Origin of the sequence: Streptococcus sp. 4886 (genome assembly GCF_013276485.1) — a bacterium.
In the GTDB taxonomy this organism is placed as follows: Bacteria; Bacillota; Bacilli; order Lactobacillales; family Streptococcaceae; genus Streptococcus.
On the sequence record NZ_VMLD01000020.1, the window covers coordinates 1 to 51,355 of the forward strand.

Annotated in this window: 45 protein-coding genes, 3 tRNA genes, 1 other RNA gene and 1 pseudogene; 46 read left to right on the forward strand and 4 right to left on the reverse strand. The window is 40.5% G+C overall.

Annotation, left to right across the window (positions count from 1 at the left end; translation table 11 throughout):
- The 9 genes and pseudogenes from tnpA to HT679_RS09045 all read left to right on the forward strand — a co-directional run.
- Positions 1 to 199, forward strand: a pseudogene (tnpA, locus tag HT679_RS09005) (IS200/IS605-like element ISSsu4 family transposase); the annotation flags it as partial.
- Positions 200 to 399: 200 nt separating this feature from the next.
- Positions 400 to 990, forward strand: coding sequence for a class I SAM-dependent methyltransferase (locus HT679_RS09010; RefSeq protein WP_080551624.1), 591 nt, complete (start codon positions 400 to 402; stop codon positions 988 to 990).
- Positions 987 to 2,264 carry a pyrimidine-nucleoside phosphorylase gene (locus tag HT679_RS09015; protein ID WP_173214229.1) on the forward strand — a complete coding sequence of 426 codons (1,278 nt, stop codon included), beginning with the start codon at positions 987 to 989 and terminating at the stop codon, positions 2,262 to 2,264. Before HT679_RS09010 ends, HT679_RS09015 begins: the two co-directional genes overlap by 4 nt.
- Before the next feature lie 19 nt (positions 2,265 to 2,283).
- Complete coding sequence (gene deoC / locus HT679_RS09020) at positions 2,284 to 2,946, forward strand: deoxyribose-phosphate aldolase (protein WP_173214231.1); 663 nt, start codon at positions 2,284 to 2,286, stop codon at positions 2,944 to 2,946.
- The gene (locus HT679_RS09025) at positions 2,933 to 3,322 is read left to right on the forward strand and encodes a cytidine deaminase (protein ID WP_173214233.1); all 390 of its coding nucleotides are present in this window, start codon (positions 2,933 to 2,935) and stop codon (positions 3,320 to 3,322) included. Before deoC ends, HT679_RS09025 begins: the two co-directional genes overlap by 14 nt.
- A gap of 89 nt (positions 3,323 to 3,411) precedes the next feature.
- The gene (locus HT679_RS09030; protein WP_173214235.1) at positions 3,412 to 4,464 is read left to right on the forward strand and encodes a BMP family protein; all 1,053 of its coding nucleotides are present in this window, start codon (positions 3,412 to 3,414) and stop codon (positions 4,462 to 4,464) included.
- Between the two features lie 142 nt (positions 4,465 to 4,606).
- A complete protein-coding gene (locus HT679_RS09035; RefSeq protein WP_000929815.1) occupies positions 4,607 to 6,142 on the forward strand; it encodes an ABC transporter ATP-binding protein in 1,536 nt (511 codons plus the stop codon).
- A complete protein-coding gene (locus HT679_RS09040) occupies positions 6,135 to 7,193 on the forward strand; it encodes an ABC transporter permease (RefSeq protein WP_173214236.1) in 1,059 nt (352 codons plus the stop codon). The genes HT679_RS09035 and HT679_RS09040 overlap by 8 nt, the downstream gene beginning before the upstream one ends.
- A 2-nt stretch (positions 7,194 to 7,195) precedes the next feature.
- Positions 7,196 to 8,152, forward strand: coding sequence for an ABC transporter permease (locus HT679_RS09045; RefSeq protein ID WP_173214237.1), 957 nt, complete (start codon positions 7,196 to 7,198; stop codon positions 8,150 to 8,152).
- 39 nt (positions 8,153 to 8,191) lie between these two features.
- On the opposite strand, the gene plsY is transcribed toward HT679_RS09045, so the two are convergent.
- Positions 8,192 to 8,833 (reverse strand): glycerol-3-phosphate 1-O-acyltransferase PlsY, encoded by a 642-nt coding sequence (gene plsY / locus HT679_RS09050; RefSeq protein ID WP_173214238.1) that lies wholly within the window; start codon positions 8,831 to 8,833, stop codon positions 8,192 to 8,194.
- A 135-nt stretch (positions 8,834 to 8,968) separates the two neighbouring features.
- Between plsY and parE the strand changes: the two genes are divergently transcribed.
- From parE to sufB, 21 genes are all read left to right on the forward strand, one after another.
- Positions 8,969 to 10,912 carry a DNA topoisomerase IV subunit B gene (parE, locus tag HT679_RS09055; RefSeq protein WP_173214239.1) on the forward strand — a complete coding sequence of 648 codons (1,944 nt, stop codon included), beginning with the start codon at positions 8,969 to 8,971 and terminating at the stop codon, positions 10,910 to 10,912.
- A gap of 27 nt (positions 10,913 to 10,939) precedes the next feature.
- Positions 10,940 to 11,767 (forward strand): aminoglycoside 6-adenylyltransferase, encoded by an 828-nt coding sequence (locus HT679_RS09060; RefSeq protein WP_173214240.1) that lies wholly within the window; start codon positions 10,940 to 10,942, stop codon positions 11,765 to 11,767.
- 29 nt (positions 11,768 to 11,796) lie between these two features.
- Entirely contained in the window at positions 11,797 to 12,357 is a 561-nt protein-coding gene (locus HT679_RS09065) for a GTP pyrophosphokinase (protein ID WP_057487181.1), read from the forward strand.
- 356 nt (positions 12,358 to 12,713) lie between these two features.
- Positions 12,714 to 15,185 (forward strand): DNA topoisomerase IV subunit A, encoded by a 2,472-nt coding sequence (parC, locus tag HT679_RS09070; RefSeq protein ID WP_173214241.1) that lies wholly within the window; start codon positions 12,714 to 12,716, stop codon positions 15,183 to 15,185.
- 134 nt (positions 15,186 to 15,319) lie between these two features.
- Positions 15,320 to 16,342, forward strand: coding sequence for a branched-chain amino acid aminotransferase (locus HT679_RS09075; protein ID WP_000219004.1), 1,023 nt, complete (start codon positions 15,320 to 15,322; stop codon positions 16,340 to 16,342).
- Positions 16,343 to 16,364: 22 nt separating this feature from the next.
- Positions 16,365 to 18,332, forward strand: coding sequence for a peptide ABC transporter substrate-binding protein (locus tag HT679_RS09080; protein ID WP_000837384.1), 1,968 nt, complete (start codon positions 16,365 to 16,367; stop codon positions 18,330 to 18,332).
- A 64-nt stretch (positions 18,333 to 18,396) separates the two neighbouring features.
- Positions 18,397 to 19,086 (forward strand): DUF969 domain-containing protein, encoded by a 690-nt coding sequence (locus tag HT679_RS09085; RefSeq protein ID WP_000454773.1) that lies wholly within the window; start codon positions 18,397 to 18,399, stop codon positions 19,084 to 19,086.
- Complete coding sequence (locus HT679_RS09090) at positions 19,083 to 20,006, forward strand: DUF979 domain-containing protein (protein WP_000137263.1); 924 nt, start codon at positions 19,083 to 19,085, stop codon at positions 20,004 to 20,006. Before HT679_RS09085 ends, HT679_RS09090 begins: the two co-directional genes overlap by 4 nt.
- A 14-nt stretch (positions 20,007 to 20,020) precedes the next feature.
- A complete protein-coding gene (gene pcp / locus HT679_RS09095; RefSeq protein WP_000699369.1) occupies positions 20,021 to 20,665 on the forward strand; it encodes a pyroglutamyl-peptidase I in 645 nt (214 codons plus the stop codon).
- A 167-nt stretch (positions 20,666 to 20,832) separates the two neighbouring features.
- Entirely contained in the window at positions 20,833 to 21,063 is a 231-nt protein-coding gene (locus tag HT679_RS09100) for a DUF2969 domain-containing protein (protein WP_000037115.1), read from the forward strand.
- Positions 21,064 to 21,112: 49 nt separating this feature from the next.
- Positions 21,113 to 21,193 (forward strand) — tRNA-Tyr (locus HT679_RS09105).
- Positions 21,194 to 21,202: 9 nt separating this feature from the next.
- Positions 21,203 to 21,274: transfer RNA gene (locus tag HT679_RS09110), tRNA-Gln, on the forward strand.
- Between the two features lie 161 nt (positions 21,275 to 21,435).
- The gene (rpsA, locus tag HT679_RS09115; RefSeq protein ID WP_001001633.1) at positions 21,436 to 22,638 is read left to right on the forward strand and encodes a 30S ribosomal protein S1; all 1,203 of its coding nucleotides are present in this window, start codon (positions 21,436 to 21,438) and stop codon (positions 22,636 to 22,638) included.
- Positions 22,639 to 22,723: 85 nt separating this feature from the next.
- Positions 22,724 to 23,221 (forward strand): GAF domain-containing protein, encoded by a 498-nt coding sequence (locus HT679_RS09120; protein ID WP_000920161.1) that lies wholly within the window; start codon positions 22,724 to 22,726, stop codon positions 23,219 to 23,221.
- Positions 23,221 to 24,876, forward strand: coding sequence for a DNA polymerase III subunit gamma/tau (gene dnaX / locus HT679_RS09125; protein WP_000283774.1), 1,656 nt, complete (start codon positions 23,221 to 23,223; stop codon positions 24,874 to 24,876). Before HT679_RS09120 ends, dnaX begins: the two co-directional genes overlap by 1 nt.
- A 27-nt stretch (positions 24,877 to 24,903) precedes the next feature.
- Complete coding sequence (locus HT679_RS09130; protein ID WP_001041547.1) at positions 24,904 to 25,098, forward strand: DUF3272 domain-containing protein; 195 nt, start codon at positions 24,904 to 24,906, stop codon at positions 25,096 to 25,098.
- 149 nt (positions 25,099 to 25,247) lie between these two features.
- Positions 25,248 to 26,018, forward strand: a complete 771-nt coding sequence (gene sufC, locus HT679_RS09135; protein WP_000114489.1) for a Fe-S cluster assembly ATPase SufC — start codon at positions 25,248 to 25,250, stop codon at positions 26,016 to 26,018.
- 27 nt (positions 26,019 to 26,045) lie between these two features.
- The gene (gene sufD / locus HT679_RS09140; protein ID WP_000159658.1) at positions 26,046 to 27,308 is read left to right on the forward strand and encodes a Fe-S cluster assembly protein SufD; all 1,263 of its coding nucleotides are present in this window, start codon (positions 26,046 to 26,048) and stop codon (positions 27,306 to 27,308) included.
- 10 nt (positions 27,309 to 27,318) lie between these two features.
- Complete coding sequence (locus HT679_RS09145) at positions 27,319 to 28,545, forward strand: cysteine desulfurase (protein ID WP_173214242.1); 1,227 nt, start codon at positions 27,319 to 27,321, stop codon at positions 28,543 to 28,545.
- Entirely contained in the window at positions 28,532 to 28,972 is a 441-nt protein-coding gene (gene sufU / locus HT679_RS09150; protein WP_173214244.1) for a Fe-S cluster assembly sulfur transfer protein SufU, read from the forward strand. The genes HT679_RS09145 and sufU overlap by 14 nt, the downstream gene beginning before the upstream one ends.
- 57 nt (positions 28,973 to 29,029) lie before the next feature.
- A complete protein-coding gene (gene sufB / locus HT679_RS09155) occupies positions 29,030 to 30,442 on the forward strand; it encodes a Fe-S cluster assembly protein SufB (protein ID WP_000797050.1) in 1,413 nt (470 codons plus the stop codon).
- A gap of 84 nt (positions 30,443 to 30,526) precedes the next feature.
- Here the strand turns inward: sufB and pbp3 are convergent, their stop codons facing one another.
- A complete protein-coding gene (gene pbp3, locus HT679_RS09160; RefSeq protein ID WP_173214246.1) occupies positions 30,527 to 31,768 on the reverse strand; it encodes a D-alanyl-D-alanine carboxypeptidase PBP3 in 1,242 nt (413 codons plus the stop codon).
- Positions 31,769 to 31,870: 102 nt separating this feature from the next.
- Between pbp3 and cozE the strand changes: the two genes are divergently transcribed.
- The 3 genes from cozE to HT679_RS09175 all read left to right on the forward strand — a co-directional run bounded on the left by cozE (position 31,871) and on the right by HT679_RS09175 (position 35,623).
- Complete coding sequence (gene cozE / locus HT679_RS09165; RefSeq protein WP_050079225.1) at positions 31,871 to 32,980, forward strand: cell elongation protein CozE; 1,110 nt, start codon at positions 31,871 to 31,873, stop codon at positions 32,978 to 32,980.
- 540 nt (positions 32,981 to 33,520) lie between these two features.
- Positions 33,521 to 33,868: a transfer-messenger RNA gene (gene ssrA, locus HT679_RS09170) on the forward strand.
- A 420-nt stretch (positions 33,869 to 34,288) separates the two neighbouring features.
- Complete coding sequence (locus tag HT679_RS09175; protein ID WP_000094595.1) at positions 34,289 to 35,623, forward strand: Nramp family divalent metal transporter; 1,335 nt, start codon at positions 34,289 to 34,291, stop codon at positions 35,621 to 35,623.
- A 78-nt stretch (positions 35,624 to 35,701) separates the two neighbouring features.
- Here the strand turns inward: HT679_RS09175 and HT679_RS09180 are convergent.
- Positions 35,702 to 35,789: transfer RNA gene (locus HT679_RS09180), tRNA-Ser, on the reverse strand.
- A 161-nt stretch (positions 35,790 to 35,950) separates the two neighbouring features.
- Here HT679_RS09180 and HT679_RS09185 point away from each other — a divergent pair.
- From HT679_RS09185 to HT679_RS09200, 4 genes are all read left to right on the forward strand, one after another.
- Positions 35,951 to 36,691, forward strand: coding sequence for a DeoR family transcriptional regulator (locus HT679_RS09185; protein ID WP_173214248.1), 741 nt, complete (start codon positions 35,951 to 35,953; stop codon positions 36,689 to 36,691).
- Positions 36,688 to 37,599, forward strand: a complete 912-nt coding sequence (pfkB, locus tag HT679_RS09190) for a 1-phosphofructokinase (RefSeq protein ID WP_138699201.1) — start codon at positions 36,688 to 36,690, stop codon at positions 37,597 to 37,599. Before HT679_RS09185 ends, pfkB begins: the two co-directional genes overlap by 4 nt.
- A complete protein-coding gene (locus HT679_RS09195; protein WP_173214250.1) occupies positions 37,596 to 39,548 on the forward strand; it encodes a fructose-specific PTS transporter subunit EIIC in 1,953 nt (650 codons plus the stop codon). The genes pfkB and HT679_RS09195 overlap by 4 nt, the downstream gene beginning before the upstream one ends.
- Positions 39,549 to 39,633: 85 nt before the next feature.
- Positions 39,634 to 41,937 carry a DNA translocase FtsK gene (locus HT679_RS09200; RefSeq protein WP_345890099.1) on the forward strand — a complete coding sequence of 768 codons (2,304 nt, stop codon included), beginning with the start codon at positions 39,634 to 39,636 and terminating at the stop codon, positions 41,935 to 41,937.
- Positions 41,938 to 41,980: 43 nt separating this feature from the next.
- On the opposite strand, the gene HT679_RS09205 is transcribed toward HT679_RS09200, so the two are convergent.
- Positions 41,981 to 42,409, reverse strand: a complete 429-nt coding sequence (locus HT679_RS09205; protein ID WP_173214254.1) for a DUF6556 family protein — start codon at positions 42,407 to 42,409, stop codon at positions 41,981 to 41,983.
- A 138-nt stretch (positions 42,410 to 42,547) separates the two neighbouring features.
- Between HT679_RS09205 and HT679_RS09210 the strand changes: the two genes are divergently transcribed.
- From HT679_RS09210 to HT679_RS09250, 9 genes are all read left to right on the forward strand, one after another.
- Positions 42,548 to 43,690, forward strand: a complete 1,143-nt coding sequence (locus HT679_RS09210; protein ID WP_173214255.1) for a cysteine desulfurase family protein — start codon at positions 42,548 to 42,550, stop codon at positions 43,688 to 43,690.
- 8 nt (positions 43,691 to 43,698) lie between these two features.
- Positions 43,699 to 44,913 (forward strand): tRNA uracil 4-sulfurtransferase ThiI, encoded by a 1,215-nt coding sequence (thiI, locus tag HT679_RS09215; protein ID WP_125443069.1) that lies wholly within the window; start codon positions 43,699 to 43,701, stop codon positions 44,911 to 44,913.
- Positions 44,914 to 45,048: 135 nt separating this feature from the next.
- Positions 45,049 to 45,873, forward strand: a complete 825-nt coding sequence (locus HT679_RS09220) for an alpha/beta hydrolase (protein ID WP_050261447.1) — start codon at positions 45,049 to 45,051, stop codon at positions 45,871 to 45,873.
- 21 nt (positions 45,874 to 45,894) lie between these two features.
- Positions 45,895 to 46,635 (forward strand): esterase family protein, encoded by a 741-nt coding sequence (locus tag HT679_RS09225; protein ID WP_173214257.1) that lies wholly within the window; start codon positions 45,895 to 45,897, stop codon positions 46,633 to 46,635.
- 12 nt (positions 46,636 to 46,647) lie between these two features.
- Complete coding sequence (locus HT679_RS09230; protein WP_173214259.1) at positions 46,648 to 47,814, forward strand: ATP-grasp domain-containing protein; 1,167 nt, start codon at positions 46,648 to 46,650, stop codon at positions 47,812 to 47,814.
- 354 nt (positions 47,815 to 48,168) lie between these two features.
- Positions 48,169 to 49,662, forward strand: a complete 1,494-nt coding sequence (locus HT679_RS09235) for a class I SAM-dependent DNA methyltransferase (protein ID WP_050079220.1) — start codon at positions 48,169 to 48,171, stop codon at positions 49,660 to 49,662.
- Positions 49,663 to 49,674: 12 nt separating this feature from the next.
- On the forward strand, positions 49,675 to 50,217 hold the full coding sequence (locus HT679_RS09240) for a restriction endonuclease subunit S (RefSeq protein ID WP_164225977.1): 543 nt from the start codon (positions 49,675 to 49,677) through the stop codon (positions 50,215 to 50,217).
- Positions 50,214 to 50,777: a restriction endonuclease subunit S gene (locus HT679_RS09245; RefSeq protein ID WP_173214260.1), complete on the forward strand. Its 564-nt coding sequence runs from the start codon at positions 50,214 to 50,216 to the stop codon at positions 50,775 to 50,777. Before HT679_RS09240 ends, HT679_RS09245 begins: the two co-directional genes overlap by 4 nt.
- Positions 50,774 to 51,355: restriction endonuclease subunit S (locus HT679_RS09250; protein ID WP_173214261.1), on the forward strand; the 582-nt coding region annotated here is incomplete at its 3' end. The genes HT679_RS09245 and HT679_RS09250, both read left to right, overlap by 4 nt.

Below are 51,355 nucleotides of genomic sequence, written 5' to 3' on the forward strand. Positions count from 1 at the left end.
GATGTTTGACAAACACGCCAATCTCAAGTACAAGTTTGGGAATAGGCATTTCTGGGCGGAAGGTTATTATGTAAGTACAGTAGGGCTTAATGAAGCCACAATTAAGAAATATATCCAAGAACAGGAAAAACATGATATAGCACTAGATAAATTGAGTGTAAAAGAATATGAGGATCCCTTTAGGGATAGTGGTAAGTAATACTAAAGCCTCTTTGAGAGGCAAGTGACGAGTCAAGAGCAATAAGGCTTGAACAACGTGAAAGCCAGCGTCTTTAGGCGCTGGCTGGTAATTTGGGCTTATAGCCCTGGTTCAAACCACCCGTCAAACGGGTGGTTATGATTTTATTCTGGATATGTAAACGATTTACAATTTAAGTCAAATTATGGTAAAATAGTTTCATGAGTAAAATGTATTATGCAGAGAATCCTGACGCTGCTCACGATATTCATGAGCTGAGAGTGGAGTTGTTGGGAGAAAAAATGACCTTTTTAACGGATGCGGGTGTTTTTAGCAAGAAAATGATTGACTTTGGAAGTCAACTCTTGCTCAAGTGTCTGGAGGTCAACCAAGGAGAGACAGTCCTAGATGTAGGCTGTGGTTACGGACCTTTGGGCTTGTCTTTAGCTAAGGCTTATGGAGTTCAGGCGACCATGGTTGATATCAATAATCGTGCCTTGGATTTGGCGCGACAAAATGCTGAACGAAATAAAGTAGAAGCGACGATTTTCCAGTCCAACATCTATGAACAAGTTGAAGGCACATTTGACCATGTTATTTCAAATCCTCCTATCCGTGCAGGCAAGCAAGTGGTTCACGAAATCATTGAGAAAAGTAAAGATTTCTTGGAAACTGGTGGAGATTTGACCATCGTCATCCAGAAAAAACAAGGGGCTCCAAGTGCTAAGTCCAAGATGGAGGATGTGTTTGGTAATTGTGAAATCCTTAAAAAAGACAAGGGATACTATATCCTTAGAAGTGTGAAAGAATGAGAGCAGTTGATTTAATCCAAAAGAAACGAGATGGTCAAGAACTGACTTCGAGTGAAATTGAATGGCTGGTAGAAGGCTATGTGTCAGGAACGGTTCCTGATTATCAGATGTCTGCCTTTGCTATGGCTGTTTATTTTAAAGGAATGACGACACGAGAAATCTCTGACCTAACTATGAAGATGGTCAAGACAGGTCAAGAGTTTGATTTATCCGCTATTGATGGGGTTAAGGTTGACAAGCATTCTACGGGTGGTGTTGGTGACAAGGTGACCTTGATTTTAGCTCCTCTTGTTGCTAGCTTCGGTGTACCTGTGGCAAAAATGAGTGGTCGTGGTCTCGGCCATACTGGTGGAACAATTGATAAATTGGAGTCCATTAAGGGCTATCAAGTAGAACGTAGTCAAGAGGATTTTATTCGTCAGGTTCAGGATATTGGAGTATCTGTCATTGGGCAATCAGACCAGCTTGTCAAAGCAGATAAGCTTCTCTACGCCCTCCGTGATGTAACCGCAACTGTCGACACGATTCCTTTGATTGCGAGTTCGGTGATGAGCAAGAAAATCGCGGCAGGGGCGGATGCTATTTTGCTAGACGTAACTGTCGGAGAGGGTGCCTTTATGAAGACGGTTGATGAAGCGCGCGAATTGGCTCAAACTATGGTGGAACTTGGTAAGGCAGTTGGTAGAAAAACGGTAGCAGTGATTACGGATATGAGCCAGCCTTTAGGGCGTGCTATTGGAAATCGTCTGGAGATCCTTGAAGCATTGGAAATTTTACAAGGTCAAGGACGTCAGGATATTACCCACTTTATCTGTGAATTGGCTCAAATTATGCTTGGCCTGGCAAATATAAATAAAACAGTTGAAGAAGTTCGACAACATCTTGAAAATGGCCAAGCGCTGGCTAAGTTTGAGGAGATGGTCCAAGCCCAAGGTGGGGACTTGGAAGACCTCTACCGTCCTGTCAATGTTGCCCATGTGGTGGAAATACCTGCTCAGGAAACGGGTGTCATTTCAGCCCTTCCAGCAATGGAATTTGGGCTTTATGCTATGAGACTGGGGGCAGGCCGTGCAGTCAAGTCTGATGCCTTGGACTATGAAACAGGAATTGTTTTTGAAAAGAAAGTTGGAGATTCCGTTCAAACGGGAGAAATTGTTGCAAAAGTATACACAAATGGAAAAATTTCTCCTCAGCTAGTTACAGATTTTCAAAAATATGTTAAAATAAATGATAGGGTGCAAAGTTTACGAGAAATTATAGAAATTATCTCATAAACCGCAGGAGAATCCGAATATGAAATTAAATAAATATATCGATCATACGCTTTTAAAACAAGATGCAACAGAAAATCAAATTGATTGTTTGTTGTCTGAGGCTAGAGAGTATGATTTTGCCAGTGTTTGCGTCAATCCAATCTGGGTTGAACATGCTAAAAAAGGGCTTGAAGGCACAGATGTCAAGGTCTGCACAGTAGTAGGTTTCCCCTTGGGAGCAACAACTTCAGCCGTGAAAGTTTTTGAAACAAAAGAAGCTATTCAAAATGGTGCAGATGAGATTGATATGGTGATCAATGTTGGAGCTCTCAAATCAGGTAATCTTGATTTGATTGAATCGGACATCCGTGCTGTTGTAGAAGCAAGTGGTGACAAGTTAGTGAAAGTCATTATTGAAGCGTGCCTGCTGACAGACCAAGAAAAAGTTGTGGCTTGCCAATTGGCTCAAAAAGCGGGAGCTGATTTTGTGAAAACATCTACTGGTTTTTCAACTGGTGGTGCTACAGTAGCAGATGTTCAATTAATGCGTGAAACAGTTGGACCTGATATGGGAGTCAAGGCTGCTGGTGGAGCTCGTTCTTATGCAGATGCTCTTGCCTTTGTTGAAGCAGGGGCGACCCGTATCGGAACGTCAGCTGGGGTAGCCATTTTAAAAGGAGAATTGGCAGATGGCGACTACTGAGTTGATTGAACTGGCAATTGAAACCAGCAAGAAAGCCTATGTACCCTATTCTCACTTTCCAGTCAGTGCTGTTCTAGTGGCAAAAGATGGTAGTATTTATACAGGTGTCAATATTGAGAATGCCAGTTATTCTTTGACTAACTGTGGAGAACGTACAGCGATTTTTAAAGCAGTTTCTGAAGGTCAAAGAGAGTTTTCAGAATTGATTGTCTATGGACAGACTGAAAAACCGATTTCACCATGTGGTGCTTGTCGCCAAGTGATGGCTGAATTTTTTGAACAAGATCTAAAAGTGACCTTAGTCGCAAAAGATAAATCGACGGTCGAGATGACGGTCGGGGAATTACTTCCATACTCTTTTACAGACTTAAACTAGTCTGAGTCGCTCTCTGAGTGGCACGGTCCTTGTGGCCAACCAATCCATACTTGCAACATCGTTGCACATCTTATTTAGGAGGTTCAGTAATGAACAAGAAACAATGGCTAGGCCTTGGTCTAGTTGCAGTAGCAGCAGTTGGACTTGCTGCATGTGGTAACCGCTCTTCTCGTAACGCAGCTTCATCTTCTGATGTGAAGACAAAAGCAGCAATTGTCACTGATACTGGTGGTGTTGATGACAAATCATTCAACCAATCAGCTTGGGAAGGTTTGCAGGCTTGGGGTAAAGAACACAATCTTTCAAAAGATAAAGGTTTCACTTACTTCCAATCAACAAGTGAAGCTGACTACGCTAACAACTTGCAACAAGCGGCTGGAAGTTACAACCTAATCTTCGGTGTTGGTTTTGCCCTTCACAATGCGGTTGAAGAAGCAGCTAAAGAACATTCTGACTTGAACTATGTCTTGATTGATGATGTGATTAAAGATCAAAAGAATGTTGCGAGCGTAACTTTCGCTGATAATGAGTCAGGTTACCTTGCAGGTGTAGCTGCAGCCAAAACAACTAAAACAAAACAAGTTGGTTTTGTAGGTGGACAGGAGTCAGAAGTTATCTCTCGTTTTGAAGCAGGATTCAAGGCTGGTGTTGCGTCAGTAGACCCATCTATCAAAGTACAAGTTGACTATGCTGGTTCATTTGGTGATGCCGCTAAAGGTAAAACAATTGCAGCAGCACAATACGCAGCTGGTGCAGATATTGTTTACCAAGTAGCTGGTGGTACAGGTGCAGGTGTCTTTGCAGAAGCAAAATCACTCAACGAAAGCCGTCCTGAAAATGAAAAAGTTTGGGTTATCGGTGTTGACCGTGACCAAGAAGCAGAAGGTAAATACACTTCTAAAGATGGCAAAGAATCAAACTTTGTTCTTGCATCTACTTTGAAACAAGTTGGTACAACTGTAAAAGATATTTCTAACAAGGCAGAAAAAGGTGAATTCCCTGGCGGTCAAGTGATCGTTTACTCATTGAAAGATAAAGGGGTTGATTTGGTAACAACTAACCTTTCTGAAGAAGGTAAAAAAGCCGTTGAAGATGCAAAAGCTAAAATCCTTGATGGAAGCGTAAAAGTTCCTGCAAAATAATGGATGGAAGTTATTTCTTAGGAAGCGGCCATCGGCCGCTTTTTAAGAGTTGAGACAAAGTCATTTTGTCTCAGTAAAGCTTGCTACTAGACAAACTAGCAAGTTTTATTGAAATAAAATAAGACTCTGAAAGGAAGAGCACATGGCACACGAAAATGTCATTGAGATGCGTGATATTACCAAGGTGTTTGGTGAATTTGTTGCCAACGACAAAATCAACCTGCACCTACGAAAAGGTGAAATTCATGCACTTTTAGGAGAAAATGGGGCTGGTAAGTCTACGCTCATGAACATGTTAGCAGGGCTTCTTGAACCAACTAGTGGTGAAATCGCGGTCAACGGTCAAGTTGTCAACCTCGACTCCCCATCTAAAGCAGCTGGCTTGGGAATCGGAATGGTTCACCAGCACTTTATGTTGGTAGAGGCTTTCACGGTGGCTGAAAACATTATTTTAGGAAGTGAATTGACTAAAAATGGTGTGCTAGATATCGCTGGAGCTAGCAAAGAAATAAAGGCTCTTTCTGAACGTTATGGCTTAGCTGTGGACCCTTCTGCCAAGGTGGCAGACATCTCAGTTGGAGCCCAACAACGTGTAGAAATTTTAAAAACCCTTTATCGGGGAGCTGATATTCTTATCTTTGACGAACCAACGGCTGTTTTGACTCCATCAGAAATTGAGGAGTTGATGGCTATTATGAAAAATCTTGTTAAAGAAGGAAAATCAATTATCTTGATTACCCACAAGTTGGACGAGATTCGCGCAGTTTCTGACCGCGTTACAGTTATCCGTCGTGGGAAATCAATTGAAACCGTCAAAATTGCAGGGGCTACTAATGCTGATTTGGCAGAAATGATGGTGGGACGTTCAGTTTCCTTTAAGACAGAGAAGCAGGCCTCTCAACCAAAAGAAGTGGTCTTGTCAATCAAAGATTTGGTGGTCAATGAAAACCGTGGTGTTCCAGCTGTTAAAAATCTGTCCTTGGATGTTCGTGCTGGAGAGATTGTTGGTATTGCAGGGATTGATGGAAATGGTCAGTCTGAACTGATTCAAGCCATCACAGGTCTTCGTAAGGTTGAATCTGGTAGCATTGAGCTAAAAGGAGATTCAATTGTAGGCTTGCACCCACGACAAATTACAGAGTTGAGTGTTGGGCACGTTCCAGAAGACCGTCACCGTGATGGCTTGATTTTGGAAATGATGATTTCTGAAAATATTGCCCTTCAAACCTACTATAAAGAACCACATAGTAAAAATGGGATTTTGAACTATTCAAATATTACTTCTTATGCTAAAAAGTTAATGGAAGAGTTTGATGTTCGTGCTGCCAGTGAATTGGTTCCTGCAGCGGCACTCTCAGGAGGAAATCAACAAAAAGCAATTATTGCTCGTGAAATTGATCGAGATCCTGATCTCCTTATCGTCAGCCAGCCAACTCGTGGTTTGGATGTCGGTGCCATTGAATATATCCACAAACGCTTGATTGAAGAGCGTGATAATGGGAAGGCTGTCCTTGTTGTCAGCTTTGAATTGGATGAGATTTTAAATGTCTCAGACCGCATTGCCGTTATCCATGATGGTAAGATTCAAGGTATTGTATCACCAGAAACAACCAATAAACAAGAACTTGGTGTCTTGATGGCTGGTGGAAACTTGGGAAAGGAGAAGAGTGATGTCTAAAAAATTACAACAAATTTCGGTTCCCTTGATTTCTGTCTTCCTAGGAATTTTACTTGGAGCCATTGTCATGTGGATCTTCGGTTATGATGCTATTTGGGGCTACGAAGAATTGTTCCATACAGCCTTTGGTAGCCTGCGTGGAATTGGAGAAATCTTCCGTGCTATGGGACCTTTGGTCTTGATTGGTCTTGGTTTTGCCGTTGCCAGTCGTGCAGGTTTCTTTAACGTCGGGCTTCCTGGTCAGGCTTTGGCTGGTTGGATTCTCAGTGGTTGGTTTGCCTTGTCGCATCCAGATATGCCACGTCCCTTGATGATTCTAGCAACCATCGTGATTGCCCTGATTGCTGGTGGGATTGTTGGAGCGATTCCGGGTATTCTTAGAGCCTATCTAGGGACGTCAGAGGTTATCGTAACCATCATGATGAACTACATTGTCTTGTATGTAGGAAATGCCTTTATCCATGCCTTTCCTAAAGACTTCATGCAAAGTACAGATTCGACCATTCGTGTTGGGGCTAATGCAACCTACCAGACCCCTTGGTTGGCTGAGTTGACTGGTAACTCACGGATGAATATCGGTATTTTCTTTGCTCTCATTGCCGTTGCAGTTATTTGGTTCATGCTCAAGAAAACAACTCTTGGTTTTGAAATCCGTGCAGTTGGTCTTAATCCACATGCTTCAGAATATGCTGGTATTTCTGCAAAACGGACTATTATCCTATCAATGATTATTTCAGGTGCTTTGGCAGGTCTTGGTGGAGCTGTTGAAGGACTTGGAACCTTCCAGAACGTCTATGTTCAGGGGGCGTCATTGGCTGTTGGATTTAACGGGATGGCAGTTAGTCTGCTTGCAGCCAACTCACCAATTGGTATTCTCTTTGCAGCCTTCCTATTTGGTGTTCTCCAAGTTGGAGCCCCTGGTATGAATGCGGCGCAGGTACCGTCTGAGCTTGTCAGCATTGTAACAGCGTCTATTATCTTCTTTGTCAGTGTTCATTACCTTATCGAACGCTTTGTCAAACCGAAAAAACAAGTTAAAGGAGGTAAGTAAAGATGTCTATTACAACCTTGCTCACCCTCTTGGTGTCTTCTATGCTGATTTACTCAGCACCCCTCATCTTTACAAGTATCGGTGGTGTTTTCTCTGAACGTGGTGGTGTCGTAAACGTCGGCCTTGAAGGAATTATGGTTATGGGTGCCTTTTCTGGAGTTGTCTTTAACCTTGAATTTGCAGAACAATTTGGAGTAGCAACTCCATGGCTATCCTTGCTTGTAGCGGGATTGGTTGGTGGTCTCTTTTCTATCATTCACGCAGCTGCGACGGTGCATTTCCGTGCAGACCATGTTGTCAGCGGTACGGTATTGAACTTGATGGCGCCAGCCTTGGCTGTTTTCTTAGTGAAAGTTCTTTATAACAAAGGACAAACCGACAACCTAAGTCAGACTTTTGGACGCTTTGATTTCCCAGTCTTAGCTAATATCCCAGTGATTGGTGATATCTTCTTCAAATCAACAAGTCTGCTAGGTTATATCGCGATTGCCTTCTCATTCCTTGCTTGGTTTATCCTCTTCAAGACTCGATTTGGTCTTCGTCTCCGCTCTGTCGGTGAACACCCTCAAGCAGCGGATACTTTGGGAATCAATGTCTACAAGATGAGATATTTAGGGGTTATTATTTCAGGTTTCTTGGGTGGAATTGGGGGAGCGATTTATGCTCAATCCATTTCAGTTAACTTCTCAGTGACAACTATTGTTGGACCTGGATTTATCGCTCTTGCTGCGATGATTTTCGGGAAATGGAATCCAATCGGAGCCATGCTATCTAGTCTCTTCTTTGGACTTTCACAAAGTTTGGCTGTTATCGGTTCTCAATTGCCGTTCCTACAAGGAGTGCCTACGGTTTATCTTCAAATCGCACCTTATGTTTTAACAATTCTTGTCTTGGCAGCATTCTTTGGAAAAGCAGTTGCACCAAAAGCAGATGGTATCAACTATATCAAATCAAAATAAGCATACAAAAAACGTCAGTACATGAATTGAACTGGCGTTTTATTTTTTAGGATGTTGGTGGGTCAAGTTTAATCCCCAAGGAACAAGATTTTCAGTCTTATTCTGGATACGTGTGATATTATCCTTATGCCGAATGATAATCAAGCTAGCAAGTGCTAGGATAATAGCGATGAAAAGGGGGTCATAGTTACTCAGGATAAAACCAAAAAGTGGAAAGAGTAGAACACCGATAACAGCTGCGATAGATGCTGTGACACTAGATAGTGAAATCATACTACCAAGATAGAGGGTTCCAAAGAAAACAACTGCAAGGTAGAGACAGAAGACAGGCGCAAATCCGAAAATCACTCCAGCACTAGTTGCGACAGCCTTGCCTCCCTTAAATCCTGCAAAGATAGGGAAGGTATGGCCAATGACAGCTAAAAGTCCAAAGATGAGAGGCGAAACGCCTTGTAGATGAAACATAATTGGAAGTAGCGTTGCTAGGGTTCCTTTGAAAAAGTCAATCACAAAGGTTGCCATACCCGCTTTCTTACCTAAAATGCGGAAGGTATTGGTCGTTCCAGTATTTCCAGAACCGTGTTCACGCAGATTTGTCTGAAAGAAAATTTGTCCAATCCAGAGACCAGACGGAATCGAACCCAGCAGATAGGCTAGGATTAATAAAACTATTGTAATCATACTCCTATTATATCATGAAATGGAGAAGAAAGGCAGAGAATCTCTGCTGAAATTGTCACACCGGAGAAAGAAAAATTTTGCAAAATCCTAGGAAAACCTGTAGAATAGTAAAGATGAACGAATAGGAGGTTCCTTGTGTCAAAAAAGGAAATCAATATTAACAATTATAATGATGATGCCATTCAGGTGCTAGAAGGGTTGGATGCGGTTCGAAAACGTCCGGGGATGTATATAGGATCGACCGATGGTGCTGGTCTCCACCACCTCGTCTGGGAAATCGTCGACAATGCAGTCGATGAGGCCTTGTCTGGATTTGGTGATCGTATTGATGTGACCATCAATAAAGATGGCAGTTTAACTGTGCAAGACCATGGACGTGGAATGCCAACTGGTATGCACGCTATGGGAATCCCAACAGTTGAGGTTATCTTTACCATTCTTCATGCCGGAGGGAAGTTCGGTCAGGGTGGCTACAAGACATCTGGTGGTCTCCACGGGGTGGGTTCTTCCGTTGTTAATGCACTTTCTAGCTGGTTAGAAGTAGAAATTACCCGTGATGGTGCAATCTATAAGCAACGTTTTGAAAATGGGGGAAAACCTGTCATGACCTTGAAGAAAATTGCTACAGCGCCTAAGTCTAAGACAGGTACCAAGGTTACATTTATGCCTGATGCGACCATCTTTTCTACGACAGACTTCAAGTACAATACCATTTCAGAACGCCTCAATGAGTCAGCCTTTCTCTTGAAAAATGTGACCTTGTCTTTGACGGACAAGCGTACAGATGAAGCGATTGAGTTCCACTATGAGAATGGGGTACAGGACTTTGTTTCTTATCTAAACGAAGACAAGGAAACCTTGACACCGGTTCTGTACTTTGAGGGGGAAGATAATGGTTTCCAAGTGGAAGTAGCTCTTCAGTACAATGATGGATTTTCAGATAACATCTTGTCCTTTGTCAATAACGTTCGCACCAAAGATGGTGGTACGCACGAGACAGGACTCAAGTCCGCTATTACCAAGGTTATGAACGACTACGCGCGTAAGACAGGTCTTCTCAAGGAAAAAGATAAAAACCTTGAAGGTTCAGACTATCGTGAGGGACTAGCGGCTGTTCTTTCTATCTTGGTTCCTGAAGAACACCTCCAGTTTGAAGGGCAGACCAAGGACAAGCTAGGAAGCCCTCTTGCTCGTCCCGTTGTGGATGGCATTGTGGCTGATAAGTTGACATTTTTCCTTATGGAAAATGGGGAACTAGCTTCTAACCTTATTCGCAAGGCTATCAAGGCGCGTGATGCTCGTGAAGCGGCTCGTAAGGCGCGTGATGAGAGCCGAAATGGGAAGAAAAACAAGAAGGACAAGGGCTTGCTGTCTGGTAAATTAACCCCAGCCCAGTCCAAAAATCCTTCTAAGAATGAACTCTATCTAGTCGAGGGGGATTCTGCCGGTGGTTCTGCTAAGCAAGGTCGTGACCGCAAGTTCCAGGCTATCTTGCCTCTTCGTGGTAAGGTTATCAATACAGCCAAGGCCAAGATGGCAGATATCCTCAAAAATGAAGAAATCAATACTATGATTTATACTATTGGCGCGGGTGTTGGGGCAGACTTCTCTATTGAAGATGCCAACTATGACAAGATTATTATCATGACCGATGCGGATACCGACGGTGCCCACATTCAAACACTTCTCTTAACCTTCTTTTACCGCTATATGCGTCCTCTTGTCGAGGCAGGACATGTCTATATCGCCCTTCCGCCTCTTTACAAGATGTCAAAAGGTAAAGGCAAGAAGGAAGAAGTAGCTTACGCATGGACGGACGGGGAACTAGAAGAACTCCGTAAACAGTTTGGTAAAGGTGCTACACTCCAACGTTATAAAGGTCTTGGTGAGATGAATGCGGATCAGCTCTGGGAAACAACCATGAACCCAGAAACCCGTACTCTTATCCGTGTCACTATCGAAGACCTAGCACGCGCCGAACGTCGTGTCAATGTCCTCATGGGCGACAAGGTCGAACCACGACGTAAGTGGATTGAGGATAATGTCAAGTTTACGTTGGAAGAAGCGACAGTGTTTTAAGTCACTTTTTAATGAATGGGTATCAACATGAGAACTGAAACAGAAATGCTAGATCTGATTTTACAGACTGCCAAAACTTTACAAGTCAAAGCTGTCGCCATGTCTGGTTCACGTACAAACCAAAAGGTTCAAACAGATGAATTTCAAGACTATGACGTGGTCTATGTAGTAGATGACATAGACAATCTAACGAGTGACCTTTCTTGGCTAGACCAGTTTGGGAAACGCATTATCGAGCAAGAGGTTGCTCTTGACCATCGTCGTCTCTACCTCATGCTCTTTGAAGATGGCAATCGTATCGATTTGACTCTTTGCCCTAAAGAATACATTCAAGAGTGGGTAGATAGCGAGTCGAAATTCATAGTTTTAGAAGATGAGAAGGGCTTGTTTGAGTCATATTCTCCCAGTCCAAAGCGTCACTGGATAACCCCAGCTACTGAAACGGATTTTAAAAATTCCTGTAATGAATTTTGGTGGGTGTCAGCCTACGTTGTCAAAGGGATTTGTAGGAATCAGCTCATCTATGCGACGGATCATCTCTATGGAATTTGCCAACAAGAATTGCTCAAGCTTTTAGCTTGGCAAGTGGCAGCAGATAAGGGAACGGTCGATGTTGGCAAGAATTACAAGTACATCTTTCACTATTTGCCTGCTGAGAAAGAGAAGGAGCTATCTAATCTTCTTGATTTCTCCAGTTTAGACAAAATCACTCAGTCTTTGTTTGCTACGATGAAATTTTTCCACCAAGAAGCTCAATCCCTTGCTCACAAGATGGGCTTTGACTATGAGAAGGAAGTGGCTGAGAAGATGATGAGATATGCTGAGGAAAGAGTGAAGAAGTTTGGGAATAACTAGAAAAATGAAAAAGCGAGAGGAGAAGACTTATGATTGAAAAAGTGGAACGCCTCATTACAGAGATTAATCGTATTCATCGAGAATATTCTAAAGATTATTTTGAAACGGGTAAGGTGGAAAAAATCAATCTCAAGCATACCTTTTCAAAAGTTCCGACTAAAGCGATTTTGGCCTACCGTCTGAATTTACATGAGTCAATTAATGACTATCTGATGAAAGCGGATGTCCAAGATATTGCCTATGTTTATCGTGTCAAAACTTCTGAGTCTATTTTAGATAAAATTACACGTTTTTCTGAGCGTCAAGAGGGCTATCCTGTGAATTCTATTCTTAATGATATTTTTGGTGCTCGTATGATTTTAAGTTCCAAAGAGATTGCTCAAGTCATGGATAAATTAGATGATTGGCAAGAGCTGTACGGACTAAAAAACTGGTATTTACGAGATAAAGATGGCTATGTCGGTATTCATATCTATTTTAAAAATAAAAGTAATTTTTACTACCCATGGGAACTCCAACTTTGGGATAAGAAAGATGTAGATAGTAATATCGCCAGCCATATCAAGTATAAACGAGGATTTGTGGAGTAGATATTTCAAGTGGAAATGACGATACAGGAATTTGGTGAAACTCACTTACTCTATATTTTTTCTTTTTCCATAAAAAATACACTACATTCTTCGAAAGGAGTTGAACACGCCTTAAATACTGTGTGAAAATTCCTTATTACTCACTGAAGAACATATTAAACTACAGAAAGGATAGTTTGGTTACTTATCGTAACTGAACATTGGACTAATCCTTTTATCATTACACATACTCTATATTCTTTGAAAGGAGTTGAACACGCCCTAAATGCTGTGTGAAAAAGATAAATTCTCTGGTGAGCATCGTTAACTGCAAGAAATTCCTATTTTCACTTGGTGTTTTACGGGCTTTATATCTTATGTCTAACATTCAAAATATGTCCCTGGAGGATATCATGGGAGAGCGCTTTGGTCGCTACTCCAAGTACATTATTCAAGACCGGGCTTTGCCAGATATTCGTGATGGCTTGAAGCCAGTTCAGCGCCGTATTCTTTATTCGATGAATAAGGATGGCAATACCTTTGACAAGAGCTACCGTAAGTCAGCCAAGTCTGTCGGTAACATCATGGGGAATTTCCACCCACACGGTGATTCTTCTATCTATGATGCCATGGTTCGTATGTCACAGGACTGGAAAAATCGTGAGATTCTAGTCGAAATGCACGGTAATAACGGTTCTATGGACGGAGATCCGCCTGCGGCTATGCGTTATACTGAGGCACGTTTGTCTGAGATTGCTGGCTATCTTCTTCAAGATATCGAGAAAAAGACTGTTCCTTTTGCATGGAACTTTGACGATACCGAGAAAGAACCGACAGTCTTACCAGCAGCCTTTCCAAACCTCTTGGTTAATGGTTCTACTGGTATTTCGGCTGGTTATGCCACAGATATTCCACCTCATAATTTAGCTGAGGTTATTGATGCGACGGTTTATATGATTGATCATCCAACTGCCAAGGTGGATAAACTCATGGAATTCTTGCCTGGACCAGACTTCCCGACTGGAGGGATTATCCAGGGTCGTGATGAAATCAAGAAGGCCTATGAAACTGGGAAAGGGCGCGTGGTTGTTCGTTCCAAGACTGAGATTGAAAAGTTAAAAGGTGGTAAGGAACAAATCGTTATCACTGAGATTCCTTATGAAATCAACAAGGCCAATCTAGTCAAGAAGATTGATGATGTTCGTGTCAATAATAAGGTGGCTGGAATTGCTGAGGTTCGTGATGAGTCTGACCGTGACGGTCTTCGAATCGCTATTGAGCTCAAAAAAGACGCTAATACTGAGCTCGTTCTTAACTATCTCTTCAAATACACCGACCTACAAATAAATTACAACTTTAACATGGTGGCGATTGACAATTTCACGCCTCGTCAGGTTGGGATTGTTCCAATCCTGTCTAGCTACATCGCTCACCGTCGAGAAGTGATTTTGGCGCGTTCCCGCTTTGACAAGGAAAAGGCTGAGAAGCGTCTCCATATTGTCGAAGGTTTGATTCGTGTGATTTCGATTTTGGACGAAGTCATTGCTCTTATCCGCGCTTCTGAGAATAAGGCTGACGCCAAGGAAAACCTTAAGGTCAGCTATGATTTTACAGAAGAACAGGCTGAGGCTATCGTAACCTTGCAACTGTACCGTTTGACCAATACAGACGTAGTTGTCTTGCAGGAGGAAGAAGCAGAACTTCGTGAGAAGATTGCTATGCTTGCGGCGATTATCGGGGATGAACGGACCATGTACAATCTTATGAAGAAAGAGCTTCGTGAGGTCAAGAAGAAATTTGCAACTCCGCGTTTGAGTACTTTAGAAGACACAGCAAAAGCAATTGAGATTGATACAGCTAGTCTTATCGCTGAGGAAGATACCTATGTCAGCGTGACCAAGGCAGGTTATATCAAGCGTACCAGCCCACGTTCCTTTGCGGCATCCACTCTGGAAGAAATTGGCAAACGTGATGACGATCGTTTGATTTTTGTTCAATCTGCCAAGACAACTCAACATCTCTTGATGTTCACGACGCTTGGAAATGTCATTTATCGACCAATCCATGAATTGGCAGATATTCGTTGGAAGGACATCGGAGAGCATCTGAGCCAGACCATTACAAACTTTGAAACTAACGAAGAAATCCTTTATGTGGAAGTCGTGGATCAGTTTGATGATGCGACAACTTATTTTGCAGCTACTCGTCTCGGTCAAATCAAGCGTGTAGAACGCAAAGAATTCACTCCATGGCGGACCTACAAGTCTAAGTCTGTCAAGTATGCTAAGCTCAAAGACGATACAGACCAGATTGTAGCAGTGGCTCCGATTAAACTAGATGATGTTCTTTTGATTAGCCAAAATGGTTATGCCCTACGTTTCAATATCGAAGAGGTTCCGGTTGTCGGTGCCAAGGCTGCAGGGGTCAAGGCTATGAACTTGAAAGAAGATGATGTTCTCCAGTCTGCCTTTATCTGTAATACATCATCTTTCTACCTCTTGACTCAGCGTGGAAGTTTGAAACGTGTTTCTATTGACGAAATTCCGGCAACCAGCCGTGCCAAACGAGGACTACAAGTCTTGCGTGAGTTGAAAAACAAACCGCACCGTGTCTTCTTGGCTGGTGCAGTTGCAGAACAAGGCTTTGTTGGTGATCTCTTCAGTACGGAAGTGGACGGGAACGATCAAACTTTGCTTATCCAATCTAATAAAGGAACAATCTATGAAAGCCGATTGCAAGACTTGAACTTGTCAGAACGCACTAGCAATGGAAGCTTCATTTCTGACACGATTTCAGATGAAGAAGTTTTTGACGCTTATCTTAAAGAAGTATTTACTGAAGCTAAATAAGTGAAATGAAGAATCAGTTCTAAGAGCTGGTTCTTTTTATTGAAGAAATTTTCTGAAAATTACAAAATATACTTGCTATTTTAGAAAAAAAGTGTAGAATATAAGAAATAGGTTTTTAGAATAAGGAGTGGAATATGACAGTAACGATTGATTGGGAAAACCTTGGTTTCTCCTATATGAAATTACCTTATCGCTATATTGCTCATTTTAAAAATGGACAATGGAATCAAGGAGAGCTTACAGAGGATGCAACTTTGCATATTTCAGAGTCTTCTCCAAGTCTCCACTATGGACAACAAGCATTTGAAGGTTTGAAAGCTTATCGTACTAAAGATGGCAGTGTTCAACTGTTCCGTCCTGATGAAAATGCCAAACGCCTGCAACGGACATGTGACCGTCTCTTGATGCCACAAGTTCCGACAGACATGTTTGTAGAAGCTTGTAAAGCAGTTGTCCGTGCGAATGAAGAATACGTACCACCATACGGAACAGGTGGAACCCTCTATCTTCGCCCTCTTTTGATTGGTGTCGGAGATATTATCGGGGTAAAACCAGCAGAGGAGTATATTTTTATTATCTTTACTATGCCAGTTGGAAATTACTTTAAGGGTGGTTTGGTCCCAACCAACTTCTTGATTCAGGATGAATACGACCGTGCAGCTCCAAATGGTACAGGTGCGGCAAAGGTTGGTGGAAACTATGCTGCCAGTCTTTTGCCAGGGAAATTGGCTAAATCGCGCCATTTCTCAGATGTTATCTACCTAGACCCTTCAACTCATACAAAGATTGAAGAAGTCGGATCAGCTAACTTCTTTGGAATCACAGCTGATAATGAATTTGTAACGCCATTGAGTCCATCTATCTTGCCATCTATTACCAAGTATTCCTTGCTTTATTTGGCAGAACATCGTTTGGGATTAACTCCTATTGAGGGTGATGTTCCAATTGATAACCTTGACCGTTTTGTAGAGGCAGGTGCCTGTGGTACAGCAGCGGTTATTTCTCCAATTGGAGGTATTCAGCACGGTGATGATTTCCATGTATTCTATAGTGAAACAGAAGTAGGACCTGTGACTCGTAAGCTCTATGATGAATTGACAGGAATTCAGTTTGGTGATATTCCAGCGCCAGAAGGTTGGATTGTAAAAGTAGATTAAAAATATATTAAAGGAGATTTTTATGAAATCGAAAAAGTGGATTTTAACAACAGGACTTATCCTAAGCACAACAGCTCTTTTAGCAGCCTGTGGAAAAGCTGATAAAGAAGCAGATGCTCCGACAACATTTTCTTATGTTTATGCAGTGGATCCAGCATCCTTGGACTACAGCATAGCAACGCGTACATCCACAACAGATATTATCGGGAATGTCGTTGATGGTTTGATGGAAAATGATAAATATGGTAATGTTATTCCTTCCTTGGCTGAGGATTGGTCTGTCTCAAAAGATGGATTGACTTATACCTATAAACTTCGTAAGGGAGTGAAATGGTACACATCAGAAGGCGAAGAATACGCAGAAGTGACAGCCCATGACTTTGTGACAGGACTAAAACACGTCGCTGATGGTAAGTCAGACGGTGTCTCTCTCATCCAAAATTCAATCAAAGGCTTGGACGCCTATATGACTGGTGAAACCAATGATTTCTCTACAGTTGGTGTTAAAGCTTTGGATGACTACACAGTTGAGTATACATTGAATGCGCCAGAAAGTTTCTGGAATTCAAAAGTTACAACAGCGACGATGTTGCCTGTAAATGAAGAGTTTTTGAAGGCATCAGGAAAGAATTACGGAGAGGTTAGCCCAGCAGGGATTCTCTACAATGGTCCTTATTTCTTAAAAACATTGACTTCTAAATCTTTGATTGAATATGAAAAAAATCCAAATTACTGGGATAAAGAAAATGTTAAAATCGAGAAGATTAAATTGACCTACTACGATGGTTCAGATCAGGAGTCTTTGATCCGTAGCTTCTCCTCTGGTGCTTATACGACAGCCCGTCTCTTCCCAAGCAGCTCAAACTTTGCTTCAACTTTGGAACAATACGGAGATAAAATCACTTATAGCCCACAGGACTCAAGTAGTTATTACTTTACTTTTAACGTAAATCGTCAGTCATACAATAAAACTGCGAAAACAAGTGAGGAGCAAAAGACTTCTACAAAAGAAGCGATGCTCAATAAGGATTTCCGTCAGGCTATCAACTTTGCCTTTAATCGTCATTCTTATGCTGCCCAGCTAAACGGTGAAGATGGTGCGGACAAGATTATTCGTAACAGCCTTGTTCCAGATAACTTCGTACAAGCAGGTGGTAAGAACTTTGGTCAAATCGCTCAAGCAGAGTTGGTGAACTATGGTGACCAATGGAAAGGTGTTGAGCTAGTTGACGGTAAGGATTCTATCTACAACCCTGACAAGGCTAAAGCTGCTTTCGAAAAAGCTAAGAAAGACTTGGAATCTAAAGGGGTAACCTTCCCAATTCACTTGGATGTCCCGGTTGAACAAACAGATACTATCGCCGTTCAACAAAGCAACTCTTTCAAACAGTCTATTGAATCAACTCTTGGTGCTGAAAATGTTGTCATCGATGTACTTCAAATGACAGATAATGAAAAAGAAACTATTACATCACAAGCGCGTGTTCCTTCTCAAAAAGACTATGATTTGAACAGTACAGGATGGGCTCCAAGCTATCAAGATCCAGCGTCTTACTTGAATATTATGGATCCAAAATCTGGTTCTGCCATGAAACACCTTGGTATTACGAAAGGAAAAGATAAGGATGTTGTCGCTAAACTTGGTTTGGATCAATATAAGAAATTGTTAGAAGATGCTGTTTCTGAGACCACTGACCTAGAGAAGAGATATGAAAAATATGCCAAAGCTCAAGCTTGGTTGACAGATAGTTCATTATTGATGCCAACAGCTTCATCTGGCGGTTCTCCAGTTGTAAGTAACGTAGTACCATTCTCAAAACCATACTCACAAGTTGGTATTAAGGGGGATCCATATATCTTTAAAGGAATGAGATTGCAAAAAGATATTGTTACAACAAAAGAATATGACGAAGCTCTTAAAAAATGGCAAAAAGAAAAATTGGAATCCAATAGCAAATACCAAAAAGAACTAGAAAAGCACATTAAATAAGGAATGGTATTGCTCTTGAGAAAATTTAAAAAATACTGTCATTTTGAATATAGAGGAGTTTGATATGGAGTGGATTAAACTAATAGGAATAGCAATCATTGTTGTGGGTTTTATTTTAAAATTTGATACAATTGCAACAGTAGTCTTAGCTGGTTTGGTTACAGCTTTAGTTTCAGGTGTTTCTCTCGTTGAATTTTTGGAGATTTTGGGAAAAGAATTTAGCAATCAGCGAGTGCTCACGATTTTTATGGTTACCTTGCCTCTTGTGGGACTGTCAGAAACCTTTGGACTCAAGCAACGATCAATTGATTTGATTCGAAAGATTAAAGGTCTGACAGTTGGAAACTTCTATACAGTTTATTTCTTTATTCGAGAGTTAGCTGGTTTCTTTTCAATTCGTCTAGGAGGACACCCTCAGTTTGTCAGACCTTTGGTTCAACCTATGGGAGAAGCAGCAGCAGAGTCTCAATTAGGTAGAAAGTTAACAGAGGTTGAAGATGAGACAATAAAAGCGCGTGCGGCTGCGAATGAAAATTTTGGAAATTTCTTTGCTCAAAATACGTTTGTAGGTGCTGGGGGAGTCCTCTTGATAGGGGGAACATTAGATCAGTTAGGCTATGAAAGCAATTATGCAGGGATTGCTTCTGCATCTATTATTGTTGCTGTTATAACACTTATTGTAGTGGGGATTTATAATTATTTATTTGATAAAAAATTGACATCAGAAAAGACTAGGGGGGGAGAACAAAAATGACAGAGTTGGCAAAGCAACTATTAGAGTTGACCTATATTGTGATTGGTTGTCAATTTCTCCATACAGCCTATTGTAGTTATAAAGATAAAACAAACCCAGTCCGATTTGGAACATCTGCATTTTGGACTCTATTGGCTATTACGTTTATAGGTGGTTCCTATATGCCAAATATGAGTATTGGTATTATTGTAATCCTATTATCGCTGTTAACATTGTTTAAGCAAGTCCGTATCGGAACCTTGCCATCCTTAGATGAAATGAAAGCCAATATTGAATCTAACAGATTGAAAAATAAAATTTTTATTCCAGTTATGCTGATGGCAATACTTGCGTTGGTCTTAGCGCAAATGATTCCAGAATTTAGCAAGATTTCGATTAGCCTTGCCGCCTTGTTTGCTACAATTTCTGTTCTTGTGATTACCAATAGTCACCCTAAGAGTCTGTTATCAGAAAATAATCGAATGACTCAGCAAGTTTCAACAAGTGGGATTGTTCCCCAATTATTAGGGGCTTTGGGGGCTATTTTTACTGTAGCAGGTGTTGGTGATGTTATCTCTCATCTGATTAGCGGTATTGTTCCTTCAGATAGTCGCTTTATAGGAGTTTTGGCCTATGTTCTTGGAATGGTTCTATTCACAATGATTATGGGAAATGCTTTTGCAGCATTCACCGTTATTACAGCAGGTGTTGGAGTTCCCTTTGTATTTGCTCTGGGAGCTAATCCAATTGTGGCTGGTGCTCTTGCCATGACAGCAGGTTATTGTGGGACCTTATTGACCCCAATGGCTGCTAATTTTAACGCTCTACCAGCAGCACTGATGGATATGAAAGATCAGAATGGTGTTATAAAGGCTCAAGCAGGTGTTGCTCTAGTAATGATTGTTATTCACATATTCTTAATGTACTTTCTCGCATTTTAGTAAAGGAAAATAAAATGAAAATATTGGTTACAGGTTTTAATCCTTTTGGAGGTGAAAAGATTAATCCAGCTTTGGAGGCTGTAAAATTATTACCATCTGAGATTAATGGGGCCGAAGTTCGCTGGGTAGAAATTCCAACGGTTTTTTATAAGTCGTCAGAAGTTTTAGAGGCAGAAATATTACGATATCAACCAGATGCTGTACTTTGTATTGGACAAGCAGGCGGCAGGACAGGTTTAACACCTGAACGAGTGGCTATTAATCAAGATGATGCTCGCATACCTGATAACGAAGGCAATCAACCAATTGATACACCGATTCGTATTGATGGAGCATCGGCCTATTTTAGTAGTTTACCTATCAAAGCGATGGTACAAGCTATTAAAAAACAGGGACTTCCAGCAGTTGTGTCCAATAGTGCAGGAACCTTTGTTTGCAATCATTTGATGTACCAAGCTCTTTATTTAGTGGATAAAAAATTCCCTAATATGAGAGCAGGTTTCATGCATATTCCATATATGATGGAACAAGTAGTAAATAAGCCGAATACTGCAGGAATGAGTCTATGTGATATTGTAAGAGGCATAGAGGTAGCTATTGAAGCTATTGTAGACTACAAAGATAAGGATTTGCAGTTAGTAGGTGGTGAGACTCACTGATAACCTAAAAAGGATAGTCAATTATGCTTGTTTACTAACTATTAGCTATACTAAATCGATTGATGTTGTTTACATAAAACTCTATGTCAGACAAGCCTGATATAGAGTTTTTTCTTGCTAGTTTTAGGATTTTCTTGTAAAATAGAAAAAGTGAAGAGAGGTATGAAATGAGCAAGAAAGATAAAAAAATCGAAATTCAAGTAGCAGATGCCAAAGTTAATGTAGGAAAAGACAGTTTTGAAGGCTATACCTTGACCATTGGTAAAAAAGTTATCGGAGAAATTGCCGAATTAGATGGACAATTGGCCATCATAAAGAATGGGAATGTCGATAGTTTTTATAAAAAATTGGAAAAAGCTGTGGAAATTTTGATTGAAAATTATAATTTAGCAAAATAAGTCTTGTTTTTTTGAAATTTTCATGATATAATAGTCCATGTTGATTGTAGGAGAGATAGCGAAGAGGCTAAACGCGGCGGACTGTAAATCCGCTCCTTCGGGTTCGGGGGTTCGAATCCCTCTCTCTCCATTTCATCAATGGGGTATAGCCAAGCGGTAAGGCAAGGGACTTTGACTCCCTCATGCGTTGGTTCGAATCCAGCTACCCCAGTTCTTAGGTAATAATCAAGATAAAAAGCAAAATATCTTAGGGTATTTTATTTTTATAATTGAAAGACGTGAATGATATGAACATGTCCTTGCGGGTGCTTAGGAAAAAAATTATAAGTATGTCAAGTTTAAGAAAAACTTGATTGTTGGAGGATTTTTTAGATGAACGAATTTGAAGATTTGCTAAATAGCGTTAGCCAAGTTGAGACTGGTGATGTTGTTAGTGCTGAAGTATTGACAGTTGATGCGACTCAAGCTAACGTTGCAATCTCTGGAACTGGTGTTGAAGGTGTCTTGACTCTTCGCGAATTGACAAACGATCGCGATGCAGATATCAATGACTTTGTTAAAGTAGGAGAAGTATTGGATGTTCTTGTACTTCGTCAAGTAGTTGGTAAAGATACTGATACAGTTACATACCTTGTATCTAAAAAACGCCTTGAAGCTCGCAAAGCATGGGACAAACTTGTTGGTCGCGAAGAAGAAGTTGTTACTGTTAAAGGAACTCGTGCCGTTAAAGGTGGACTTTCAGTAGAATTTGAAGGTGTTCGTGGATTTATCCCAGCTTCAATGTTGGATACTCGTTTCGTACGTAACACTGAGCGTTTTGTAGGTCAAGAATTTGATGCTAAAATCAAAGAAGTTGACGCTAAAGAAAACCGCTTCATCCTTTCACGTCGTGAAGTTGTTGAAGCAGCTACAGCAGCAGCTCGCGCTGAAGTATTCGGTAAATTGGCTGTTGGTGATGTTGTAACTGGTAAAGTTGCGCGTATCACAAGCTTCGGTGCCTTCATCGACCTTGGTGGTGTTGACGGATTGGTTCACTTGACTGAATTGTCACACGAACGTAACGTATCACCAAAATCAGTTGTAACTGTTGGTGAAGAAATTGAAGTTAAAATCCTTGATCTTAACGAAGAAGAAGGGCGTGTATCACTTTCACTTAAAGCAACAACACCTGGACCATGGGATGGCGTTGAGCAAAAATTGGCTAAAGGTGATGTAGTAGAAGGAACAGTTAAACGTTTGACTGACTTCGGTGCATTTGTTGAAGTATTGCCAGGTATCGATGGACTTGTTCACGTATCACAAATTTCACACAAACGTATTGAAAATCCCAAAGAAGCTCTTAAAGTTGGTCAAGAAGTTCAAGTTAAAGTTCTTGAAGTTAACGCAGATGCAGAGCGCGTATCACTTTCTATCAAAGCTCTTGAAGAGCGTCCATCTCAAGAAGAAGGACAAAAAGAAGAAAAACGTGCTGCTCGTCCACGTCGTCCAAAACGTCAAGAAAAACGTGATTTCGAACTTCCAGAAACACAAACAGGATTCTCAATGGCTGATTTGTTTGGTGATATCGAACTTTAATCAAATTGAAAATTCACAAAATCCTTTGTTTACTAAACAAGGGATTTTTCTTTTGTCTCTGCTCCTTTTTTGATATAATAGTTCTATGTTAAAATCAGAAAAACAATCACGTTATCAAATGTTAAATGAAGAATTGTCCTTCTTATTGGAAGGCGAGACCAATGTTTTGGCTAATCTTTCCAACGCCAGTGCTCTCATAAAATCACGTTTTCCTAATACTGTATTTGCAGGTTTTTATTTGTTCGATGGAAAGGAATTGGTTTTAGGTCCCTTCCAAGGAGGTGTTTCCTGTATCCGTATTGCACTGGGAAAAGGTGTTTGTGGGGAGGCAGCTCATTTTCAGGAAACAGTCCTGGTTGGTGATGTAAGTACCTATCCAAACTATATTTCTTGTGACAGTCTAGCTAAAAGTGAAATTGTGATGCCGATGATGAAGAATGGTCAGTTACTTGGAGTTCTGGATCTGGATTCTTCAGAGATTGAGGATTACGATGCTATGGATCGAGATTATTTGGAACAATTTGTCGCTATTTTGCTTGAAAAGACGGAATGGGACTTTACAATGTTTGGGGAAAAATCTTAATGTATCAAGCACTTTATCGAAAATATAGAAGTCAAAACTTCTCCCAGTTGGTTGGTCAAGAAGTTGTGGCTAAGACTCTTAAACAAGCAGTAGAACAAGAGAAAATAAGTCATGCCTATCTTTTTTCTGGTCCACGTGGAACAGGAAAAACCAGTGTAGCTAAGATTTTTGCCAAAGCTATGAACTGTCCCAATCAAGTGGGTGGCGAACCTTGCAATAACTGCTATATTTGTCAGGCAGTGACGGACGGTAGTTTAGAAGATGTCATTGAAATGGATGCAGCCTCTAATAATGGGGTGGATGAAATCCGTGAAATTCGTGATAAATCTACCTATGCCCCTAGTCTTGCTCGTTATAAGGTTTATATCATAGACGAGGTTCACATGCTGTCTACAGGGGCTTTTAATGCTCTCCTAAAGACGCTGGAAGAGCCAACACAGAATGTAGTCTTTATTTTGGCCACTACTGAATTGCACAAGATTCCTGCGACTATTCTATCCCGTGTGCAACGTTTTGAATTTAAATCAATTAAGACACAGGATATTAAGGAACATATCCACTATATCTTAGAAAAAGAAAATATTAGTTCTGAACCAGAGGCTGTGGAAATCATTGCCAGACAGGCGGAAGGTGGAATGCGGGATGCCTTGTCTATTTTGGATCAAGCTCTGAGTTTGACACAGGGAAATGAATTGACGACTGCCATCTCTGAAGAAATTACTGGCACCATTAGCCTATCAGCCTTGGATGATTATGTGGCTGCCTTGTCTCAACAGGATGTTACCAAGGCCTTGTCTTGCTTAAATCTTCTTTTTGATAATGGTAAGAGCATGACTCGTTTTGTGACCGACCTTTTGCACTATTTAAGAGACTTGTTAATTGTTCAAACAGGGGGAGAAAACACTCATCATAGTCCAGTCTTTGTAGAAAATTTGGCACTTCCTCAGGAAAATCTGTTTGAAATGATTCGCTTAGCGACAGTGAGTTTAGCAGATATTAAGTCTAGTTTGCAGCCCAAGATTTATGCTGAAATGATGACCATTCGTTTAGCGGAAATTAAGCCTGAACCAGCTCTTTCAGGGGCGGTTGAACATGAAATTGCTACGCTGAGACAAGAAGTGATACGTCTCAAACAAGAACTCGCCAATGTGGGAACTGTACCCAAGCCAACGAGTTCAGCTCCTAGTCGCCCAGCAACAGGCAAGACAGTCTATCGTGTGGATCGCAATAAAGTTCAATCTATCTTACAAGAGGCCGTTGAAAATCCTGATTTAGCACGTCAAAACCTGATTCGTTTGCAGAATGCCTGGGGAGAGGTGATTGAAAGTCTAGGAGGCCCTGATAAGGCTCTGCTAGTTGGTTCTCAACCGGTTGCAGCCAATGAACACCATGCCATTCTTGCTTTTGAATCTAACTTCAATGCTGGTCAAACCATGAAACGAGACAATCTCAACACCATGTTTGGTAACATCCTTAGTCAGGCAGCAGGTTTTTCACCTGAGATTTTAGCCATTTCCATGGAGGAATGGAAAGAAGTTCGCGCAGCCTTTTCAGCCAAAGCCAAATCTTCTCAAACTGAAAAAGAAGCAGAAGAAAGCCTGATTCCAGAAGGATTTGAATTTTTGGCTGATAAAGTGAAGGTAGAGGAAGACTAAAGAAAGATTTCATGATACAATAAGTTTATGAATAAACAACAATTTATTATTATGGCGCTGTTTACAGCTGCTGAGACCTATTTTTTCAACGAAGCCTGGATGACTGGCCGCTATATTATGGCAGCCTTTTGGGCAATTTTACTCTTCAGAAATTTTCGCGTCAGTTATGTGATGGGCAAAATCGTTGATGTCATCGATCAGCATTTTAATAGGAAAGACTAGCCCTCAGCTTCCAGACAAAATCAAAGCCTTTTAGGCTTTTTTTTGTTATACTAGAAAAGTATATTTATAGACCTTTTACTCTATTTCTGGGGAAATCAGACGTTTTTCTAGTAAGTACTGTAAAAGTCTTGAAAAAGAAAGGAACTATCATGTCAGTATTAGAGATCAAAGATCTTCACGTTGAGATTGAAGGAAAAGAAATTTTAAAAGGGGTTAACCTGACCCTGAAAACAGGAGAAATCGCCGCTATCATGGGACCAAATGGTACTGGTAAATCGACTCTTTCTGCCGCTATCATGGGAAATCCAAACTATGAAGTGACCAAAGGTGAGGTCTTGTTTGATGGCGTAAACATCCTTGAGTTGGAAGTTGACGAGCGTGCGCGTATGGGACTTTTCCTTGCTATGCAATACCCATCAGAAATTCCTGGTATTACTAACGCTGAGTTTCTTCGTGCAGCTATGAATGCTGGTAAAGAAGATGATGAAAAGATTTCAGTTCGCGAGTTTATCACTAAGCTAGATGAAAAAATGGAATTGCTCAACATGAAAGAAGAAATGGCAGAGCGTTACCTCAACGAAGGTTTCTCTGGTGGTGAGAAAAAACGTAATGAAATTCTTCAACTTTTGATGTTGGAGCCAACATTTGCCCTTTTGGATGAGATTGACTCTGGTCTTGATATTGATGCTCTTAAAGTTGTTTCTAAAGGTGTGAATGCTATGCGTGGTGAAGGCTTTGGTGCTATGATTATCACTCACTACCAACGTCTTTTGAACTACATCACACCAGACGTGGTACACGTCATGATGGAAGGTCGTGTTGTCCTTTCTGGTGGTCCAGAATTGGCTGCGCGTTTGGAACGTGAAGGATACGCAAAACTAGCTGAAGAACTTGGCTATGACTACAAGGAAGAATTGTAATTCCCTCGTATCTTTTAGGAGAAGTAAATGACTAAAGAAAATATTAAACTTTTTTCAGAAATGCACGCTGAACCAAGCTGGTTGGCTGACCTCCGTCAAAAAGCTTTTGATAAAATCGAGAGTTTGGAATTACCAGTCATTGAGCGTGTCAAATTCCACCGTTGGAATCTGGGAGATGGAACGATTACAGAAAGTGAGCCATCAGCAAATGTTCCAGATTTCACTGCACTAGATAACCACTTGAAGTTGGTGCAAGTAGGAACTCAAACTGTTTTTGAGCAAACTCCAGTTGAGTTGGCTGAACAGGGTGTTGTCTTTACAGACTTCCATTCAGCTTTAGAAGAAATTCCAGAGCTGATCGAAGAATTCTTCATGTCATCTGTTAAGTATGACGATGATAAGTTGGCGGCCTACCACACAGCTTACTTTAACAGTGGAGCTGTTCTCTATATTCCTGATAACGTGGAAATTGCTGAACCAATCGAAGGGATTTTCTATCAAGACAGCGATAGCGATGTGCCGTTTAACAAGCATATTATGATTATCGCTGGTAAAAATTCTAAGATTAGTTATCTGGAACGTTTAGAGTCACGCGGTGAAGGAAGTGCCAAAGCAACTGCTAATATCACAGTAGAAGTGATTGCACGTTCTGGAGCTCAAGTGAAGTTTGCTGCGATCGACCGTCTAGGTGAAAACGTCACTGCTTACATTAGCCGTCGTGGTAAATTAGGTAACGATGCAAGCATTGACTGGGCAATCGGTGTCATGAACGAAGGGAACGTCGTTGCTGACTTTGATAGTGACTTAATTGGTAACGGTAGCCATGCAGACCTTAAGGTCGTAGCTCTTTCAAGTGGCCGTCAGGTACAAGGTATTGATACTCGAGTGACTAACTATGGTTGCAACTCAATCGGAAATATCCTACAACATGGAGTTATTCTTGAAAAAGCAACCTTAACCTTCAATGGTATTGGCCACATTATCAAGGGTGCCAAGGGAGCAGATGCCCAACAAGAAAGTCGTGTTCTCATGCTTTCAGACCAAGCGCGTTCAGATGCTAACCCAATTCTTTTGATTGATGAAAATGACGTAACTGCAGGACACGCGGCTTCTATCGGTCAGGTAGACCCAGAAGATATGTACTACCTCATGAGTCGTGGTTTGGACAAGGCAACTGCAGAACGCTTGGTTGTCCGTGGTTTCCTTGGATCCGTTATCGTTGAGATTCCAGTCAAGGAAGTTCGTGATGAAATGATTGCAACTATCGAAGAAAAATTGTCAAAACGCTAAGGGGTAGCCTATGTTAGATGTAGAAGTGATTCGCAAGGATTTTCCAATTTTAGACCAGATTGTTAATGATGAACCATTGGTTTATTTGGACAATGCTGCGACGACACAAAAACCACTAGCAGTTCTGGAAACGATTAACCGCTATTATGAGCAGGACAATGCCAATGTTCATCGTGGGGTTCATACCTTGGCGGAGCGGGCGACTGCTTCCTATGAAGCTGCTCGTGAAACCATTCGTAAGTTTATCAATGCAGGGTCTACAAAGGAAGTTCTCTTTACTAGAGGAACGACAACCAGTCTTAATTGGGTAGCGCGCTTTGCAGAGGAAGTCTTGACTGAGGGAGACCAGGTTTTGATTTCCGTCATGGAACACCATTCCAATATCATTCCTTGGCAGGAAGCCTGCCGTAAGACTGGAGCGGAGCTTGTCTATGTCTATCTCAAGGATGGAGCTCTGGATATGGATGATTTGCGAGCTAAATTGACTGATAGAGTCAAGTTTGTCTCCCTAGCTCATGCATCAAATGTCCTTGGTGTGGTCAATCCGATTAAAGAAATCACTAAAATGGCCCACCAAGTTGGAGCTATCATGGTGGTGGATGGTGCTCAATCTACGCCTCATATGAAGATTGATGTTCAGGACTTGGGTGTGGACTTCTTTGCCTTTTCAGGTCACAAGATGGCTGGTCCAACTGGTATCGGTGTTCTTTACGGCAAAGAAAAGTATCTGGAGCAAATGTCACCCCTTGAATTTGGTGGTGAGATGATTGATTTCGTTTATGAACAATCTGCTAGTTGGAAGGAATTGCCTTGGAAATTCGAGGCTGGAACTCCTAACATGGCTGGTGCAATCGGACTTGCTGCCGCAGTGGATTATCTGGAAAAGATTGGTATGGATGTCATTGAAGCCCATGAACAGGAATTGATCGCCTACGTATTTCCAAAATTGCAGGCAATTGAAGGACTGACCATTTATGGTTCACAGGACTTGGCTCAACGTTCAGGTGTCATTGCTTTTAACCTAGGCGACCTTCATCCTCACGACCTTGCAACGGCTTTGGATTATGAAGGTGTGGCAGTTCGTGCGGGTCACCACTGTGCGCAACCCTTGCTCCAGTATTTGGATGTTCCAGCAACAGCTCGTGCAAGTTTTTATATCTACAATACCAAGGAAGATTGCGACAAGCTAGTCGATGCCTTACAAAAGACAAAGGAGTTTTTCAATGGCACTTTCTAAACTAGATAGCCTTTATATGGCAGTGGTAGCGGACCATTCGAAAAATCCACATCATCAAGGAAAGTTGGAAGATGCTGAACAAATCAGTCTCAACAATCCGACCTGTGGCGATGTCATCAATCTCTCTGTCAAGTTTGATGCAGATGACTGTTTGGAAAATATCGCTTTTCTAAACTCAGGTTGTACCATCTCAACTGCCTCTGCAAGCATGATGACAGATGCTGTTTTGGGCAAGACCAAGCAAGAAATTTTAGAACTTGCGACTATTTTTTCTGAAATGGTTCAAGGACAAAAAGATGAACGCCAAGACCAACTAGGCGATGCAGCTTTTTTGTCAGGTGTTGCCAAATTTCCGCAACGAATCAAATGTGCAACCCTAGCTTGGAACGCCCTTAAGAAAACAATCGAAAATCAAGAAAACAACTAAGACAAGTTTCTTTTGTCTTATGAATCAGTAGAAATGAAGAATGAAAGAAAGGATATTATGGCTGAAGAAAGAGTAGAACCAAAACCAATTGACCTTGGTGAATATAAATTTGGTTTCCATGATGATGTAGAGCCTGTCCTATCGACAGGAAAAGGATTGAATGAAGATGTCATTCGTGAACTATCAGCTGCTAAGGGAGAACCTGAGTGGATGTTAGAATTCCGTTTGAAGTCTTATGAAACCTTCAAAAAAATGCCTATGCAAACTTGGGGAGCAGACTTGTCAGAGATTGACTTTGATGACTTGATCTACTACCAAAAACCATCTGATAAGCCAGCCCGTTCTTGGGATGACGTTCCTGAAAAAATCAAAGAAACCTTTGAACGTATTGGGATTCCGGAAGCTGAGCGTGCCTATCTAGCAGGTGCCTCTGCCCAGTATGAGTCAGAAGTGGTTTACCACAACATGAAGGAAGAGTTCCAGAAATTGGGGATTATCTTTACAGATACAGATTCTGCCCTCAAGGAATACCCAGACTTGTTTAAACAATACTTTGCCAAGTTGGTACCGCCAACAGATAACAAATTAGCTGCCCTCAACTCAGCAGTATGGTCTGGTGGAACCTTTATCTACGTACCAAAAGGTGTCAAGGTAGATATTCCACTTCAAACTTACTTCCGTATCAACAACGAAAATACTGGTCAGTTTGAACGTACCTTGATTATCGTTGATGAGGGAGCAAGTGTCCATTACGTAGAAGGATGTACAGCGCCAACTTATTCAAGTAACAGCTTGCATGCGGCCATCGTAGAAATCTTTGCCTTGGATGGAGCTTATATGCGTTATACGACTATCCAAAACTGGTCTGATAACGTCTATAACTTGGTAACCAAACGTGCTAAAGCTCAAAAGGATGCCACTGTTGAGTGGATTGATGGTAACTTGGGTGCTAAAACAACCATGAAATATCCATCTGTTTACCTTGATGGAGAAGGGGCGCGTGGTACCATGCTTTCGATTGCCTTTGCCAATGCTGGGCAACACCAAGATACGGGTGCTAAGATGATCCACAATGCTCCACATACTAGCTCGTCTATTGTGTCTAAATCCATCGCTAAAGGCGGAGGAAAGGTTGACTACCGTGGACAGGTAACCTTTAACAAAAACTCTAAGAAGTCTGTTTCTCACATCGAGTGTGATACCATTATCATGGATGACTTGTCAGCATCAGATACCATTCCGTTTAATGAAATTCACAACTCGCAAGTAGCTTTGGAACACGAAGCTAAGGTATCTAAGATTTCTGAAGAACAACTCTATTATCTCATGAGCCGTGGATTGTCAGAATCTGAGGCAACTGAGATGATTGTTATGGGATTTGTAGAACCCTTCACAAAAGAGCTTCCAATGGAATATGCTGTTGAGCTAAACCGCTTGATTAGCTATGAGATGGAAGGATCAGTTGGGTAAAATTTGATTTTAGATATACTCAAAATCAAGGACTTTGAAGATGAATTTGTAATAAAAAAATCGCGATTTTAAACCGCGATTTTTTTATAATTTCTCATTAACAAATCGGATAAACTGATTCCACCAAACTTTTAAGAAGAAGGCTTTTTCAACATTCTTTTCTGCTACCATTTCGAAACTAGGGCGCTCTGTGGTGATGTAACCTTGACCGATCAAGTCCTTGTCTTCGTAAGTCAGATGGCCAACCACTGTTCCAGCTTCAAGTGGTGCTGGGATTGTTTTAGAATCGGGAGTGAATTGAACAGATTGGGAAGATTGGTTCCCAACACGTTCAATTAGATAGATATCCTCTGGGGCCACTGCAGTGACCGTATCTTCTTTTCCATCTTGTACAGGGGCTTTGCTATCTTGATAGGCATCGCCTTGCTGAACGATTTTGCGAAGTGTAAATGTAGAAGAAATATAATCCATTAGTGAAGATGTAGCTGTAAATCGAGCGTAAGGATTATTGTCTTGATGATCTGCATTTAAAACAACTGTGATGACTCTCATGCCTTTTTCGACAGTAGTACCAACAAAAGACTCTCCAGCCTTATCTGTTGTTCCTGTTTTTAGCCCATCAAAACCACCACGGTAAGCAGGCATACCTTCTAACATGTAGTTGGTTGAAGTGATTGTCATCCCAGCAAAAGTAGAAGAAGGTTTTTTGGTGATTTCTAAGACTTGTGGGTATTTTTTGATGAGGTTGCGGGCAACGATGGCAACATCATAAGCACTGAGCTTATTTTCATCATCTTTATTAGATCCTGGGTAAATGTTATCCCCTAGAGTCTCATTGTTAAGACCAGTTGTATTGACAACCGTGGCATCATTGATTCCCCATTCCAGGAGTTTGGCACGCATCATATCGACGAAGTCTTTCTCTGAGCCAGCAATTTTCTCAGCTAGGGCAATAGCGGCACTGTTGGCACTAGATACCAGAGTTGCTTCAAGCAACTCTTCGACAGTATAATTACGGGCCTCCATAGGAACATTACTGGCTTCAGAATTTGTCGTCAATTGATAAGGATAATCAGAAATATCTACTGGGGTGGATAGTGTGATACTTCCATTTTCCAGAGCTTCATAGACTAGATAAACAGTAATCAATTTTGTTATGGAAGCAATTTCGACAGGTTGCGTTGCATCCTTCTCATAGAGAATTTTACCAGTATTTGCCTCAACAGCAATGGCATGTTTTGCAGCAATATTAAAATCTTGAGCAGCAACAGTAGAAGCACCTCCTAAAAGGGAGACAGTTAATAAAGTTAAAAATATTTTTTTCATAGTAGTCTTATTCTATCATAAAGAAAAAAAATATTCTTGCTTTAATAATTCATCCGTTAAGCTTTTTGAAAATATGGTAAAATAGAGTGAGGGAGGTAACTCATGTTTCGTAGAAATAAATTATTTTTTTGGACCACAGAAATTTTACTCTTAACAATCATCTTTTACCTATGGAGACAGATGGGGTCTTTGATTAACCCTTTTGTTAGCGTGCTTAATACAATTATGATTCCATTTTTATTAGGGGGCTTTCTTTATTATTTGACAAACCCTATTGTTACTTTCTTAAATAAAGTCTGTAAACTCAATCGTTTGCTTGGTATTTTAATTACCTTGTGTGCTTTGGTCTGGGGAATGGTCATAGGTGTTGTCTATCTCTTACCTATTTTGATTAATCAGTTATCTAGCTTGATTATATCTAGTCAAACTATTTATAGTCGAGTACAAGACTTAATCATAGACTTATCTAATTATCCTGCGCTCCAGAATTTGGATGTAGAAGCTACAATTCAGCAGTTAAACTTATCCTATGTTGATATTCTTCAGAATATCCTAAATAGCGTATCAAATAGTGTGGGGAGCGTCTTGTCAGCTCTTATCAGTACTGTTTTGATTTTGATTATGACTCCGGTTTTTTTGGTTTATTTCCTATTAGATGGACATAAATTCTTGCCCATGCTTGAAAGAACGATTCTAAAGAGGGATCGCTTGCATATTGCAGGTCTCTTAAAGAATTTAAATGCGACGATTGCTCGCTATATTAGTGGAGTTTCGATTGACGCAATCATTATAGGTTGTTTGGCTTATATTGGCTATAGTATTATTGGTTTAAAATATGCTTTAGTTTTTGCTATTTTTTCTGGTGTAGCCAATTTAATTCCTTATGTGGGGCCAAGTATTGGTTTGATTCCTATGATCATCGCAAATATATTCACTGATCCCCATAGAATGCTGATTGCAGTGATTTATATGCTTGTTGTTCAGCAGGTAGATGGTAATATCTTATATCCTCGAATCGTAGGAAGTGTTATGAAGGTTCATCCAATCACGATTTTGGTTTTACTTTTGTTGTCAAGCAATATCTATGGTGTAGTTGGAATGATTGTCGCAGTGCCGACCTATTCTATCTTAAAAGAAATTTCTAAGTTCTTATCCCGTTTGTATGAAAATCATAAAATAATGAAAGAACGAGAAAGAGAATTAGCTAAGTAAAACTCAGGAGAACCCTGATTTTTCTTTACTGGAAGTGGCCTTTAGATTAGAAGATTGAAAATAAGTTAAAGTCCTAAACTAATTTTCACAGCTAAGAATAGTAGAAGTTAATCTGATAAAAATCGAAAAACCAGTGGAATTCCGTGTCAGGATAAGTTCCACTGGTTTTCATAGTCTATTAAAGTTTGAATGGAACCTATTTATTTTAGTTTAATAAGTGAAAATTATTCCGAATAATATAAGGATTTATTTTATAGTTTTTAAACTCAAATGAATTGAAACAAAGAGAGTAGGAAAATTCTCATCTGAAAGTATTTTAGAATAATTTTCTTAGTGAATTTCTTCAAAACAGATAGCTTTATCTTAGGTATGTGTTAATTGGATTTTGTAAACTCTATTCACAATCGTAAAGTTATGCACTGAGAAAGTTGTAGTTAGTCTCCCAGTTTGCTAAATTTCTCGAATAGTATCTTTTTTAGGTACGTGATTTCCTTTTTGCATTTTTGTGTTAGATAAGGTATAATGGTTTTATTGTCTTTTGGGGTCGTTACGGATTCGACAGGCATTATGAGGCATATTTTGCGACTCGTGTGGCGACGTAAACGCTCAGTTAAATATAACTGCAAAAAATAACACTTCTTACGCTCTAGCTGCCTAAAAACCAGCAGGCGTGACCCGATTTGGATTGCTCGTGTTCAATGACAGGTCTTATTATTAGCGAGATACGATCAAGTCTCGTCTAGCGGCTTGATAAGAGATTGATAGACTCGCAGTTTCTAGGCTTGAGTTATGTGTCGAGGGACTGTTAAACTAATACATAACCTATGGTTGTAGACAAATATGTTGGCAGGTGTTTGGACGTGGGTTCGACTCCCACCGGCTCCATTGATAATTTACATTGTTTTGTAAATCTTTCTAAAACGTTGTTTTTACAACGTTTTTTATTTTATTCTTTGGTATTCTTTTGCAAAAAAAGAATACAACATTTTGTTGTATCCTAAATATTAAATCAAGTCCTGAATTTTCTTAAGTTTTTATCATATTTTCTGTTATAATTAAGGTGCCTTAAGAAAAATAATGAAAAAACTAAATGTTTTTCATATAGTTTTCATTTTTTGTGTTATAATTAAGGTGCCTTAAGAAAAATATTAATGTGCCTTAAGAAAAATATTAATGTGCCTTAAGAAAAATAATGAAAAAACTAAATGTTTTTCATATAGTTTTCATTGTTTTAATAGTTTAAAGTCAATCTTATTTTTCTCTAATAGAAAATAATGAAAAAGTAGGTTTAGAAAGAGGTAAGTATCTATGTCTTCTCATAAAAAAGTGTCACTCTCTGAGATTAATCAATCTATCGATACTCCAAATAACAATCATTTCTGGCAAAATTTAAAGGCCTTTTTAGGTCCGGGTGCTCTTGTCGCAGTTGGTTATATGGATCCAGGAAACTGGATTACCAGTGTAGTCGGTGGTGCTTCCTATAAGTATAGTCTCTTGTTTGTTATCTTGATTTCATCTCTCATTGCCATGCAACTTCAGCAGATGGCAGGAAAGCTTGGTATTGTAACCCAGATGGACCTGGCTCAAGCAACGGCTCATCATTCACCTAAATGGCTTCGTTATAGTCTATGGGTGATTTTAGAATTAGCCTTGATGGCGACAGATCTGGCAGAAGTTCTAGGTTCAGCGATTGCTCTCAATCTTCTCTTTAAGATTCCGATTATGATAGCCATCCTCTTGACCGTGTTGGATGTTTTTCTCTTATTGCTTCTGATGAAATTTGGCTTTAAGAAGATTGAAGCTATTGTGACAACACTGATTTTAACCATTCTAGCAATTTTTACCTATCTTGTAGCCTTGTCACATCCAAGCTTCCAAGGAATCGTTGAGGGTTATCTACCGAATGCAACCTTATTTGAAAGTCCTTTGCCAGGGCATGAAAGTCAATTAACCTTGGCACTAGGGATCGTGGGAGCAACTGTTATGCCTCATAACCTCTATTTGCATTCATCCTTGTCACAGACTCGTAAAATCAATCACAAGGACAAAAATGATGTTCGAAAAGCCGTACGCTTTATGACCTGGGATTCTAATCTCGAGTTATCCTTGGCCTTTGTCGTTAACTCCCTTCTTTTGATCTTAGGAGCGGCTCTCTTTTTCGGCCATGCATCCGAGATTTCTGCCTTCTCTCAAATGTATAATGCCTTGCAGGATTCTACTATTGCAGGAGCTATAGCTAGCTCGACCTTATCAACCTTGTTTGCCTTGGCTTTATTAGCCAGTGGTCAGAATTCGACAATTACGGGTACCTTGACTGGACAAATCGTTATGGAAGGTTTCTTGCATATGAGATTGCCTCAATGGTTCATTCGTTTGGCGACTCGCCTCTTTGCCTTGCTACCTGTCATGATAGTTGCAGTTCTGTTTGGTCATCAGGAAAAAACCTTGGATCAGTTATTGGTCTATTCACAGGTCTTTCTTTCAATCGCTCTTCCGTTTTCAATCTTCCCTTTGATTTATTTAACTTCTAAGAAATCACTGATGGGCGAATTTACCAATGCTAAATGGAATACCATCCTTGGTTATATTGTTTCCATTATCTTAACAATTCTCAATGTGAAATTGTTATTTGATATTTTCTAAGAAATTCACCCGAGTTATAAAACAAGCATATAAGAAAAAAGATACCCAAGATTTCTTGGGTATCTTTTTTAAAATAAACGGAAGACATGGGATTCGAACCCACGCACGCTGTTACACGCCTACCGCGTTTCCAACACGGCCTCTTAAGCCTCTTGAGTAATCTTCCAATACTTACTCCAATAGTCTACCATAAAGGCTCTTATCTTGCAATAAAAATTCTGGAAATAAGAAAAATGATAGAATTTGAAAGAAAATGATAAAAAATGCTTGACTTTGAAATAAAGTATGATAGAATGAATAGTGTAAACAATAACAGGAGGTGATTCGGTGTTAAAAACAGAGCGGAAGCAACTGATTTTAGAGGAGTTAAATCAACATCGTGTAGTTTCTCTAGAAAAATTAGTTAGTTTGCTAGAAACGTCAGAATCAACGGTTCGAAGAGACTTGGATGAGTTGGAAGCGGAAAACAAACTTCGTCGTGTGCATGGTGGAGCAGAATTACCCCATTCCTTGCAGGAAGAAGAAACCATTCAAGAAAAATCTGCCAAAAACCTTCAAGAGAAGAAGTTACTTGCTCAGAAGGCGGCCTCTCTTATCAAGGAACAAGATGTCATCTTTATCGATGCTGGAACAACAACTGCTTTTTTGATTCATGAATTGGTCAATAAGAATGTTACAGTCGTGACCAATTCGATTCACCATGCCGCTCAGTTGGTTGAAAAGCAGATTCCAACTGTCATGGTTGGAGGAAGTGTTAAGATGGCGACAGATGCTAGCATCGGGGGCGTTGCTCTTAACCAGATTAACCAATTGCACTTTGACCGTGCCTTTATCGGAATGAATGGTGTGGACGATGGCTATTATACGACTCCTGATATGGAGGAGGGAGCTGTGAAGCGAGCTATTTTAGAGAATGCCAAACAGACCTATGTCTTGGTCGATTCATCAAAAATTGGACAAACTTGCTTTGCCAAGGTAGCACCACTCAAACGCGCTATTGTTATCACAAGTCAAGGGCATGAGCTCTTGCAGGCTATTAAGGAGAAAACGGAGGTAATAGAAGTATGATTTATACAGTCACACTCAATCCGTCTATTGACTATATTGTGCGCTTGGACCAAGTCCAAGTCGGTAGTGTCAATCGAATGGACAGTGATGATAAGTTTGCTGGTGGGAAAGGAATCAATGTCAGTCGTGTCTTGAAACGCTTGGGTATTCCAAATACAGCGACGGGATTTATCGGAGGCTTTACTGGAAAATTTATCACAGATACTCTGGCAAAGGAAGAAATCGAGACACGTTTTGTCCAAGTGGCAGAAGATACTCGTATCAATGTTAAAATCAAAGCAGACCAAGAAACAGAAATCAACGGAACGGGTCCAAATGTGGAACCAGCTCAGCTAGAAGAATTGAAAGCTATTTTATCTAGTCTGACAGCAGAAGATACGGTTGTGTTTGCGGGTTCAAGTGCTAAAAATCTAGGTAATGTTATCTACAAGGATCTGATTGCCTTGACGCGTCAGACGGGTGCGCAAGTGGTTTGTGACTTTGAAGGACAGACCTTGATTGATAGTTTGGAATACCAACCGCTCTTGGTTAAACCAAATAATCATGAACTTGGAGCAATTTTTGGAGTGAAACTCGAAAGTTTAGATGAAATCGAGAACTATGCTCGTGAGTTACTGGCCAAAGGAGCTCAAAACGTCATTATCTCCATGGCTGGGGACGGTGCCCTTCTTGTCACATCTGAGGGAGCTTACTTCGCAAAACCTATCAAGGGAACAGTCAAAAATTCAGTTGGAGCTGGTGATTCTATGGTTGCTGGATTCACAGGTGAATTTGTCAAATCTAAAGATGCAGTAGAAGCCTTTAAATGGGGAGTTGCTTGTGGAACAGCAACTACCTTCTCGGATGACTTGGCAACGGCAGAATTTATTAAAGAAACATATGAAAAAGTTGAGGTAGAAAAACGATGAAAATTCAAGACCTATTGAGAAAAGATGTCATGTTGCTGGATTTGCAGGCAACTGAAAAAACAGCTGTCATCGAGGAGATGATTAAAAGTTTGACAGATCACGGTTATGTAACAGATTTTGAAACCTTTAAAGAAGGAATTTTGGCGCGTGAAGCCTTGACTTCTACAGGTTTGGGTGACGGTATCGCAATGCCTCACAGCAAAAACGCTGCTGTCAAAGAAGCGACAGTTCTCTTTGCTAAGTCAAATAAGGGTGTTGATTATGAGAGCTTGGATGGACAAGCAACTGACCTCTTCTTCATGATTGCGGCTCCAGAAGGTGCCAATGACACTCACTTGGCAGCCTTGGCAGAATTGTCTCAATACTTGATGAAAGACGGTTTTGCTGACAAACTTCGTCAAGTGACATCAGCTGACCAAGTTATCGAACTTTTTGACCAAGCTTCAGAAAAAACTGAGGAACCTGTTCAAGCACTTGCTAATGACTCTGGGGACTTTATCGTGGCTGTTACAGCTTGTACAACAGGGATTGCCCATACTTACATGGCTCAAGAGGCCCTTCAAAAAGTGGCTGCTGAAATGGGGGTTGGTATTAAGGTTGAAACAAACGGAGCTAGCGGTGTTGGTAACCAACTAACTGCTGAAGATATCCGTAAGGCTAAAGCTGTTATCATTGCAGCAGACAAGGCCGTTGAAATGGATCGTTTCGATGGCAAACCATTGATCAATCGTCCAGTTGCTGACGGTATCCGTAAGACAGAAGAGTTAATTAACTTGGCTCTTTCAGGAGATGCTGAAGTCTACCGTGCCGCTAATGGTGCAAAAGCTGCAACAACCTCTAACGAAAAACAAAGCCTTGGTGGTGCCTTCTACAAACACTTGATGAGTGGTGTATCTCAAATGTTGCCATTCGTTATCGGTGGTGGTATCATGATTGCCCTTGCCTTCTTGATTGATGGTGCTTTAGGTGTGCCAAATGAAAATCTTGGAAATCTTGGTTCTTATCATGAACTAGCTTCGATGTTCATGAAAATCGGTGGTGCCGCCTTTGGCTTGATGCTCCCAGTCTTTGCAGGTTATGTTGCCTACTCTATCGCTGAAAAACCAGGTTTGGTAGCAGGTTTCGTGGCTGGTGCTATTGCCAAAGAAGGTTTTGCCTTTGGTAAAATCCCTTATGCAGCTGGCGGTGAAGCAACTTCAACTCTTGCAGGTGTCTCATCTGGTTTCCTAGGTGCCCTTGTTGGTGGATTTATTGCAGGTGCTTTGGTTCTTGCTATCAAGAAATACGTTAAAGTTCCTCGTTCACTTGAAGGTGCTAAATCAATCCTTCTCTTGCCACTTCTTGGAACAATCTTGACAGGATTTGTTATGCTAGCTGTTAACATCCCAATGGCAGCAATCAACACTGCTATGAATGACTTCCTAGGCGGTCTTGGAGGAGGTTCAGCTGTCCTTCTCGGTATCGTTCTTGGAGGAATGATGGCTGTCGATATGGGTGGACCAGTCAATAAAGCAGCTTATGTCTTTGGTACAGGTACGCTTGCAGCAACTGTTTCTTCAGGTGGTTCTGTGGCTATGGCAGCAGTTATGGCTGGAGGAATGGTGCCACCACTTGCTATCTTTGTCGCAACGCTTCTTTTCAAAGATAAATTCACTAAGGAAGAACGCAACTCTGGTTTGACAAACATCATCATGGGCTTGTCATTTATCACTGAGGGAGCGATTCCATTTGGTGCCGCTGACCTAGCTCGTGCTATCCCAAGCTTCATCCTTGGTTCAGCAGTAGCAGGTGGCCTCGTTGGTCTTACTGGTATTAAACTCATGGCGCCACACGGAGGAATCTTCGTTATCGCGCTTACTTCAAATGCTCTTCTTTACCTCGTTTCTGTCTTGGTAGGAGCAATCGTAAGTGGTGTGGTCTATGGTTACCTACGCAAACCACAAGCATAAAAAATAGAAAAATGAAAAGATTGTACCGTTGGGTGCAGTCTTTTTCTCTTTCCGAAATGCCTGTGAAATATGGTATAATAGAAGAATGGCAAACAAGAATACAAGTAAAACAAGACGGAGACCGTCTAAAGCAGAACTCGAAAGAAAAGAAGCGATTCAACGAATGTTGATTTCGTTAGGAATCGCCCTTTTATTGATTTTTGCAGCTTTTAAATTAGGGGCTGCAGGTATAACCCTTTACAATTTAATTCGCTTGCTGGTGGGGAGCCTAGCTTATCTGGCAATATTTGGTATCCTGCTCTACCTCTTCTTTTTCAAGTGGATACGAAAACAGGAAGGACTCTTATCTGGCTTTTTCACTATATTTGCTGGCCTGCTCTTGATTTTTGAGGCCTACTTAGTTTGGAAATATGGTTTGGATAAGTCGGTTTTAAAAGGAACCATGGCTCAGGTTGTGACTGATTTGACTGGTTTTCGAACGACCAGTTTTGCTGGAGGGGGCTTGATTGGGGTCGCTCTTTATATGCCAACAGCCTTTCTCTTTTCAAATATCGGCACTTACTTTATTGGTTCTATCTTGATTTTAGTGGGTGCCCTCCTAGTCAGTCCTTGGTCTGTTTATGATATTGCTGAATTTTTCAGTAGAGGATTTGCCAAATGGCGAGAAGGGCATGAGCGTCGAAAAGAGGAACGCTTTGTCAAACAAGAAGAAAAAGCTCGTCAAAAGGCTGAGGAAGAGGCTAGATTAGAACAAGAAGCTACTGAAAAAGCCTTACTCGATTTGCCTCCTGTTGATATGGAAACGGGTGAAATTCTGACAGCAGATGTTGTACTTGACGCTCCACCTTTTCCAGAAGAAGATTGGGTGGAACCAGAAATCATCCTGCCTCAACCAGAGCTTGAATTCCCTGAACAGGAAGATGGCTCTGATGATGAAGATGTACAGGTTGATTTTTCAGCCAAGGAAGCCCTTGAATATAAACTTCCAAGTTTACAACTCTTTGCCCCAGATAAACCAAAAGACCAGTCTAAAGAGAAGAAAATCGTTCGAGAAAATATCAAAATCTTAGAAGAAACCTTTGCTAGCTTTGGTATCAAGGTAACAGTTGAACGGGCTGAAATTGGGCCATCAGTGACCAAGTATGAAGTCAAGCCAGCAGTAGGTGTAAGGGTTAACCGCATTTCCAATCTAGCAGATGACCTCGCTCTAGCCTTGGCGGCCAAGGATGTTCGGATTGAGGCTCCAATACCTGGTAAATCCTTAGTCGGGATTGAGGTTCCTAACTCTGAGATTGCGACGGTATCCTTCCGCGAACTATGGGAACAATCTCAAACGAAAGCAGAAAATCTCTTAGAAATTCCTCTAGGAAAGGCAGTTAATGGCACCGCAAGAGCTTTTGACCTTTCTAAAATGCCCCACTTGCTAGTCGCAGGTTCAACGGGTTCTGGGAAGTCAGTAGCTGTTAATGGCATTATCGCTAGCATTCTCATGAAGGCGAGACCTGACCAAGTTAAATTTATGATGGTCGATCCCAAGATGGTTGAGTTATCTGTTTACAATGATATTCCCCACCTCTTGATTCCAGTCGTGACCAATCCACGTAAGGCCAGCAAGGCTTTGCAAAAGGTCGTGGATGAGATGGAAAATCGTTATGAACTCTTTGCCAAGGTGGGAGTTCGGAATATTGCAGGTTTTAATGCCAAGGTAGAAGAGTTCAATGCCCAGTCTGAGTACAAGCAGGTTCCGCTACCACTCATTGTTGTGATTGTGGATGAGTTGGCTGACCTCATGATGGTTGCCAGCAAGGAAGTGGAAGATGCCATCATTCGTCTTGGGCAGAAGGCGCGGGCTGCCGGTATCCACATGATTCTTGCAACCCAGCGTCCATCTGTTGATGTCATATCTGGTTTGATCAAGGCCAATGTCCCATCTCGTGTCGCATTTGCGGTTTCATCAGGGACAGACTCGCGAACCATCTTGGATGAAAATGGAGCAGAAAAACTGCTTGGTCGAGGTGACATGCTCTTTAAACCGATTGATGAAAATCATCCAGTTCGTCTGCAAGGATCCTTTATCTCGGATGATGATGTTGAACGCATCGTAAACTTCATCAAGGTTCAGGCAGATGCGGACTACGATGAGAGTTTTGATCCAGGTGAGGTTTCTGAAAATGAAGGTGAATTTTCAGATGGTGAATCTGGTGGGGATCCGCTTTTTGAAGAAGCCAAGGCTTTAGTCATTGAGACCCAGAAAGCCAGCGCATCCATGATTCAGCGTCGTTTGTCAGTTGGATTTAACCGTGCGACCCGCCTTATGGAAGAACTCGAAATGGCAGGTGTCATCGGTCCAGCTGAAGGTACCAAACCAAGAAAAGTTTTACAACAATAAAAAATAGCTTCTTTCCAAGTTTGGAAGGAGGCTATTTTAGTGATTATTGATTGCTTTTATTTTCTGAAGTTGGAGTAGTGGACTGTTTTTCATTTTCAGTGGCAGGTTTACTTGGAGCAGGTGTAGTAGAGTCCTGAGTTGCTGTTTTCTGCTCTTCTTTTTTCTCTTCCTTGACGCTAGATTTTGGCGTTTCTTCTTGCTGTGTTTTTTCTTGGGTAGTGTTAGTTTCCTTATTGGGACTAGTATTTTCCTGAGGGGATTCTTTTTGAATTTCTTTGACAATGGTTGTCGTCTGGCTTGTCGTAGGTTCTTTTTTAGTATTTTTGTTATTATCCAAGGCGTTCATGATAGTGATACTAGCAGTAATTAAGCCAAGGATACTAGCGATAGTGGCAACAGTTTTTTGAAAGACCGTAAAGCCTTTTTTGATGTGTTCTGTTTTTGGTTTTGAAGTTCTACGATAATTAGACATGCATTCTCTCCTTTAATTAAAATTTATTATACCTCATTTCTTTAAAAAAATCTTAAAAAAAGAGGAATTGCCCTTTCTTGTCGCAAGCTCCGTTTCATGATACAATAGAAGGAGTGATTTTAGAAAGCGTGAGAAAACATGATTTACTTTGATAATTCGGCGACGACCAAGCCCTATCCTGAAGTACTTGAAACCTATATGCAGGTCGCTTCAAAAATTTTAGGAAATCCATCTAGTCTCCATCGTTTGGGAGACCAGGCAACACGAATTTTAGATGCTTCCCGTCAACAGATTGCAGATTTAATCGGTAAGAAAAGTGATGAAATCTTCTTTACATCTGGTGGAACAGAAGGTGATAACTGGGTTATCAAGGGGGTGGCCTTTGAAAAAGCTCAGTTTGGTAAGCACATCATCGTATCAGCCATTGAACATCCAGCAGTTAAGGAATCAGCCCTCTGGTTGAAATCTCAAGGTTTTGAAGTGGATTTTGCTCCAGTTGATAACAAAGGATTTGTGGATGTTGAGGCGCTAGCAGATTTGATACGACCTAATACGACCCTTGTTTCTATCATGGCTGTGAACAATGAAATCGGCTCGATTCAACCTATTGAGGCTATTTCAAAACTATTGGCAGATAAGCCGACTATTTCCTTCCATGTTGATGCGGTTCAGGCACTTGCCAAGATTCCGACTGAAAAGTATTTGACAGAACGAGTGGATTTCGCGACTTTCTCTGGTCACAAGTTCCACGGAGTTCGTGGTGTTGGCTTTGTCTATATCAAGTCTGGCAAGAAGATTACGCCTCTTTTAACAGGTGGTGGTCAGGAGCGAGATTATCGTTCGACAACTGAAAATGTTGCAGGGATTGCAGCGACAGCTAAGGCTCTCCGTTTGTCTATGAAGAAGCTAGATATTTTTACTAGCAAGGCTGGGCAGATGAAGGCAGTGATTCGCCAAGCCCTTCTGGACTATCCAGATATTTTTGTCTTTTCAGATGAGGAAGACTTTACCCCTCATATCCTGACTTTTGGAATCAAGGGTGTTCGAGGTGAAGTCATCGTTCACGCTTTTGAAGACTATGATATTTTCATCTCAACGACCTCTGCTTGTTCGTCCAAGGCAGGGAAACCTGCAGGTACCTTGATTGCCATGGGAGTGGACAAGGATAAGGCCCAGTCAGCTGTGCGTCTTAGTCTAGACCTTGAAAATGATATGAGTCAGGTCGAGCAATTTTTGACCAAGTTAAAATTGATTTACAATCAAACTAGAAAAGTAAGATAGGAGCATTCATGCAGTATTCAGAAATTATGATTCGCTACGGTGAGCTGTCAACCAAGGGCAAAAACCGTATGCGTTTCATCAATAAACTTCGCAATAATATTTCAGACGTTTTGTCTATCTATCCCCAAGTTAAGGTAACAGCAGATCGCGACCGTGCCCACGCTTACCTCAATGGAGCAGATTACACAGCAGTAGCAGAATCGCTCAAACAAGTATTTGGAATTCAAAACTTTTCCCCTGTTTATAAGGTTGAAAAATCTGTAGAAGTTTTGAAGTCTTCTGTCCAAGAGATTATGCAGGACATCTACAAGGAAGGTATGACCTTTAAGATTTCTAGCAAACGTAGCGACCACAACTTTGAACTTGACAGTCGTGAACTCAACCAAACACTTGGAGGGGCTGTTTTTGAAGCCATTCCAAATGTGCAAGCTCAAATGAAAAGTCCTGACATCAATCTCCAAGTGGAGATTCGAGAAGAAGCAGCCTACCTTTCCTATGAAACCATTCGAGGGGCAGGTGGTTTGCCAGTGGGAACTTCAGGTAAAGGGATGCTTATGTTATCAGGAGGGATTGACTCACCTGTAGCAGGTTATCTTGCTTTGAAACGTGGAGTGGATATTGAGGCTGTTCACTTTGCCAGCCCACCTTACACGAGTCCTGGTGCTCTTAAAAAAGCCCAAGATTTGACTCGTAAATTGACCAAGTTTGGGGGCAATATCCAGTTTATCGAAGTTCCTTTTACAGAGATTCAAGAGGAAATCAAGGCTAAGGCACCAGAAGCCTACCTTATGACCTTGACGCGTCGTTTTATGATGCGTATTACGGACCGTATTCGTGAGGTACGAAATGGTTTGGTTATTATCAATGGGGAAAGTCTTGGTCAAGTAGCTAGCCAGACCTTGGAAAGCATGCAGGCTATTAACGCTGTGACCAACACTCCCATCATTCGTCCTGTGGTTACCATGGACAAGTTGGAAATCATTGACATCGCCCAGGAAATCGATACCTTTGACATTTCTATCCAGCCTTTTGAGGACTGCTGTACGATTTTTGCGCCAGATCGTCCAAAGACTAATCCTAAGATTAAGAATGCAGAGCAGTATGAAGCACGTATGGATGTTGAAGGTTTAGTTGAGCGAGCAGTGGCTGGAATTATGATTACTGAGATCACACCGCAGGCTGAAAAAGATGAAGTCGATGACTTGATTGACAATCTGCTCTAATCAGAAAATCCAAAAGAATTTAGAAAATTAAATGAAAAAGTTAGTTTTTAATCCAAAAATGGAAGAAAAACTGACTTTTTTTCTTAAACTGTGATATAATAAGAATAAATTTTGAATATAGAGAGTTTTCTGACAATGAATCAATCCTACTTTTATCTAAAAATGAAAGAACACAAACTCAAGGTTCCTTATACAGGTAAGGAGCGCCGTGTGCGTGTTCTTCTGCCTAAAGATTATGAGAAAGACACGAATCGTTCCTATCCTGTTGTTTACTTTCATGACGGGCAAAATGTTTTTTATAGCAAGGAGTCTTTCATTGGTCATTCATGGAAGATTATCCCAGCTATTAAGCGTAATCCTGATATCAGTCGCATGATTGTCGTTGCTATTGACAATGATGGTATGGGGCGGATGAATGAGTATGCGGCTTGGAAGTTCCAAGAATCTCCTATCCCAGGGCAGCAGTTTGGCGGTAAGGGTGTGGAGTATGCCGAGTTTGTCATGGAGGTAGTCAAACCTTTTATCGATGAGACCTACCGTACCAAAGCTGATCGCCAACATACGGCTATGATTGGTTCCTCACTAGGAGGAAATATTACCCAATTTATCGGTTTGGAATACCAAGACCAAATTGGTTGTCTAGGAGTCTTTTCATCTGCTAACTGGCTCCACCAAGAAGCCTTTAACCGCTATATCGAGCGCCAGAAACTGTCGCCTGACCAGCGTATCTTCATCTATGTAGGAACGGAAGAAGCGGATGATACAGACAAGACCTTGATGGCTGGCAATATCAAACAAGCCTATATCGACTCATCGCTTCGTTATTACCATGATTTGATAGCAGGGGGAGTACACTTGGGCAATCTTGTTTTGAAAGTTCAGTCTGGTGCTATCCATAGTGAAATCCCTTGGTCAGAAAATCTACCAGATTGTTTGAGATTTTTTGCAGAAAAATGGTAAGTTAAGAAAGGAAAAAACGAAATGCATATTGAACATCTTAGCCACTGGAGTGGCCATCTCAACCGTGAAATGTACCTCAACCGTTATGGACATGCTGGTATTCCAGTTGTGGTCTTTGCTTCATCAGGTGGTAGTCACAATGAATACTATGATTTTGGCATGATTGATGCTTGTGCCTCTTTTATCGAGGAAGGCCGTGTCCAGTTCTTTACTCTATCCAGTGTAGATGGTGAGAGCTGGTTGGCTACTTGGAAAAACGGTCACGATCAAGCAGAGATGCACCGTGCCTACGAACGTTATGTGATTGAGGAGGCCATTCCTTTTATCAAGCATAAGACAGGTTGGTTTGATGGCATGATGACGACAGGTTGCTCTATGGGAGCCTATCATGCACTCAATTTCTTCCTCCAGCATCCAGATGTCTTTACCAAAGTGATTGCTCTCAGCGGTGTTTACGACGCACGTTTCTTTGTCGGTGATTATTACAATGACGATGCTATTTACCAAAACTCGCCAGTAGATTATATCTGGAATCAGAACGACGGCTGGTTTATTGACCGTTATCGTCAGGCAGAGATTGTGCTTTGTACGGGTCTTGGTGCCTGGGAACAAGATGGTCTACCATCTTTCTACAAGCTCAAAGAAGCCTTTGACCAGAAACAAATTCCAGCCTGGTTTGCTGAATGGGGACATGATGTCGCCCACGACTGGGAATGGTGGCGCAAACAAATGCCTTATTTCCTTGGCAATCTCTATTTATAAAAGGAGTTACCTATGAATTACCTTGTTATTTCTCCCTACTATCCACAAAACTTTCAACAGTTTACCATAGAACTAGCCAATAAAGGCATAACCGTCTTGGGAATTGGTCAAGAGCCTTACGAGCAATTGGATGAGCCCTTGCGCAATAGCTTGACCGAGTATTTTCGTGTTGATAATCTTGAGAACATAGACGAAGTCAAACGTGCAGTTGCTTTTCTCTTTTATAAACATGGTCCAATTGACCGCATCGAGTCTCACAATGAATACTGGCTTGAGCTAGACGCAGCACTCAGAGAGCAATTCAATGTTTTTGGTGCCAAACCAGAGGATCTCAAAAAGACGAAATTTAAGTCTGAAATGAAGAAACTTTTCAAAAAAGCAGGTGTTCCTGTGGTCCCTGGAGCTGTTATCAAGACGGAAGCAGATGTTGATCAAGCAGTGAACGAAATCGGTCTTCCAATGATTGCCAAACCTGATAATGGAGTGGGAGCAGCCGCGACCTTTAAGCTTGAAACAGAAGACGATATCAATCACTTCAAGCAAGAATGGGACCATTCGACCGTTTATTTCTTTGAAAAATTTGTTACTTCCAGCGAAATTTGCACCTTTGATGGTCTAGTGGATAAGGATGGAAAGATTGTCTTTTCAACGACATTTGATTACGCCTATACACCGCTTGATCTCATGATTTACAAGATGGACAATTCCTACTATGTGCTCAAGGATATGGATCCTAAATTACGTAAATATGGTGAAGCGATTGTCAAGGAATTTGGTATGAAAGAACGGTTCTTCCATATTGAGTTCTTCCGTGAAGGGGACGACTACATTGCCATCGAGTACAATAACCGTCCTGCAGGTGGGTTCACCATTGATGTTTATAACTTTGCTCATTCCTTGGACCTTTATAGTGGCTACGCAGCTATTGTCGCAGGAGAGGAGTTCCCGGCGTCAGACTTTGAAGCTCAGTATTGTTTGGCTACATCTCGCCGTGCAAATGCTCATTATGTCTATTCTGAGGAGGACTTGCTTGCCAAATATAGCCAGCGGTTCAAGGTTAAAAAAATCATGCCAGCAGCCTTTGCGGAACTTCAAGGAGATTACCTTTATATGCTGACAACTCCGAGTCGACAAGAAATGGAGCAGATGATTGCTGATTTCGGAAAACGTCAAGAATAAGAACTATCGGATTAAGGAAATTCACTCCCTTAATCCTTTTGTTTTGTCTGATAAAAAATAAGAGCATCCTAACAAGATAGCTATCATAAAACTTGTTTGATAACTATTTGAAGCAGGATTAGGTGGTCAGAAATTGAATTTTAACATTTCAATTGAGTCATAGTATTGTGTTTTCGTATCCTTAAATCAGCTAAAAGGATCCATGACGACACCTATACGATATAGTTTTCAAGATACTAAACAAGTCTATTAAAATATTCAGGTGACGCATAGATATAGTTAATTGAAGCTTTGTTTGAAATCTGATAAAATAATGATATTACTAAGTTTTAAAAACTAAAGAAAAGGGAAGATATGATTACAGGCGAATTAAAAAATAAAATCGATCAGCTGTGGGAAATTCTTTGGACAGAAGGAAATGCAAATCCTTTAACAAATATTGAACAGTTGACTTATCTCTTATTTATGAAAGATTTGGATAGTGTCGAGCTTGGACGTGAAAGTGATGCTGAATTTTTAGGGATTCCTTATGAGGGAGTTTTTCCAAAAGATAAACCTGAATACCGTTGGTCAACTTTTAAAAATATAGGAGATGCTCAGGAAGTTTATCGTTTAATGACTCAGGAGATTTTTCCGTTTATTAAAAATCTCAAGGGGGATACAGATGATACAGCCTTTTCACGATATATGCGAGAAGCTATTTTTCAAATAAATAAACCTGCTACGCTTCAAAAGGCAATTTCTATCTTAGATGTTTTTCCAACTAGGGGATTAGATGTAGATTTTGATAATGACAAACAAAGTATTACTGATATCGGAGATATCTATGAATATCTGTTATCAAAATTGTCGACCGCAGGTAAAAATGGACAGTTCCGTACACCTCGTCACATCATCGATATGATGGTTGAGTTGATGCAACCGACCATCAAAGATATCATCTCAGATCCCGCTATGGGTTCTGCTGGCTTCTTAGTATCTGCTAGCCGTTACTTAAAGCGTAAGAAAGATGAATGGGAAACCAATACAGATAATATCAATCATTTTCATAATCAGATGTTTCATGGAAATGATACGGATACGACTATGTTGAGACTTGGGGCGATGAACATGATGCTACATGGAGTAGAAAATCCACAAATCAGTTACCTTGACTCGCTGTCTCAAGATAATGAAGAAGCCGATAAATATACTTTGGTTTTAGCAAATCCTCCTTTTAAAGGCTCACTTGACTACAATTCAACCTCTAATGACCTTCTTGCAACCGTAAAAACCAAAAAAACAGAATTACTCTTTCTTTCTCTTTTCTTGCGAACTTTAAAACCAGGTGGACGAGCAGCAGTTATCGTACCTGATGGTGTCCTTTTTGGTTCGTCGAAAGCTCATAAAGGAATTCGTCAGGAAATTGTAGAGAACCATAAGCTTGATGCTGTAATCTCAATGCCTAGTGGTGTTTTCAAGCCTTATGCTGGAGTTTCAACTGCCATTCTCATCTTTACAAAAACTGGCAATGGTGGTACTGACAAGGTCTGGTTTTACGATATGAAAGCGGATGGTTTAAGTTTGGATGATAAGCGACAACCGATTAGCGACAATGATATTCCAGATATTATCGAACGCTTTCATCATCTTGAAAAAGAAGCAGAACGTCAGAGAACGGATCAATCTTTCTTTGTTCCAGTTGATGAGATAAAGGAAAATGATTATGATTTGTCTATCAATAAATATAAAGAGATTGAGTATGAAAAAGTTGAGTATGAACCAACAGAGGTCATCTTGAAGAAAATCAATGATTTAGAAAAAGAAATTCAAGCTGGCTTGGCTGAATTAGAAAAATTACTCAAGTAGGGAGGTGGCTGTATGCAAAAAGTGAAGTTGGGGGAAGTCTTATCTCTAAAAAAAGGCAAGAAAGCCACTGTACTTGCTGAACAAACAACCCTAAGCCAACGTTATATTCAAATAGATGATTTAAGAAATAATAATAATTTAAAATTCACTGAAAGTTTAAATATGACTGAAGCACTTCCAGATGATATTCTGATAGCATGGGATGGTGCTAATGCAGGAACAGTTGGCTATGGGTTATCGGGAGCTGTTGGTAGTACAATTACGGTCTTAAAAAAGAATGAGCGATACAAAGAAAAAATTATATCAGATTACTTGGGAGTCTTTTTGGAAAGTAAATCGCAGTATTTACGAGATCATTCAACAGGTGCAACAATTCCTCATTTAAACAAGAATATATTACTTGATTTACAATTAGAATTGCTAGGTATCGAAGAACAAGAGAACATTATTTGTATTCTTAATACGATTAAAAGGCTTACTACTAAAAGAAAATTGCAGTTAGATGAACTAAACTTGTTCGTCAAATCCCGATATTCCGAGGAGGTGGTTGCATGAAGAAAGTGAAATTAGGGGAAATTTGTGAAATAGTTACAGGTTCAACTCCAAAGAGTAGTAATCCAAATTATTGGAATGGAGAATACAAATGGATTACTCCTGCAGAAATTAGTGATGATGATTTTATCGTTTTTGACACACAACGGAAAATTACTAAGTTAGGAATTGAAGAAACGGGCTTGAAATCATTTCCTACGGGAACAGTTTTGTTATCATCTCGTGCTCCGATTGGTAAAGTTGCAATTTCAGGATGTGAGATGTATTGTAATCAAGGTTTTAAAAATTTTATCTGCTCAAATAAAATCAATAATGAGTATTTATATTATTTTTTTAAAGCAAGAAAAAATTATTTGAATATTTTGGGGCGAGGAGCAACATTCAAGGAAATATCTAAAAGTATAGTATCTGATATTGAGATTTTTTTGCCAACGTATGATATACAGAGGAAACAAGTTAAAGTTCTAAAAAAAATTGATAAACTTATTTATACTAGAAAAGAACAATTGATTGAGTTTGAATATCTCGTAAAATCCCGATATTCCGAGGAGGTGGTTGCATGACAATCATTTTTTTACAGAATATATTTGAAAAATCTATAAATGGTGAATGGGGTAATGAAGATAGTGGCAAAGGAGAGGCGACAGCAGTAATTAGAACCTCAAATTTTCTAAATTCTGGAAGACTAAATCTAGATAATATTGTATGTCGTGAAATTGATAAAGATAAAAACAGCGACAAAATTCTACGAACTGGTGATATTATAATTGAAAAATCAGGAGGTAGTCCAAATCAACCGGTTGGACGTGTTGTATATTTCGATGTTACAGATCAAGATTATTTCACAAATAACTTTACTAGTATTTTAAGAGTTAAACCAGGATATAATTCTAAATATATATTTTATTTAATGAAGTATCTTTATGACACAAAGAAGGTGTTAAAATTTCAAAATCAAACAACTGGAATTATTAATTTAAAGTTAGCTGACTATTTAAATAAAACCAAAGTTAATATTGAAACTATAGAAAATCAAAATACAATAGTAGATATATTGGATAGGTTAGAGTATCAAATAATAAATAGAAATAAGCAGCTTAGTGAACTCTCAAACCTTGTAAAATCCCGATTTAACGAGATG

Excerpts from the sequence above, each read along its gene's own strand:
- HT679_RS09010 (WP_080551624.1), top strand. The coding sequence starts at position 400 with ATGAGTAAAATGTATTATGCAGAGAATCCTGACGCTGCTCACGATATT.
- HT679_RS09015 (WP_173214229.1), top strand. The coding sequence starts at position 987 with ATGAGAGCAGTTGATTTAATCCAAAAGAAACGAGATGGTCAAGAACTG.
- deoC (WP_173214231.1), top strand. The coding sequence starts at position 2,284 with ATGAAATTAAATAAATATATCGATCATACGCTTTTAAAACAAGATGCA.
- HT679_RS09025 (WP_173214233.1), top strand. The coding sequence starts at position 2,933 with ATGGCGACTACTGAGTTGATTGAACTGGCAATTGAAACCAGCAAGAAA.
- HT679_RS09030 (WP_173214235.1), top strand. The coding sequence starts at position 3,412 with ATGAACAAGAAACAATGGCTAGGCCTTGGTCTAGTTGCAGTAGCAGCA.
- HT679_RS09035 (WP_000929815.1), top strand. The coding sequence starts at position 4,607 with ATGGCACACGAAAATGTCATTGAGATGCGTGATATTACCAAGGTGTTT.
- HT679_RS09040 (WP_173214236.1), top strand. The coding sequence starts at position 6,135 with ATGTCTAAAAAATTACAACAAATTTCGGTTCCCTTGATTTCTGTCTTC.
- HT679_RS09045 (WP_173214237.1), top strand. The coding sequence starts at position 7,196 with ATGTCTATTACAACCTTGCTCACCCTCTTGGTGTCTTCTATGCTGATT.
- plsY (WP_173214238.1), bottom strand. The coding sequence starts at position 8,833 with ATGATTACAATAGTTTTATTAATCCTAGCCTATCTGCTGGGTTCGATT.
- HT679_RS09060 (WP_173214240.1), top strand. The coding sequence starts at position 10,940 with ATGAGAACTGAAACAGAAATGCTAGATCTGATTTTACAGACTGCCAAA.
- HT679_RS09065 (WP_057487181.1), top strand. The coding sequence starts at position 11,797 with ATGATTGAAAAAGTGGAACGCCTCATTACAGAGATTAATCGTATTCAT.
- parC (WP_173214241.1), top strand. The coding sequence starts at position 12,714 with ATGTCTAACATTCAAAATATGTCCCTGGAGGATATCATGGGAGAGCGC.
- HT679_RS09075 (WP_000219004.1), top strand. The coding sequence starts at position 15,320 with ATGACAGTAACGATTGATTGGGAAAACCTTGGTTTCTCCTATATGAAA.
- HT679_RS09080 (WP_000837384.1), top strand. The coding sequence starts at position 16,365 with ATGAAATCGAAAAAGTGGATTTTAACAACAGGACTTATCCTAAGCACA.
- HT679_RS09085 (WP_000454773.1), top strand. The coding sequence starts at position 18,397 with ATGGAGTGGATTAAACTAATAGGAATAGCAATCATTGTTGTGGGTTTT.
- HT679_RS09090 (WP_000137263.1), top strand. The coding sequence starts at position 19,083 with ATGACAGAGTTGGCAAAGCAACTATTAGAGTTGACCTATATTGTGATT.
- pcp (WP_000699369.1), top strand. The coding sequence starts at position 20,021 with ATGAAAATATTGGTTACAGGTTTTAATCCTTTTGGAGGTGAAAAGATT.
- HT679_RS09100 (WP_000037115.1), top strand. The coding sequence starts at position 20,833 with ATGAGCAAGAAAGATAAAAAAATCGAAATTCAAGTAGCAGATGCCAAA.
- rpsA (WP_001001633.1), top strand. The coding sequence starts at position 21,436 with ATGAACGAATTTGAAGATTTGCTAAATAGCGTTAGCCAAGTTGAGACT.
- HT679_RS09120 (WP_000920161.1), top strand. The coding sequence starts at position 22,724 with ATGTTAAAATCAGAAAAACAATCACGTTATCAAATGTTAAATGAAGAA.
- dnaX (WP_000283774.1), top strand. The coding sequence starts at position 23,221 with ATGTATCAAGCACTTTATCGAAAATATAGAAGTCAAAACTTCTCCCAG.
- HT679_RS09130 (WP_001041547.1), top strand. The coding sequence starts at position 24,904 with ATGAATAAACAACAATTTATTATTATGGCGCTGTTTACAGCTGCTGAG.
- sufC (WP_000114489.1), top strand. The coding sequence starts at position 25,248 with ATGTCAGTATTAGAGATCAAAGATCTTCACGTTGAGATTGAAGGAAAA.
- sufD (WP_000159658.1), top strand. The coding sequence starts at position 26,046 with ATGACTAAAGAAAATATTAAACTTTTTTCAGAAATGCACGCTGAACCA.
- HT679_RS09145 (WP_173214242.1), top strand. The coding sequence starts at position 27,319 with ATGTTAGATGTAGAAGTGATTCGCAAGGATTTTCCAATTTTAGACCAG.
- sufU (WP_173214244.1), top strand. The coding sequence starts at position 28,532 with ATGGCACTTTCTAAACTAGATAGCCTTTATATGGCAGTGGTAGCGGAC.
- sufB (WP_000797050.1), top strand. The coding sequence starts at position 29,030 with ATGGCTGAAGAAAGAGTAGAACCAAAACCAATTGACCTTGGTGAATAT.
- pbp3 (WP_173214246.1), bottom strand. The coding sequence starts at position 31,768 with ATGAAAAAAATATTTTTAACTTTATTAACTGTCTCCCTTTTAGGAGGT.
- cozE (WP_050079225.1), top strand. The coding sequence starts at position 31,871 with ATGTTTCGTAGAAATAAATTATTTTTTTGGACCACAGAAATTTTACTC.
- HT679_RS09175 (WP_000094595.1), top strand. The coding sequence starts at position 34,289 with ATGTCTTCTCATAAAAAAGTGTCACTCTCTGAGATTAATCAATCTATC.
- pfkB (WP_138699201.1), top strand. The coding sequence starts at position 36,688 with ATGATTTATACAGTCACACTCAATCCGTCTATTGACTATATTGTGCGC.
- HT679_RS09195 (WP_173214250.1), top strand. The coding sequence starts at position 37,596 with ATGAAAATTCAAGACCTATTGAGAAAAGATGTCATGTTGCTGGATTTG.
- HT679_RS09200 (WP_345890099.1), top strand. The coding sequence starts at position 39,634 with ATGGCAAACAAGAATACAAGTAAAACAAGACGGAGACCGTCTAAAGCA.
- HT679_RS09205 (WP_173214254.1), bottom strand. The coding sequence starts at position 42,409 with ATGTCTAATTATCGTAGAACTTCAAAACCAAAAACAGAACACATCAAA.
- HT679_RS09210 (WP_173214255.1), top strand. The coding sequence starts at position 42,548 with ATGATTTACTTTGATAATTCGGCGACGACCAAGCCCTATCCTGAAGTA.
- thiI (WP_125443069.1), top strand. The coding sequence starts at position 43,699 with ATGCAGTATTCAGAAATTATGATTCGCTACGGTGAGCTGTCAACCAAG.
- HT679_RS09220 (WP_050261447.1), top strand. The coding sequence starts at position 45,049 with ATGAATCAATCCTACTTTTATCTAAAAATGAAAGAACACAAACTCAAG.
- HT679_RS09225 (WP_173214257.1), top strand. The coding sequence starts at position 45,895 with ATGCATATTGAACATCTTAGCCACTGGAGTGGCCATCTCAACCGTGAA.
- HT679_RS09230 (WP_173214259.1), top strand. The coding sequence starts at position 46,648 with ATGAATTACCTTGTTATTTCTCCCTACTATCCACAAAACTTTCAACAG.
- HT679_RS09235 (WP_050079220.1), top strand. The coding sequence starts at position 48,169 with ATGATTACAGGCGAATTAAAAAATAAAATCGATCAGCTGTGGGAAATT.
- HT679_RS09240 (WP_164225977.1), top strand. The coding sequence starts at position 49,675 with ATGCAAAAAGTGAAGTTGGGGGAAGTCTTATCTCTAAAAAAAGGCAAG.
- HT679_RS09245 (WP_173214260.1), top strand. The coding sequence starts at position 50,214 with ATGAAGAAAGTGAAATTAGGGGAAATTTGTGAAATAGTTACAGGTTCA.